Below are 57671 nucleotides of genomic sequence, written 5' to 3' on the forward strand. Positions count from 1 at the left end.
TTTATTTAACGCGATTATCCAAGGTGAACTCACTGAGCCCCAACTTGCCGCCGTCTTGATCAGCATGAAAATGCGTGGTGAACAACCGCAAGAAATTGCAGGTGCTGCACTGGCATGCTTAGAAAATGCCCAACCCTTCCCACGCCCTGACTATCAGTTCAGTGATATTGTTGGCACAGGAGGAGACGGCGCAAACAGTATTAATATTTCCACTGCCAGCGCGTTTGTGGCAGCAGAATTCGGGATCAAAGTCGCTAAGCACGGTAATCGCAGCGTTTCCAGTCGCTCAGGTTCATCGGATCTGCTCGCTGCCTTTGGCATTGCCTTAGATTTAAGCGCTCAAAGCGCCCGTGATGCATTAGACGAGTTAGGCTTATGTTTCTTATTTGCGCCGCAATATCACAGTGGATTCCGCCATGCCGCGCCGGTACGTAGCCAATTAAAAACCCGTACTTTATTTAATGTACTGGGCCCATTAATTAACCCTGCTCGCCCGCCGTTAGCCTTAGTCGGCGTCTATCAGGATTCATTGGTTGAACCCGTAGCAAAAACCATGCAAATGCTTGGGTTTACCCGCGCGGCTGTGGTACATAGTGGAGGAATGGATGAAGTTTCACTTCATGCACCAACCCATGTTGCCGAATTAAAAAATGGTGAAGTTCAGCAATATACTCTGACGGCTGAAGATTTTGGCTTAGCGCCTTATCAACTGAAAAATTTGGAAGGCGGTACCCCAGATGAAAACCGTTTTCTATTGACACAATTATTACAAGGTCATGGTCAAGCGGCTCATGAGGCTGCTGTCGCCGCAAACGTCGCCATGTTGTTACGCATTAATGGTTACGAAGATTTAAAAGAAAACAGCGAGCACGCACTCAATATTATTCGTAGCGGCAAAGCATTTGACCGCGTTCTGGCACTAGCTGCAAGGGAGCACTAAGATGAAAGGCACGGTATTACAAAAGATTGTGGATGATAAATTTGCCTATTTAGCTGAGCGCAAACAGCGTCAACCACTGGCAAGTTTTCAATCTGAAGTGCAACCTGCGCAACGAAATTTCTACTCAGCCTTACAAGCTAAGCGCCCGGTGTTTATTTTAGAGTGTAAAAAAGCCTCTCCATCAAAGGGGCTTATTCGTGAAGATTTCGATCCTGCGGTCATTGCCGGCATGTATGCCCCTTATGCTTCTGCCATTTCAGTTTTGACTGACGAAAAATATTTCCAAGGCAAAATGGATTATTTGACCATCGTCAGCAATACCGTGAAACAACCCGTTCTGTGCAAAGATTTCATCGTTGACCCTTATCAGATTTACCTTGCTCGCTATTACCAAGCGGATGCCATTTTACTCATGCTGTCCGTATTAAATGATGAACAGTACCTTGCCCTTGCCGATGTAGCACACCAACTGAACATGGGCGTTCTCACTGAAGTGAGCAACGATGAAGAACTGGAACGTGCGATAACATTGAAAGCCAAAGTGGTTGGGATCAACAACCGCGACCTGCGTGATATGTCTATCGATTTAAATCGTACGCGTCAGCTTGCACCGCGTTTACCGGCAGGAACCGTGGTGATCAGCGAATCAGGTATTCTTCAACATCAACATATCCAAAGCCTTGCGGATGTGGCTAATGGTTTCCTAATTGGTAGCGCCCTGATGGAGCAAGCGGATTTACCGCAAGCGCTGCGTAACCTTCTGATTGGTGAACATAAAGTGTGTGGATTAACCCGTGAGCAAGATGCTAAAGCCGCATTTTCCGCAGGTGCCAATTTTGGTGGACTGATTTTTGCTGAAAAATCCCCTCGTAAAGTGACACTGTCACAAGCAAGGCAAATTATTCATGCTGCGCCACTTAAATTTGTGGGCGTTTTCCGTAATCAATCCGCGGATTTTGTGGCACACCTTGCCCAACAATTGGCACTGCATGCGGTTCAACTCCATGGCGATGAAGATAATACCTACATGGCACAATTACGTGAAATGTTGCCAGCTCACTGCCATATATGGAAAGCCCTGAATATGACTGAGAGCCAGATCGGAGATTATGACCCTGCGTTAATTGATTTACTGCTATTGGATAACGGCGCGGGCGGTACGGGAAAAACCTTTGATTGGTCGTCAATACCAACAAATAGCGGTCACAAACTGATGGTGGCTGGCGGACTTACCCCTGAAAACTGCCAACAAGCAGCCCAACTCATCTGCAATGGGCTTGATTTTAACTCTGGCATTGAAATCGAACCGGGTATTAAGTCCGAACAAAAACTAAACCAAGTCTTTGATGCATTGAAATCAGCCCATATGGCGATTTAGCACAAAGCCATATTAATCATACTGAACATATAAACTTAAAATGGATAATAAATAATGAGCAAATTAGACCCCTATTTCGGTGAGTTTGGTGGGCAATATGTCCCAGAAATTTTGATCCCAGCATTGAACCAGCTAGAAGATGCCTTTATTGACGCACAAAATGATCCCGCGTTCCTAACAGAATTCCATGACCTACTTAAAAACTATGCGGGACGTCCAACTGCATTAACCCTGTGCCGTAACCTGACAGCAGGTACCAAAACTAAACTTTATTTAAAGCGAGAAGATTTACTTCACGGTGGCGCGCACAAAACCAACCAAGTGTTGGGGCAAGCATTGCTCGCCAAACGTATGGGTAAAAATGAAATTATTGCTGAAACCGGAGCGGGTCAGCACGGTGTTGCTACTGCCCTTGCTTGCGCCTTATTAAATATGAAGTGCCGTATCTACATGGGTGCAAAAGACGTTGAGCGCCAATCTCCAAACGTGTTTCGCATGAAACTCATGGGCGCCGAAGTGATCCCTGTACATAGCGGCTCTGCAACCTTGAAAGATGCCTGTAATGAAGCGCTAAGAGACTGGTCTGGCAGCTATGAAACCGCGCACTATTTATTAGGTACTGCGGCGGGTCCTCACCCATATCCGACTATTGTGCGTGAATTTCAACGCATGATTGGTGATGAAGCAAAACAGCAAATTTTAGACAAAGAAGGCCGTCTACCGGATGCGGTGATCGCCTGTATCGGTGGCGGTTCCAATGCTATCGGTATGTTCGCTTCATTTATTCCTGAAGAAAGCGTTGGACTCATTGGGGTTGAACCTGCGGGTCTTGGCATCGAATCAGGACAACACGGCGCTCCGTTAAAACATGGTCGTGTAGGGATTTATTTCGGCATGAAATCTCCAATGATGCAAACCTCTGAAGGACAGATTGAAGAATCTTACTCCATTTCTGCTGGGTTAGATTTCCCCTCTGTAGGACCTCAACATGCGCACTTAAACAGTATTGGTCGTGCTGAATATGTTTCGATTACCGATGATGAAGCGTTAAACGCCTTTAAATTACTGTCACGAAAAGAAGGGATTATTCCTGCATTAGAATCATCTCATGCATTGGCGTACGCCCTCAAAATGGCAGAGCAAAATCCAAATAAAGAGCAGTTGTTAATTGTCAATTTATCCGGTCGTGGTGATAAAGACATTTTTACGGTACATGATATTTTGACTAGCAAAGGGGAAATCTAATGACGCGTTATACTCAACTTTTTCAGCGTTTAAACCAACAAAACCAAGGCGCTTTTGTTCCCTTTGTCACGTTAGGCGATCCTGATGCTGAGCTTTCTTTAAAAATTGTCGATGCGTTAATTGCAGGTGGTGCAGATGCCTTAGAGATTGGTATCCCCTTCTCTGACCCTTTAGCGGATGGCCCGACAATTCAAAATGCCAATTTACGTGCCTTTAAAAGCGATATCACACCGACGTTATGCTTCGAGTTATTAGCGCGCATTCGAGCCAAACACCCCAATATGCCGATAGGCTTATTGGTGTACGCTAACTTGGTTTTCACCAATGGCATCGACCATTTTTATCAACGTTGCCAACAGGCTGGCGTAGATTCCGTTTTAGTTGCTGATGTGCCAATGCGTGAATCAAAGCCATTTCGTGAATCTGCCATCGCCCACGGCATCGCCCCTATCTTTATTTGTCCACCTAATGGGGATGACGCACTGCTAAAAGAGATTGGGGAACATAGCCAAGGTTATACGTATTTACTCTCTCGAGCGGGTGTGACAGGTACAGAGCAGCGAGCGCAAATGCCATTAACCCATTTAGTGAGCAAATTAACCCAATATGGCGCAGCACCTGCACTTCAAGGATTTGGTATTTCAGAACCTGCTCAAGTGACTGAAGCAATTCGTAATGGTGCTGCGGGAGCAATATCAGGTTCTGCTGTGGTAAAAATCATTGAAAATAACCTACAGCGTCCACAAGAGATGCTCAGTAAATTAACGGAGTTTGTGGCAAATATGAAAGCCGCCACACAGAAATAGTCACCTTAATTTATTTTTTACATTGTGTCAGAAAGCCATCCATATTTTGATGGCTTTTTTATTTCAAATAGCCGTTAACGCATTCAATGGTTTCTGTCAAATTTCCACTTCACGAATAATATTTAAAATATATTAGGTAAAATCATTCAGACTAATTTGGATTAAATATCCATCTTAATATTTAATTATAGAATTAAATATGCACTCTGATTATTGATTCTTTTGATATTGTAAACGCAATGTTAAATTAAATATAAATAATTTAACATTATATCTTCTGGTCGTTATATTCTTTATTCTCTAAAAACGAAAAATCCGGGAGTTTATTCCCGGATTTCTTTACTGCTTTCTAATCCATTAGCGAGCAAGAATGAACTTGCTGAAGTCCTTAAGAAATTAGAAACGGTAACCCACACCAAACATAAATACGAATGGGTCTAAACGAGTATCAACTTTATGCTGCTCGCCACCCGCTTTGAATTTAACGTCAGTTTCGATATTCATCCACCACACAGAGGCGTTTAACATCCAGTTTTCATCAAGCATGTAGTCCATACCTGCTTGCGCAGCAAAGCCCCAAGAGCTTGACAGGTCTAGGTCAGACAAGCCCGCAGACTTACCATTATTATTGAATTTTTCATCAAAGAAGAACGTATAGTTCAGACCTGCACCTAAATAAGGACGCAGTTTATCTTCTTTGCCACCGAAGTAATATTGTGCCATTAGCGTTGGTGGTAAGTGTTTAACTGTTGCAATATTTCCGGTTGGACCTGTGCCAACTTTATGCTCAAAAGGGGTTGCCGCTAATAATTCCACACCAATATTATCGGTGATCATATAACCGAAAGTTAAACCTAATTGGGTATTATTATTTGCATCAAAATGACCTAAATTAGCATTGCCCAGTTTAACATCATCCCCGCCAACATTTGGTCTTACAGTAGCAGTACCTGCACGAAATAAAAAGTCGCCAGCTTCATGAGCAAAAGAAGCTGCTGGAGCTAAAGTTGCAGCAGCCAATACAAGCGCAGTGAGTTTTTTCATTGTCAATCCCATTCCTATGTTTATTATTTAGCAAAATATAGCCTATTCTTAAATTTAATATTCAAATCAAGATCACATCTTTTGCTAATTTATATATTTCGCAATAAATCTGACTTTATTATTTCATTACTGGTTTTTTCTATTTTGATTTGAATCAATTTTGATGAAATAACTATTAAAATAAGAAATGATTTTATATTACTGGCTAATTAAATCGCGATTTAAATATATATTTAAAATACACCTTTAGGATTATTCTTTATTAATAGTGATACACTCATTTACTGTGTAGCACACCTATTTAGGCTAACTCCCAGACTTTTCTTATCTTTCTCTACCTATACGTCCGATACTCAGTTACAATCACCGTCAAATTTTTATTCCGTTTGTAGATAGGAGCAGTTACATGTCCATTTCGGCCAACTCACTCTTTCGTGATAGCATCAACTTTTTTAAAAACCAGTTGAATGGCCTCTTCACCATTGTGTTAATCGCCACCGCAATCAGCGTGATTGTCTACGCAATGTTAATTCCTAATGAACGGATGATTGGCGTGTTACTTGAAGCGCAGAACCAATTACTTGAAGCGGGTAATGCTGGGTTACAGAATTGGGTATTGAACTTACCTGAAGACGAGAAAAACAGCATTCTACGTGTGTCTATGGGCTTGATTTTATCCGTAGCATTGGGAAGTTTGGTACTGATGTGCGGCGTGCTATCTTATATCGCCAATTTATCTCGCGGTGAAGCGGTGAATGGGACTCAAGCATTGGTTTCATCATTGCCTAAAGCCCCTGCGATGTTCCTGCTGCTGGTTATCTGTTCGTTATTAATTCAGTTGGGTATCACCTTAATGGTACTTCCTGGTCTGATTTTGGCGATTGGCTTTTCTCTTGCCCCTGCCATTTTAATGACTGAAAAAGTGAATCCATTTAATGCTATGGGCAGAAGCTGGAAGCTGGCGTTTGCCAATTGGCGTATCGCTGCCCCAATGATTTTAATTTGGATGGCAACGCAAATGTTAGTCAGCATGTTGTTAAGCAGCCTGCAACTGAATCATATTGTGGTCAATGGTATTTCATTCCTGATCAACAACATGATTGCTGCTTTCGCCTTAATTTACTTTTTCCGTTTGTATATGCTGAGCAGCAAAAACGCATAAATATAGACAGATTTAATCACCAAAAAGGGCGTCCGTATTTTGAAGTATGAAGTGACGCCCTTTGTTTTTCGTTCGAACAATACCATTACTCTGGCTGTTTATTATCGACACTTCCTTCTTCGCTCTCTTTGCGTTCTTCAACACATTTTTGCTGAATATGCTGCTTACTCTGGATCAAGCGGATGGCGAAATAGATATCTGGCACCACCAATAAATCATCATCAGAACGACTAATTTTATTTTGTGATAACCAACGGTTTAAGGATGTGCGTCGCCCTGCTAACACCAGCGTTACCCCTTTCGCTTTTAATGACGTCACGAGCTCGTTAAGTGCAGAGAATACGCTCACGTCGTTATGGGTAAAGCTGACCGCTGCATCGACAATGACCCATGCAGGGCGTTTACGCTGACTATCTATGTGCTTATTTAAGCGATCTTTAAAATAGTTCACATTGAAATAGGTCAGTGGTGAGTTAAAACGATAAATCAGCACGCCTTCAACAGCCTGAATATCATTATCAGGGTTCATTGAATGCAACATGCCCTGTTCGTCAACGCCCAATAACTGATCCGTTGGGCGGAATATCACCCTTAAAAACTGCAGCAAACCTAACAATACTGCAAAACCCACGCCGCTGATCAAGCCGACCACTAACACCGCGCACAAGGTAAAAACACATAAGAAAAAGGCTTGCCGATTACGTTTACGCATTGCATAAATGCTGCGAAAACTAATCAGTGAAAACGTCGAGACCACCAGCACCATACCTAATGCGGGCATCGGAATGTAACCCAGCAGATCCATTGAAAACAGCAATACCACCAAAATGGTAAGCGCAGCAATGACCGATACCATCTGCGTTTTACCGCCCATCATATCGTTTACAGCGGTTCGGCTACTGGCCGCGCTCACCGCAAAACCTTGAGATAACGCAGATGCGATATTCGCCATGCCTAAGGCACGTAGCTCTTGGTCAGCATCCACGGCATACCCATTTTTACTGGCAAAGCTTCGCGCCGTCATCATAAAGCTCACAAAGCTGATGACGGCCAAGTTTAAGGATGGCGTCACCAAATCCCGCAATAAGCCAGGGTTAAAATCCGGTGCCGCTATCGAGGGTAAGCCATTTCCAAGATTACCAACAGTGCTAATGCCATATTGCTCAAGATTGAAAACAATGCTGGCACTCGTTGCCAAGAGCATCGCAATTAACAGTGATGGCCACTTACTGCGTACTCGTTTGATAACCATCGTTACAGTGAGTGTTAATACCGCCACCGTTAATGTCGGAATATGGGTTTCAGGTATAGATAAAGGTAAAGCGACTAAACGTTCGATAAACCCTGAAGGCAGTGAATCAATACCAAAAATTTTACCTAACTGACTGACAATAATCGTCAGCGCGACCCCATTTAATAATCCTTGTAAAATCGGCCCGGATAGAAAATCCGCAAACATTCCCAGACGAAAGCGTGCCGCAATCAGACACCATATTCCCGTCATTAAACTCATCACAATAATTAATTGCCAACGAGTGTTTTCATCTCCCATCGCCAAGGGCGCAACGGCAGCAGCGATCACCGCACAGGTTGCCGCATCCGGTCCAATGATTAATTGTTTAGAGGTGCCAAACAATGCATACATCAGCATCGGTAAAATACAAGCATATAGCCCGACAATGGCATTGATCCCCATGAGTTCAGCATACGCAATCGCCACAGGCAGCGCTACAGCGGCTACCGACAGCCCTGCTTTCACATCCGGTCCCAAGTTCGCCAACTGATATTGGCTAAAGGTTTGTAAACCGGGCATCAGATTAAATAATCGTGCCTTTATCATGGGAAAAATCTCTAAAAATTAATCAGTTAATTTCTTGTGTAGACTATTTATATCCGAACTATTAAAGTTTATCTAGGACTAAGTCAAATAAGGGTAAAATAGTGCAAATTTGCTTGGTTTGCCGGGTTAATTCTTGGTAAAAGAGAGCAAACTTTTAACAATCTGTGCAAAATCAGTTAAACTACGCCACTACGTTTAAGTTGACTATGTTTGAATTGACTCTATTTAAGCTGACTATGTTCACATTAAGGATCTGAATCCACTGTTATGAAACAACTTATTGATTTTATTCCTTTGGTTATCTTTTTTCTCTTTTATAAGCAATACGACATTTATGTTGCTAGTCAGTCATTACTGATAACCACCCCGATTTCCTTACTGGTCACTTACTTCATTTATAAAAAAGTGGAAAAAGTGGCAAAAATCACCTGCGCGATTGTGATGGTATTTGCAGGGTTAACGGTTTTATTTCACAGTGCTGACTTTATCAAATGGAAAGTCACCATTATTTATGCTCTTTTTGGTATTGCTCTGTTTGCGAGCCAATGGTTTACAGAGAAACCACTCATTCAAAGAATGCTGGGTAGCAACCAAGAAATTAAATTAGCGGATAGCTATTGGTTAAAATTAAATACCGCTTGGGGTATTTTCTTTATTGCTTGCGCTGTTATTAATATTTACGTGGCTTATTGGATGGCTGAGAGTGTTTGGGTCAACTTTAAAGTGTTTGGATTAACGGCTGGCACCTTAATTTTCACGATCCTTAGCGTGGTGTATATTTTCAAACACATGGTTAAAGAACCTCAGGCAGAAAAGCCAGAAGAGTAATTTATTTCTTTGAATGATTATGATGATAAATAAGCTGCGTACTCTCGCAGCTTTTTTATGCCTATTACAGTGATTTGTTACAATTATCTGTGACTGGATGTACTCTAGCGGTTTACTATACTTATGTTTGTTTGCTATAAATGGGCAACAAAATCATAGTGTTTAATTCCTTTTAATAAAGAGTTTGATATGCAATTACCTAACGGTGAACTCGTTTTACGTACTTTGGCAATGCCTTCAGATACCAATGCGAATGGCGATATTTTTGGTGGCTGGCTAATGTCTCAAATGGATATTGGCGGCGCGATTTTAGCAAAAGAAATTGCGCTGGGTCGCGTAGTAACAGTGGCAGTCAATGGCATTAAATTTCAAAAACCAGTTGCTGTTGGTGATGTTGTTTGCTGTTATGCTCGCTGCTTGAAAACGGGGAAAAGTTCCGTCACTATCAATATTGAAGTGTGGGTGAAAAAAGTGGCAACTCACCCTGTAGGTCAGCGTTATCAAGCTACAGACGCGGTATTTACTTATGTGGCGGTCAATGATGATAATACGCCTCGTGCATTACCTGAGGATAAACAACATTTCGAATTAGAAAGTTCGCAACCTCAGGCTTAATCATTCATATACAGTAAGGGCGCTTCATAAGCGCCCTTTTTTGATCCCGATATTTCCTAGCATTTAAGCTTGGCTTACTGAGCCATCCACTTTGAAATAGATTTCAGTGGTATAGCCTTTCGCTGGCAGCTTTTCATATTTCCAACGGTTCATTGCACGCTTCACATCACGCTCAAACATGCCTTTAGGTGAAGCTTCAACAAACTCAATATTCTGCACTCGCCCATCTTCATCGATATCATAGCGTACTTTCACATAGCCATTTTTTCCTAAACGACGAGCGCGGTCTGGGTACTCAGGCGCTTGTTTACTTAATGCTTTTGGACCACGCTGACCGGTAGATTGGTTAGATGCTGTTGCATTATTTTTGACGTTAGTATCTGTTCCGCGCGTGTTGGTGACTTCTTTTGGCGTAGTATCTGTATTTGTGGATGGCGTTTTGTTCATCGCCAGTTGTTTTTCAACCGGTTTAACGGGCTCCTGAACTTTTTTCGGCTCTTTTTTAGGTTCTTTCTTCGGTTCAGGTTTCTTTTTTACTTCTGGTTTTTTCTGCGGTAAGACTATCGCCGGTTCAACCACTGGCTCCGGCTCAATGATAGGTTCAGGTTCAACCACCGGCTCTGGCTCTGCCTGTGTTTCTACTGGCTGAGTTGCGGCAGGTTCAGCAAAGGAAAGCATTGCTATCGAGATTGGCTCCTCAGGTTGAGGAAATTTCGGTTGATTAAAAATCCATGCCATTGCCAAGCCCGCATGAATTGATAATGAAACAGCAATGATCACTAACAGTCTGATACCACGCATATGCAATTTTTACCCTACACCAATTTACTTATTGAATATGACCGATAGTTTAAATGCAAATAGCAATCATATTCAATAAGGTTTAGCGAACAAAGTTAAAAATGTGAGTATAAACGTGAATACCCTCACTCAATCCACTGTGTAAATAGCAGGGAGTGACGGCGTTTATAGATGTCCATTTTGCGTAGAGAATAAATGTGCATATTACGGCGAGAGTGTCTTTCCAACCAGCGGCGACGACGGCGAACAACTTGTCTTAGCATTCTCCAGCGACCTACTTCTTGCCTACTGCGTCTCATTTTTTTAATCCTTATAAGGTGTAGTTCGTAACAGCGAAATATTATATGCCTTTGTTCGACAGAACCAAGAAGAAGTTATCAAGGATAAAAACAAAACCATCACGCAAAAAATGAGGTTGAACCAATTAATTTATCATTAATTGAACTTTTATTTATTTAACTCAGTTTTTATTCAGAACTTTTACGAAATTCTGGTATGTTTATTCTTAGTCTATATTTAATAAGACATATTTTCTTTTTTCGACTCTTTTTTTCTCTGTCAGTGAGGCTTGTTATCCATTATGGCAACCGTCTACACCTTAATGAGTTGGTTACTGTTTTTCCTGTATTGGTTAATTGTGGCTGGGGTTACTGTCCGTATTCTCGTCACGCGTCGCCCTGTCACTTCGGCAATGACATGGTTACTGATCATTTATATCCTGCCACTGGTAGGGATCATCGCGTATGCGGCATTTGGTGAACTGCATTTAGGTCGACGTCGTATCGATAAAGCTCACCAAATGTGGCCATCGGTTGCCACTTGGCTGGAAAATCTGCGCCTCTCCAAACACATTTTTGCCAACGATAACAGCCCCGTTGCGGAGCCATTATTCCAACTGTGTGAGAAGCGCCAAGGTATTGCAGGCGTTAAAGGTAACCGCATTCAATTACTGACCACCAGCGAAGACTCACTAAAAGCCATCGCGAATGATATTAATAATGCCAAGAACTCCATCGAAATGGTGTTCTATATTTGGCAACCGGGTGGACTTGTCGATGAGGTCACTGAAGCTCTTCTCAATGCGGCAAAACGTGGTGTTAAATGCCGTATTATGGTGGACTCTGCGGGAAGCTGGCATTTTTTCCGCAGTGATTATCCCGATAAAATGCGCGCCGCAGGGATTGAGTTTGTCGAATCCCTTAAAGTAAACCTTATGCGTTTTTTCTTACGCCGTATGGATTTACGTCAACATCGTAAAATCGTTGTCATTGATAACTATATCTCTTACACCGGCAGTATGAACATGGTGGATCCGCGCTACTTCAAACAAGATGCGGGTGTCGGTGAATGGGTAGATATTTTAGTCCGTATGGAAGGCCCAGTGAGTACTACATTAGGGATTGTCTACGCCTTTGACTGGGAGATGGAAACAGGACAGCGTATTTTACCACCGCCGCCAGATAGCAATATCATGCCGTTCGAACAAGATAACGGTCATACCACCCAAATGATTGCCTCAGGACCGGGGTTCCCTGAGGAACTTATCCAGCAATCATTGATGACGGCAATGTTCTCTGCCCGTAAGCAGTTGATCATGACTACCCCATACTTTGTACCAAGTGATGATTTATTACATGCAATTTGTACCGCAGCTATGCGCGGCGTTGATGTCAGTATCATCATGCCACGCCATAATGACTCTTTCTTGGTTCGCTGGGCAAGCCGCTCTTTTTACACGGAATTATTGGAAGCTGGCGTGAAAATCTATCAGTTTGAAGATGGATTATTGCACACCAAGAGTGTCTGTGTTGATGGTGAGCTTAGTTTAGTCGGTTCAGTAAACTTAGATATGCGCAGTTTATGGCTAAACTTTGAAATTACGGTCGTGATTGACGATAAAAGTTTTGGTAGCGATCTGACGCTGGTTCAGTATGATTATATGGCTCGCTCCACACGCTTAGATATTGAAGAATGGGAACAACGCCCATTCTGGAACCGTGTGATTGAGCGTCTGTGCTATTTCTTTAGCCCATTGTTGTGATCAACATAGCTGTGATCATAATCGCTATAGTCACTATTGCTTAACCGTTAGGAAAACGTCATGAGCCAGAACCCAAGTATTAATCTAATCGATGAAGATGAAATCATTGAAATTGCCTATGACCTTTTCCTTGAAGGTGCGATGGAGAACTTAGAGCCTGCCGACCAACTCATTTTCGCGTTACAGTTTGAAGAGTGTGGCGCGGCTGAAATTGTGCCATTTAGTCAAGATTGGCATATTCTCGCCACCCAAGGATTACCTTTAGCGCAAATGAGTGAAGTAGTGATTGGGCTTGCTAAAAACCCAGATGATGAGATTGACGATATTTTTGCACGAATTCTTATCAGCCGGAACCCTAAGCACCCTTTCCAACATATCGAGTGGAAACAGTAAGCAGAAATCAATAATGGGGGAAATATTCCCCCGTCTTTTATTAAACGTTATTCAGCTAAATCCAACTGAAAATGATGTTTCTTAATATAGTGACGCAGATTATTACGAATATAGTCACTCTTATCTAATGGGTATTTTTCCGACGCCACCACACTATACGCCTCCACCCCGTCAGCAAGTTCAGGTGAACGTGCGACGCCCTGGGAATCATAGCTAATTGATTATTTTGATTGATAATTATGTTTAAATCCTCTAAAAATTGTTGCTCATAAAAAAGGCTCCACTTTATGAATAATAAAGGGAACCTTAATACAAGCATAAAACGCAAATATTACCGATTACAGCGGGTCAATTTTCAAACAGGATACCGCATGCTTGAAACTTCCTTCTAGTAATGGGCGGGTTTTAGCGCATTCCGCGTCAGCGCTTGGGCAACGTGTTCTGAATACACAACCTGAAGGCGGATTAATGGGCGATGGTAATTCCCCTTCAAGCAGTTCAATTTGCTTATTTTTTTCCTTATCTGGATCCGGTACTGGTACCGCAGACATCAATGCACGTGTATAAGGGTGTAATGGGTTATTATACACTTCATCATAAGTCCCCAGCTCCACCGCGTGCCCTAAATACATCACTAATACGCGGTCAGAAATGTGTTTTACCACCGCAAGATCGTGGGCAATAAAAATTAAGGAAAGCTTCATTTCCCGCTGAAGTTCTTGCAGTAAATTCACCACTTGCGCTTGGATTGACACATCTAAGGCAGACACTGGCTCATCACAAATCACCAATTTAGGCTCTAAAATCAGTGCTCGCGCAATCCCAATACGCTGACATTGGCCGCCTGAAAATTCATGAGGATAGCGGTTGATCAGGTTGGGCAGTAACCCCACTCGCATCATCATTTTTTTCACTTTTTCAGTGACTTCTTTATGTGGCATCTTAGGATGATAGGTTTTTAGTGGCTCCGCGATAATATCTCCAATGGTCATCCTTGGGTTTAAGGATGCCAGTGGATCTTGGAAAATCATTTGGATATCGCTGCGTACATTGCGCCACTGTTTATCATTCATGGTGAGCAAGTTTTGCCCTAACCATGTCACCGTGCCGCTGGTGGACTTCACTAAACCAATTAACGCACGCGCAAATGTGGATTTACCACAGCCAGATTCTCCCACCACGCCCAAGGTTTCCCCTTCGTATAAACGTAGTGTCACCCCATCGACGGCTTTTAAGCTTTTATCCGGCTGCCAGAACCACTGTTGTTTATCTCTGATGGAAAAATGCACTTTTAAGTCATTGACTTCCAGCAGCACCTGCCTATTTTCTTGGCTCATACTAATTCCTCCACAGGCTTAAAGCAGGCACGTAAACGTGATTGTGCAAAACTGGTTAATTGAGGCTCTTGCTCTACGCAATGCTGGTTTGCATATTGGCAACGCGGCGAGAACGGACACCCTTTTGGTAAGCGTAATAAGTTTGGCGGGTTACCTGGAATCGTGGCTAAATTATCGTCATCCCCATCTAAGCGCGGCACGGCCGCTAATAAACCCAGCGAATATGGATGAGATGGCTGATAGAAAATATCTCGTGCGCTGCCATACTCCATCGTGCGCCCCGCATACATCACGAGTACCTTGTCACACACTCCGGCGACAACCCCTAAGTCGTGGGTAATTAAGATGATCGCGGTATCAAATTCCTGCTTCAGTTCATTCAGTAATGTCATGATCTGCGCTTGTACCGTGACGTCCAATGCAGTTGTCGGTTCATCGGCGATCAGCAATTTTGGTTGACACAATAGCGCCATCGCAATCATCACGCGTTGGCGCATGCCCCCTGAAAATTCATGCGGGTACATGTTCATACGTTTACGAGCTTCCGGCATTTTTACCGCATCCAGCATACGCACAGATTCTTCAAAAGCCTCTTTTTTGCTCATCCCTTTGTGCAGCATCAACACTTCAGATAGCTGCGTACCAATTTTCAGGTATGGGTTGAGAGAGGTCATTGGGTCTTGGAAAATCATGGAGATCTCTTCCGCACGCATGCGGTTAAGCTCTTTCTCCTTGAGGTTTAAAATCTCACGCCCATTAAACATGGCGGAGCCACCTACACGACCATTTTTTGCCAGCAGCCCCATCAAAGCAAAAGCGGTTTGGGATTTACCCGAACCAGATTCACCCACAATTCCCAGCGTTTCCCCAGCACTCAATTCAAAATTGAGTTTATTCACCGCCGTCACCCCCCCATCTTGGGTGGCAAATGTGACGTTTAAATCCTGCACCGATAATAAAGGGCTTTTGCGTGTCGAATGTTCCATAAATTAGCCCCTTAGCGATCTTTCGGGTCGAGGGCATCACGTAAGCCATCGCCGATAAAGTTGAAACAAAACAGCGTGATAACTAAGAACCCTGCGGGGATCAACAGTAACCACGGCGTGACCTCCATAGAGTTAGCACCATCACTGAGTAAAGCCCCCCAGCTACTGAGCGGTTCTTGAGTTCCTAGACCAAGGAAGCTTAAGAATGATTCAAATAAAATCATACTTGGGACTAATAATGATGCGTAAACCACGACAACACCCAGTACGTTAGGTACGATATGACGCAGGATAATGTGGCGTGTGCTGACACCGCAAACTAATGCCGCTTCAATAAACTCTTTGCGTTTTAGCCCCAACGTTTGCCCACGTACGATACGCGCCATATCTAGCCATGACACCATCCCAATGGCGACGAAAATCAGTAGGATATTGGTACCAAATAACGTCACTAACAAAATAACGAAGAACATGAACGGGAAGGAGTTTAAAATCTCCAGTAAGCGCATCATGATAGAGTCGACTTTACCGCCCACATAACCTGCCAGTGAGCCATATAAGGTGCCGACCACCACCGCGACTAATGCAGCCGCAACGCCAACCATTAAGGAAATTCTTCCACCAATCGCCACGCGCACAAGTAAGTCGCGCCCGGAAGCATCGGTACCAAAATAATGCCCAGTTGCCCAATCAGGTGGCGTTGACATCATTTCCCAGTCCGTATCGTCATATAAAAATGGCGATAACATCGGGGCAAAAATCACAAACAGCGTAATGCAAAACAGCACACACAGGCTGACAATCGCCGCACGGTTATGCATAAAGCGTCGTCTTGCATCTTGCCAAAGACTGCGCCCTTCAATATCCAATTGCTCAGAAAAGTTTTCCAGAGCTTCACTATTTTTGTTGTTTAATAGCATAGTGTTTCTCCGGTCTTAGTAACGAATTTTCGGGTCGATGACGGCATACAGCACATCGACGATGGCATTAAAAGCAATGGTCAATACCCCAACTAAAATTGTTAAGCTAAGCACTAACGAATAATCACGGTTTAATGCACCATTGACGAACAGCTGTCCAATTCCTGGTAAGCCGAAAATGGTTTCAATTACCATGGAACCCGTGATGATCCCAACGAATGCAGGCCCCATATAAGAGAGTACCGGCAGTAATGCTGGTTTTAACGCATGGCGGAAAATAATGGTACGCAGCGGTAATCCTTTTGCACGCGCAGTACGAATAAAGTTTGAATGCATGATCTCAATCATCGAACCACGGGTAATACGCGAAATGCTGGCGATATACGCCAAAGAGAGTGCTACCATCGGTAAAATTATGTGCGTGACGTTACCACCATCCCACCCCCCACCGGGGAGCCATTTCAAGTGAATGGCAAAAATCAGCACCAAAAGTGGTGCCACAACAAAGCTTGGGATGACAACCCCCGTCATGGCGAATCCCATGACTGTAAAGTCCCATTTCGTATTCTGATTTAATGCGGCAATCACCCCCGCAGTAACACCAAATAACACTGCGACCACAAAGGCTGTGGCGCCTAATTTTGCAGATACCGGAAAGGCTTTCGCAACTAAGTCGTTGACGCTGTAGTCTTTATATTTAAAAGAAGGACCGAAATCCCCTTGAGAAAGTTGGAATAAGTAGCTGAAATACTGCTTATACATTGGATCATTAAGGTGATATTTCGCCTCAATGTTGGCCATCACTTCAGGTGGAAGTTTACGCTCGCCAGTAAACGGGCTGCCCGGCGCTAATCTCATCATGAAAAATGAGATGGTAATAAGAATAAATAAAGTCGGAATTGCTTCAAGCAAACGACGCAAAATAAATTTAAACATTGCCCTTTCCTACTTCTATTGCCATTTAGGCTAATGGCTGGCTCACAAGAAGCCAGCCTGTTGTGATTAGTGTTTGATGATATACAGATCTTTAGTATGTAAGTTATCTAATGGATCTTTACCCGTATATCCACCCACATAAGGCTTCACTAAGCGGGTATTCACATAGTAGTAGAGAGGCACGATAGCAGAATCTTTATCTAAAAGTTTTTCGGCTTGTTGGTACAGCTCAGCACGCTCTTCATCCGTTTTCACCCGAAGTGTTTTCTTCATGGTGTCATCGAAATCTTTGTTTTTATAATGCACAGTATTGTTACTACTATAAGAAAGCAGCATGTTTAAGAAGGATGACGGTTCGTTATAATCCGCACACCAACCTGCACGCGCTACGTCATAGTTACCTTGGTGGCGACTATCTAAGAAAGTTTTCCACTCTTGGTTTTCCAGTTTCACCTCAGCGCCAATGTTTTTCTTCCACATTGAGGAAGCTGCAATAGCGAGACGCTTATGCAAGTCTGACGTGTTATACAGTAAGTTAAATTTCAGTGGATTTGCTTTGTTGTAACCCGCTTCTTCCAGCAACTGTTTGGCTTTTTCATTACGCTGCTCTTGGGTCATATTGGCATACCAATCTGGTTTTTCTGTTTTCATGCCGCTTGCAAATGGTGGGGTAAATCCATAAGCCGGAATATCTCCCATTGCTTTGATTTTCGTGGCAATCACGTCTCTGTCCATCGACAGTTTTAGCGCTTCACGAACACGAGGATCATTAAATGGCGGTTTTTCATTATTAATTTCATAGTAGTAGATACACATGTATGGGCTTACACGCAGATCTTTTGGCATAGTTTGCTGAATAGTTTTAAATTGTTCGATAGGTAAGTTAGTGTGAGTCATATCAATTTCACCGCTGCGATAGCGGTTTACATCCGTCACTTCTGAGGCAATTGGCAGGAAAGTGACTTGGTCAATGACAGTGTGAGCATTATCCCAATAGGTTGGGCTACGATCCAAAATAATACGCTCGTTAACTGTCCAATCTTTTAATTTATAGGCACCATTTCCAACGAAATTCGCAGGTTGAGTCCATTTAGTACCAAATTTTTCAACCACGTTTTTATTCACTGGTGACATCGATGGATGAGCTAATAACTTAGGAATATAAGGGACAGCCTCACTTAAAGTCAGAACTAAGGTCTTATCATCCAGCGCTTTAATGCCTAACTCTTCTGGCTTTTTCTTACCGGAAATCACATCATCAACATTTTTCACATGAGCGTACTGTAAATAGCTCGCATATGGGGACGCTGTATCCGGGTCAGCCAGTCGGCGCCAGCTATATACAAAATCTTCTGCCGTGACAGGGTCACCATTTGACCATTTGGCATCGTCACGAATTTTAAACGTCCACTCAGTAAAATCTTTATTTTCCCAGCTCGTGGCAGAGCCTGGTAAAATTTCCCCAGCAGGACCAACGATGGTGATACCTTCAAATAAATCTCTTGAAAGATGGGATTCTGGCACCCCTTCAATTTTATGCGGATCAAGGGATTGGGGCTCTGTTCCGTTATTACGAACAATATTTTGTTTTTCAGCCAGTTCGACACCCGCGGGAACCACTGCACCATAACTTGTCGCCATCGTCCCTGCCATTAATCCAGCAGCAACGCTTAAAGCAACAAATGTCTTATTCAGTAATTTGCTCATTATTTCGGTTACTCCCATACTATTGTGTTGGTTGTGTTGTTGATACACCTGCCTACTTGGTCAGTAAGCAATTATTTTGTTTATTACAAAATTATTAATTAGTAGAATTAATATATAACCGCTTAATATCCATGTAATCAAGAGGGTCTTCACCTTTAAATCCTCCGATTGTGGGCTTGATCATCCTTGCACTCACACGGTAATAAACGGGAACCAGCGCAGAGTCCTTATCCAGCAAGGTTTCTGCCTGTTGGTAAAGCTGTTGACGTGCTTGGTCATCCGGTGCCGTTAAAGCCTCTAATAGCAGTTGGTCATAGGCTTTATTTTTATAGGCCGCCGTATTGTTACTGTTTTCTGATAGTAATGAATTTAAGAATGCAGAAGGTTCATTGTAATCAGCGCACCATGTTGCTCTTGCAACCTGATAATTTCCTTCATGGCGATTTTGCAGTGTGGTTTTCCATTCTTGATTTTGTAATGTTACCTCTGCGCCAATATTTTTCTGCCACATGGAAGCGGCTACAATCGCCTGCTGTTTATTTTGGTCTGAGGTGTTATACAGCAGAGTAAACTTGAGAGGATTTTTGGCGCTATATCCGGCTTGTGCGAGCAACTCTTTCGCACGTTGATAACGCTGTTCTGGCGTGAGCTTTGCCCATTCTGGCTCGGCAAAATTACCATTATGGATAAACGTTGGCGTAAAACCGTAAGCAACCGTCTGTCCTTGATCGATAATTTTATTGGTAATGGTTTCTCTGTCTAAACCTAATTTAATGGCTTCTCGTACTCGAGGGTCGGTGAATGGTGCTTTTTGGTTATTAATTTCATAATAAAACGTACACAAATACGGGCGAACATACAGTTCGTTCGGCTTCTCCGCTTTCATCTTTTTGAACAGTGTTGGTGGAATAGCCGAATTACTAATATCAATTTCCCCACTGCGATAGCGGTTGTTATCACTAACTTCAGAGGTAATGGCTAAGAATGTCGCTTGGTCAATCTGCGTTTTTGCATCATTCCAATATAGTGGATTACGCTTGATGATAATGCGCTCGTTGACCGTCCACTCATCCAAGACATAAGCACCATTACCCACAAAGGAACCCGGTTGAGTCCACTTATCGCCATACTTTTCAATTGCTTTACGGTTAATAGGTTTCATTGAAGTATGGGAGAGCATATCAATAAAATACGGGACAGGATGGCTTAACGTGACTTGCAAATGTTTATCATCTAACGCTTTGACACCCAATGATTCTTTGGGTTTTTGACCTTTTAAAATAGCGTCTGCATTTTCGATATAAGCATTTTGTAAATAACTGGAATAAGGCGAACCGGTTTTAGGATCTGCTAAACGCTGCCAACTATATACAAAATCCTCTGCAACAACGGGAGTGCCATCACTCCACTTGGCATCATCTCGTAGGGTAAATGTCCATACGGTGTAATTTTCATTTTGCCAATGAGTTGCCATACCAGGAACCGCGATACCATCAATATCGTCGTAAACCAGTCCTTCCAATAAATTTAAAATTATATTGCCTTCAGGTACCCCTTCGACTTTATGAGGATCGAGTGAAGTCACTTCTGACCCGTTGTTAACCACTATTTTATTGATAGATGCTTTATTGATGGACGCCTTATTTGACTGAGAGTTATCGGGGATTGATGAAGCTTGAGCAGAAATCGCTAATGAGAAAATGAGACAGGAAAGTAAACTGTGCTTGGTAGTAAGTTTCATCGTTGCGCCTTCTCCATTTCATAGTTACGGTTTTTCAGTTAACGTTTCAACGTATGTTGTTTGGTACGCCTCCACATTGTTGATTTACTGCTGCTCTAGTCACTGTTTCCTAAGTTGTTTTCTAATTTAACTACCAAAAGCTTTCCTTAACGGTGCAATTTTGCTCAGAAAGCTTATAAAAAAAAGTTATAAAAAATTACATTTATTTAACATTTCAAATTAAGGGGCCCATTTGAAAGGGTTAATACACTTTATTGAATTTTAAATACTCAAATAAAAACAATTAGATAATAAAAAATCTTAAATAACTCTTAAAATCTTTATCAACAATTATCCAAACATATCATTAACAATCTCTAATGAGAATAGTGAATAAATTTACGCAGCTCACATTTCCTTACTTTTTATGCCTGATTTTGCAAAAAGTGCGACACATAATCACATGTCAAACTTATCGCGCAGAGGAACTATTATGGTTGTACAGAACAAACCAAGATAGTTGAGTGAATATTTTGAATTCGAAAGGAATACTGGAATAACGGGAAAGGCGGATAAGAATAGCCGTCTCGTAAGACGGCTAAATAACACTCACTATAAAAGTCCTGGAAATAAGGCTTTAATACCTGTTACAGCGATTTCGATACCTAATGACATAAGTAGTAGGCCCATGATACGAGTAACAACGTTGATACCCGTTTGCCCTAAATAACGAACCAACAAAGATGCAGAGCGGAACAACAGCCAACAGCAAAAAGCGAACAAAATACTGGTTAATGCTAAACCAATAAAGTTCTGCCAGCCCGTCCAACGCGATGACCAGACAATGCACGAACTGATTGCACCGGGACCCGCCATTAATGGAAGCGCTAACGGCACTACGCCAATACTATCACGCACTGCGGTTTCCGTTTTTTCTTGTTTGTTCTGTTTGTCCTCACCAATTTTACCGCTGATCATCGATAATGCGATGGTGACAATCAAAATTCCCCCCGCAATACGGAATGAGTCAATTGAAATGCCAAACAGCTGTAATATCGAGTCCCCCACCAGCAACGATGTACAGAGAATAATTGCGACTGATGAGTTGGCTATCGTATTGGTTCTATTGCGGCTAGCAACGGTTTGATAGTTTGTCATACTAATAAACACAGGAAGGATACCAACCGGGTTTACCAACGCAAATAGACCAATAAAAAATTTAATATAGCCTGATAAATCAAGTAATGTTGCGCTCACCCATTAATACCCTCATAAAATTCTTAAACAAGAAACGCTTACCTGAACTAATTTTATCACTGAAATTGCTAAAATCCTTAGTTAAAGAACAATTTTGTGCATCTTAGTAGAATTATTTATTACAGATGATCTGAACATCCAAAAATGGATGATTTATTCACCTCTTTTTAGCGATAAATTAATCATTTTTTTGCAAATCAATAGACCCCGTAAAAACGGCTTGCTGAATGGAGTCAGCTTGCATGTTTTGTGATTTAGATCACTTTATTAAATTCCCTTTTTGTTAATCTATTCATCAACTGATGAATGCAGTGATTAATCAGTTAATTTTTACTTTTTGAGCTATTTATCTGAGATTTATAAGCCAATTAGCATGAGCGAAAAGCATTATTATTAAATTTATCTATACTGTTGTTTTGGATGGTTGTTTTAGATGCTCTAATCACAACAGCTTTTTTTAGATTCTTTGCTCATTGGCTTAAAAATTTTAACTTTATCAGGAGTAATCTATATGTCCGTAACAAACGTTACTGAACTCAATGAACTTGTTGCTCGTGTCAAAAAAGCTCAACGTGAATTTGCCAGCTTCTCTCAAGAGAAAGTCGATCGTATTTTCCGCGCCGCTGCTCTTGCTGCTGCTGATGCACGAATTCCATTAGCAAAACTTGCGGTTGAAGAGTCAGGAATGGGGATTGTTGAAGATAAAGTGATTAAAAACCACTTCGCTTCTGAGTATATCTACAACGCATATAAAGATGAAAAAACCTGTGGTGTTCTGTCTGAGGACCCAACCTTTGGTACCATCACCATTGCCGAACCAATTGGTATTATCTGTGGTATCGTTCCAACCACTAACCCAACCTCTACCGCAATTTTTAAATCATTAATTAGCTTAAAAACTCGTAACGCAATTATTTTTTCGCCACACCCTCGCGCTAAAATTGCGACCAACCGTGCAGCTGAAATTGTATTGAATGCGGCCATTGAAGCTGGCGCACCAAAAGATATTATTGGCTGGATTGACTCTCCTTCTGTTGAGCTGTCCAATGCACTGATGCACCATCCTGACATTAACCTGATCTTAGCAACAGGTGGTCCAGGCATGGTAAAAGCAGCTTACAGTTCCGGTAAACCTGCAATTGGTGTTGGTGCGGGTAACACACCAGTTGTTATCGATGAAACGGCGGATATCAAACGTGCTGTTGCCTCTATCTTAATGTCAAAAACATTTGATAACGGCGTAATTTGCGCATCAGAACAATCTGTTGTTGTGGTTGATGCGGTTTATGATCAAGTCCGTGAGCGTTTCTCTACCCACGGCGGCTACCTGCTGCAAGGTAAAGAGCTCAAAGCAGTACAAAATATCATTTTGAAAGATGGCAACTTAAATGCGGCTATCGTGGGTCAACCTGCATTTAAAATTGCAGAAATGGCCGGTGTTGTCGTTCCTGAAACAACTAAGATCTTAATCGGTGAAGTCAAACTTGTTGATGAGTCAGAGCCATTTGCCCATGAAAAACTATCCCCACTCTTAGCAATGTATCGCGCTAAAAACTTTGAAGATGCGGTAGAGAAAGCTGAACAGTTAGTGGAAATGGGCGGTATCGGTCACACTTCTTGTCTCTATACTGACCAAGATAACCAGCATGACCGTGTCAGCTATTTTGGCGAAAAAATGAAAACGGCGCGTATTTTGATTAATACTCCTGCATCTCAAGGCGGTATCGGTGACCTGTATAACTTTAAACTGGCACCATCTTTAACCTTGGGCTGTGGTTCTTGGGGTGGTAACTCCATCTCTGAAAACGTGGGACCAAAACATTTAATCAATAAGAAAACCGTGGCAAAAAGAGCTGAAAATATGTTGTGGCATAAACTTCCTAGTTCAATCTATTTCCGCCGTGGATGTCTTCCAATTGCTTTAGAAGAGATAGCCACTGATGGTGCTAAACGCGTCTTTATCGTGACCGATAGCTACTTATTTAATAATGGCTATGTTGATGAAATTGTAGATGTTCTGAAAAAACACCATATTGAAACCGATGTTTTCTTTGAAGTCGAAGCTGACCCAACATTATCCGTTGTGCGTAAAGGTGCAGCTCAAATGCAAGCCTTCCAACCGGATGTGATCATTGCCTTAGGTGGTGGTTCCCCAATGGATGCTGCCAAAATCATGTGGGTAATGTACGAACATCCAGAAACACACTTTGAAGAATTAGCATTACGTTTTATGGATATCCGTAAACGTATTCACAAATTCCCGAAAATGGGTGTGAAAGCAAAACTGGTCGCTATCACCACCACCTCAGGCACAGGTTCAGAAGTGACACCATTTGCCGTTGTGACGGATGATAAAACAGGTCAAAAATACCCATTAGCGGACTATGCATTAACTCCAAACATGGCAATTGTTGATGCTAACCTCGTGATGAATATGCCTAAATCCTTAACCGCGTTTGGTGGTTTGGATGCAGTAACTCACGCATTAGAATCTTATGTTTCTGTTCTGGCAAATGAATTCTCTGATGGCCAAGCACTCAAAGCACTGACCTTGTTAAAAGATTATCTGCCAGCAAGCTATCATGAAGGGGCAAAAAACCCAGTAGCAAGAGAGCGCGTTCATAATGCAGCAACATTAGCCGGTATTGCTTTTGCTAACGCCTTCTTAGGGGTTTGTCACTCAATGGCGCATAAACTGGGATCGGAATTCCATATTCCACACGGTTTAGCAAACGCCCTATTGATTTGTAACGTAATTCGTTTCAACGCAAATGATAACCCAACTAAGCAAACAGCATTCAGCCAATATGACCGCCCTCAAGCACGTCGCCAATATGCTGAAATTGCAGACCACTTAGGGTTAACCAAAGCAGGTGACCGTACAGGTGCGAAAATTGAACGCTTGCTGGCTTGGTTAGAAGAAATGAAAGCCGATTTAGGCATTCCTAAGTCTATCCGTGAAGCGGGTGTTGCCGAGGCAGATTTCTTAGCTCGCTTAGATAAGCTGTCTGAAGATGCATTTGATGACCAATGTACTGGTGCTAACCCACGTTATCCGCTAATTTCTGAAATTAAACAGCTATTACTGGATTCTTACTACGGTCGTGAATTTACTGAACACAGTGCGGAGCCAGCGGCCCCAAAAGCTGAAAAGAAAAACACCAAAAAATAGTTAATTTATTGATGGCATAGCCATTAATACATAAAAAAGGCTTCAGAAGATTTAGGGTTTCCCTAACAATTCTGGAGCCTTTCTCGTTTTTCCATCCTTACACTGCCCAACTGACCGGGAAAGTGCCTTTTTATTTCAGTTAGCAGCCATTAAATCAACAAAGCCACAGCACGATAAACTGGTGTAATTTACTGTGGCACGTTCACTGTTATTGAAAGTTTATTGCCGTTGAGCAAATTTAAAGAAAATGACGCTAGAAGCGTGTTTCCAATCAATGTTCCTTTCAACGAGAAAATAATTATTTTGTTGTGAAAAATAGCCGCTCTATCTATATGGCTTTCGATAATATTTCAAGCAACAGTATTTCTGTAGGCAGAGACGGCCATAGAAGGTGGTTTGAACTAGCCCAGAATCATCACAAAGAGTGTTCTTTGCCTAGATCATACCAATAGAATGCAGGAGGTTTCAGACCGTTTAAATCGGCTTTGAATAAACTGAAACAGTGAAAAGCTAAATTTTATTTTATCTACTGTTTCGAACCGATTTACATTTTTGATTATAAATATTGAGCCAAAATGTGAAATTAAACTGGCATAAAAAGAAAGCCCCATGTTAAAAACATGAGGCTTATCAAATCTTATTCAACCCGTTTTTATCCTATGAATGCTAAAATTTTATCTGCATGCATCCTTTTTAAAACTAGCGAACTGAGAATTTTATTAACGCATTTACTTTATTTGACAAAAATATCTTAATAATCTGATATTCCTATTTGTAAACTATATGACTCATTAATCTTAATAAATGCTTATTTGAAGTTAAACGGTATTTTTTCAATTGCCCCACTATTCATTAATTGAGCTTGCTTGATGGCATCTGAGTAATGCTTTCGGCAAACTGAGATATACTTTTCATTCCCCCCAATATCCACTTGAGCCCCTTCATATACTGGTATGCCATCACCACCAATCCGTAAAACTTTATTTGCCTTACGTCCGCAATAACAGACAGTTTTTAACTCAACGAGTTTATCTGCCCATGCTAATAAATACTGGCTTCCTGCAAATAACTCTCCGGAAAAATCTGTTCGTAAACCATAACAGAGTACCGGAATGTCTAAATTATCGACAACATCACATAATTGCTCTACTTGCTGTTTTGTCAAAAATTGGCATTCATCAATAAGTACGCAATGTACTTTTTGAGCATCATTCTCGTTTTTGATAATTTCTGTCATATTCGTTATAGGTGAAAATAATAACGCATCCGCAGATAAACCGATCCGCGAAGATACCTTACCCTGACTGAAGCGGTTATCAATTTCAGCGGTAAAAATCAACGTACGCATTCCACGTTCGTGATAGTTATAGGAAGATTGTAATAATGAAGTCGATTTACCCGCATTCATCGCAGAATAATAAAAATATAGCTGTGCCATTGGGCGGTTCCCTAAAAAATAATATTCGCGAATACTTTAGCATAAAGGCTTTTTAAGATTAACTTAAACCTATGTAGATAAGTAAGTGTATGAATTCCCATCCATCACTATGTTAAATTAGTTCCTTTAGATCACACATTATCTGTGTTGTAGACAATTAATCTCAAACTGATATTAACTTTATCTGGTATAGCCATTGGCACATATTGCCAAATTTATTCTGTCAAAAAAAGAAAATTTCCGTTAAAGACATGCCTTGATACATCGACAAACAAAAGGAAACGGTTATCGCTAGCTATTAATATAAAATTTAGTAGCACTTTATAATTACCTTTTTTCATTAGTACCGTTATTGATAATAGAGCAATTTATAGCAACGAAAATTTTTATAATTCTTTTGTAAAAAAATTGCATTCGTTAAAGATAACTTTTAAACTACCGAAGTAATTTAGCTATTGCAGAATTTAAAATAGCACTCTATTATTACTGTACACATGCCAACATATAAAATTGAGACCAGGAAAATGAGCGAATCATTAAAAGCATTAAATAACATCCGTACGCTTCGTGCTCAAGCACGAGAAGTGACTTTAGAATCTTTAGAAGAAATGCTGGAAAAATTAACTGTCGTTGTTGACGAACGTCGTGAAGAAGAAAGCCAAGCTCGCGCTGAAGTCGAAGAACGTAATCGCAAACTGGAAAAAGTTCGCGAAATGATTTTAGAACAAGGTGTAGATTTAAATGACCTTCTGCAAACTATGGATTCTAGTAAAAGCACCAGCACTCGCGCTAAACGTGCTGCTCGTCCAGCAAAATATAAATATGTAGATGAGAACGGCGAAACTAAAACTTGGACAGGCCAAGGTCGTACTCCAGCAGTAATTAAAGTCGCAATCGAAGAACAAGGTAAATCTTTAGACGATTTCTTAATCTAATATTGATAGCCCTTCAAATTCTAAACACCCTTTTTATAAGGGTGTTTTTATTTATAATAGCCTTATTATTACCCACTTATCATCTCCTCTACTCCATTCACCCTCATCTATTTCTAATCAAAAAGAATGATACAAAATAAAATACACGTTAAAGTAAAGTTACGTAATTTAATCAAATGGTATTCTTTAAGTTCCCTCCAAACACCCTACTCCAATTAATTTACGCGCCAAACGAGTTATACCGATTTATATTATATAACTGACATTTAATGACACTTAATGACACTTAAAATCCGAGTACTTCTTTTTACATATTCCCATAAAAATTATCCATAAAAAAAGCTAACCATAACGGCTAGCTTTTATCTGCACAACAAAGATTAGTATTTTAATTAGATTTCGATGATGAATCTAAATTAGCAGCTAACTCTTTAATCCACGCGGAAAAATCATTTCCTAGTGTATCGTGTTGCATGCCATATTCTACAAAGGCCTTCATATAACCTAATTTATTTCCGCAGTCATGACTTTTACCACATAAGTGGTACGCTTCAACGGGTTCCTTATTTTCCATCATTAATGCGATAGCATCCGTTAATTGGATTTCATCGCCAGCACCTGGTGCTGTTTTCGCTAATGCATCCCAAATTTTTTCGGATAATACATAACGTCCCACGATAGATAAATTGGATGGTGCTTCATCACGTTTTGGTTTCTCAACCATACGGGATATAGGTTTACTATCGCCCGGTTGTAAAGTGACACCGTTGCAATCCACAATTCCGTAGTTAGAAACATCTTCTTCTGGTACTGGCTCAACTAAAATTTGGCTAGCCCCAGTAGTTTCGAAATGTTCTAACATCTCTTTAAGGTTGAATTTTGTTAAATCAGTACTGTAGCGGTCTAAAATAACATCCGGAAGGATCACTGCAAAAGGCTCATTACCAACTAATGGCTTAGCACACAAAATGGCATGGCCTAAACCTTTAGCAATGCCCTGACGTGTTTGCATGATAGTCACATGACTTGGGCAAATGGATTTAACTTCATCCAATAATTGTCGCTTAACTCGCGCCTCTAAGATAGCTTCAAGTTCAAAGCTGGTATCAAAGTGGTTTTCAATAGAATTTTTAGATGAATGTGTCACTAGTACAATTTCATTAATCCCTGCGGCAATACACTCATTAACCACATACTGGATTAAAGGTTTATCAACAACTGGCAGCATCTCTTTAGGAATAGCTTTCGTCGCTGGAAGCATACGTGTTCCTAAACCTGCTACAGGGATTACCGCTTTACGCACCTTGCGTTTGATCATCTCGAGAACTCCAAAAATTTAATAAGCACCGTTTATATCTTCAATAAACTATACTGGCGCGTTTTTAGTGCGCGCCAGTATATCAGGATTCATTATTGAATAAATAGAGATAGACTCGCTTAGGATAAATAGAACCTAGATTCATTAAGTAAGTGCATTATTTCTGAGCATCGGAATTAAACATTAACTTAATTTTCTGATTAGAATTATGAATAAGACACATCCAATTCTCACCTTGAAAATCTAATCGATTTGAATGGTATGTTTTTAGCGTGCCTAACGGAACATTGCGTGCTAGATGGTAATGATGCTGCTCCGTCGTAATATTAGCTTCCAGCCCTGCACTCGCCAAAATCACATTTTTAGACTTGGTATTAAAGTAACCCAGTAATAATGGAAATTGACCAGAAAAACCAGAATCTTCCAGTAAGTGGTTTATTTGATTAATAATATTCTCAATTTGAGGTAACTTTTTATCTCGGTTGCTCACCGCACTCTTTAACAAATCATTAAACACAACACGAATTAAAAAAGCCGCCATCACCCCTTCTTGCGGGGAGCGTTCTATATCAATGCAATAAAACCCGATTTGCTCTTCAGATATTGCCGCAATGTCTAACAGCAACCCAAAACGATTCGCTTCATTTAATTGCCTATAGTTTATCTTATAGCCATTTATAACCTGCACCACTGGGGGCTGTAATTGTTTCAAAATGGCTAACATATCCAATTTGTCATTACTCAAAATGTTCGAAATATTTTGGATTTCATTTTCGATGAGTGTTTCAGAGTCATATTGTTCTGGGTACAGTGCCGCATGAATCGTCACTTTCACTTCATCAAGATTTTTTATTGGCTTTAATAAAGCATCTTTCGCACCAAGACGAAACATTCTATCTAATTGCGTGAAGTCTGTGGTTGCCGAAATAACAATCACAGGGACGTTAATATTACGCTCCACCAGCTCCACCATAAATGATTCACCATTCATGATGGGCATATTGAGATCGCAAAGAATGACATCGGGAGTCACCTTTTGTTGCGTAATCAGGTCAAGTGCAAGCGCACCGTTATCCGCGATGTAGACTTCTGTTTCTAAACTTTCGAGGTATTCACGAAGAATAGTACAAAAAATTTTTTCATCTTCAACTATGAGTATTTTTCTATTTTTCATATCATACCTACCACGACAAACTTGGTTTAATAAGTAATATATTCTGACGACAATAGTCATATTGTAAAATCATTAACGACTATATTTTTTAAGTATAGTTATTTTATCGAGAAAAGAATGAGCCAATCTTTAAAAAATAATTGTAGCTGCGGTCATCCTCTGCCGTTTGACCAATGCTGCTCTCCGCTGTTGCTTGGGCAGGTTATTGCTGAAACCCCAGAGCAATTAATGCGTTCACGATACAGCGCCTATGTCCATCACAATGCAGATTACCTCATCAAAACATGGCATCCAGATTGCCAAGCACAAGAGTGGCGAGAGGCTATCTTGGATAGCTTTGAACAAACTGAATGGCTGGGACTGCGTATCATTAGTTCTTCTCATGTTAAAAATTCTGACGAAGCTTATGTCGAATTTTCGGCTTGCTTTATTGATGAAAAAGCTGATCATAAACAGCTTATTCACGAACGTTCCCGTTTTCTTCGCATTGATACACAGTGGTATTACATTGACGGAATAACACCAAAAGTTGGGCGCAATGATGATTGCCCATGCGGCTCAGGAAAAAAATTTAAGAAGTGCTGCGATAGTTATTAATTCTCTGTTTATCAATTCGTATATTCATTGCATAAATTACGATGAATCTAAATTATTGGGCTTTAGTCAGTTAAGGATTAGGCAGTTCCATGCAACACAAAAATGTACAGAAAAAAATTCTCAGAACCATTTGTCCTGATGCAAAAGGATTGATCGCTAAAATCACCAACATTTGCTACAAACACCAGCTGAACATTATCCAAAATAATGAGTTTGTTGATCACCGTACTGGCCGTTTCTTCATGAGAACGGAACTGGAAGGGATTTTTAATGATGAAACCTTACTGGCTGATTTAGATGATGCATTACCGGAAGGATCTAAGCGCGAATTAAACTCTGCCGGACGTCGCCGCATTGTTATTATGGTCACAAAAGAGGCGCACTGCCTTGGTGACCTTCTGATGAAGAGCGCTTACGATGGGTTAGATGTCGATATTGCAGCCGTTATCGGCAACCACGATACGTTGAAAAATCTTGTCGAGCAGTTTGGTATTCCATTCCACCATATTAGCCATGAAGGGCTAACGCGTGAACAGCATGATGAGAAGCTCACTGCGCAGATTGATCAATATCAGCCTGATTACGTTGTCCTCGCAAAATATATGCGGGTGCTAACCCCTGCTTTCGTTCAACACTACCCTAATCAAATTATTAATATTCACCATTCATTCTTACCAGCATTCATAGGCGCACGTCCTTATCACCAAGCCTATGAGCGTGGCGTTAAGATAATTGGAGCTACCGCTCACTTTGTAAATGATAATTTGGATGAAGGTCCAATCATCACGCAAAACGTTATCAATGTGGACCACACATTTACTGCGGATGATATGATGCGTGCCGGTCGAGACGTTGAAAAGAACGTACTGAGCCACGCTTTATATTGGGTATTGGCACAGCGCGTCTTTGTTTATGGAAATCGAACCATTATTTTATAACAGAACACATCGGTTATTAATTGTATTAATTTGTTGATTTATCACGCATTAAGATTAAAAAATCAACATTTAGACTTTTTTTTTCAATTAATACTTTACAGGGGCGCGTCATTTGATATGATGCCGCCCGCTGTGAACGATTACAGCAATTCAAAATCTGGTGGGATACCCAAGCGGCCAAAGGGAGCAGACTGTAAATCTGCCGTCACAGACTTCGAAGGTTCGAATCCTTCTCCCACCACCATCTAAGCAGTCTCTTTTCCAAGTTTATCAACTACCCCAATAAATCGATTTAACACACTTGAATGTGATTTTGATTTATAAATATAACAGTCGCTTTTATCCAAAATTCCATTTAATGAGATATAGATCAGCGACCTATCAATCAGCTCATCCTCAGGATAGTGGTCAATAATCCCGATAAAATCACCGTCTTGAATGAAACTCTGACAACACCCAATATTGTCCATCTGCCGTATGCTGGATTTACTCTCTGCGGTTTCAACTTTAGCGAGCAAGTCACTCATCAGTGAGCTTTTATAAAATGAAGGATCGCATAGCCAAGTACTTTGCTGTAGTAATACGACAACATCATGATTAAATTTCTCATATAACTCTTTTCTGCAATAAATACCTAAAGGTGCATTTTCTATTTTTTTTTGCAATGAAAATCTTTCACTAATGACTAATTCAGAACTTAGAATTAAAGTATTCCCATCATAATCGACAATCTCATCTACCTCATCATAGTTAAATCTTAATATATTAACCTGTACATTATTCTTGTGTGCCGCTTGATATAAATTAATTAGATGATTTTCCTTCCCCCAGTCATAATAAATATTAGCTTCATTGACGATATAACCAGAAAAATGTTTTTTCGTTATTTCTTTCTCCTGCAAGTAGAGATCTCTAAGATCGTTATAAAGTTCTTGGCCATCCTTAGTTAATGTCATTCCAAATTTTTCTCGTTTAAAAAGCCGTTTACCCAAACTCGTTTCAAAGTCTTTTATGGATTTTGCGATGGGGGGTGTCGTGCGGTTCATCACCCTTGCAGCCTTGCTTAGCGAGCCATTCTCAACAACTGCCATAAACGCCTCTAATTTTCTTGAAAAGAACATATCTATGACCCCATTCTATTTATTGAAATGTAAACCAACATGATTATTTTAAATAACAGCATGTTGATTAACCCATAATCTTCCACATCAAATAAAAATTTAATAAATTTTTTCATTTGATGGTTAACAATATTTCATAAAAGTATTTTTATAATTTCCAACATAGCAAAGCAATATATTATATTGTTTCATTTGATTATTTTTTATTGCCCCACCATTAAATCACATTAAAATATAAATAACCAACTGACTTTAAATGAACTTTTCAGTAGTTAATTATAAAACTAACAAACATTTTTTAATTAACAGCCATAGATATATTATTATTAAAAATTAAAATTCCCTAATAAATTATGGGCAATTATATAAACAAAAAATATTTAATAGTTACACTATTGTTAGCTTCTGATAGAATCCCTTCAGTCATTTTCAAAGCAATGGGTAATAAGTAACCATGAAATTTATCTCGTTCAACATTAATGGTCTAAGAGCACGTCCTCATCAACTGGAAGCAATTATTGATAAGCACCAACCTGACGTCATTGGGTTACAAGAAACAAAAGTCCACGATGATATGTTCCCTTACGAGGAAGTCAGCAAATTAGGCTACCATGTTTATTTTCACGGTCAAAAAGCCCACTATGGCGTAGCATTACTCCTCAAAAATGAACCAATTGCCGTTAGGAAAGGGTTTCCAACGGATGATGATGAAGCTCAGCGCCGCATCATCATGGCTGATATTCAAACTAGCGAGGGGGTTCTGACCGTCATCAATGGCTACTTCCCTCAAGGAGAAAGCCGTGACCACCCAACCAAATTTCCAGCAAAAGAAAAATTCTATCGTGATCTGCAAGATTACGTAACATCAACGCAAACCGCAGACTCACAGTTGCTGATTATGGGCGACATGAACATCAGCCATACCGATTTAGACATTGGCATTGGCGAAGTTAACCGTAAGCGTTGGTTGAAAACAGGAAAATGCTCATTCTTACCTGAAGAGCGCGAATGGCTGGATAGACTACTAAGTTGGGGGCTTGTTGATACCTATCGTGAACAGCATCCAGATACCACCGATTGCTACTCATGGTTTGATTATCGCTCCAAAGGCTTTGACGATAATCGAGGTCTGCGTATTGACCTTCTGCTGGCGTCTAAGAAACTCGCCAGCCGTTGTAGCGCAACAGGTATTGATTACGACATCCGTGGCATGGAAAAACCGTCTGACCACGCACCAGTATGGGCTGAGTTCAACCTTACTAAGTAGCCCCGCGCATCTCTTTATAGGGCATAATCATATGCCCTATGCTTTCCCTCTAGATATCTTTTCTACATTCGTCCTTAGTGCACACTAAACTCAATTAGTGAATTGAATAACGGTTGTTGACCTCTAGGCAATACGGATTGTAGCGTCGGGCCTCTTTCTTGCTTATCAAACAGAAATTCAATTAATAATCCCATCAAAATTATTGCTTAGCGTTCTAAAATTTAGAAATCCACTGCACTTATTCTGATGGTGATGATTTTTTCCCTTTACTCGCACTCGCTTTTTTTGTGCCCTTCTTTGCCCCTTTGCTATTAGCTACGGGAGGCAATTCACGAAATGCGCGCAAGTTTGTATATTGACGAGCTTGTTGAATTAAGTTAATTAACGTCTGGCTCAACGGTTGCATAAAATCATCGTAACGGGTTTGCTTTTCGCTGATCTGCGTTAGCCTTGATTCCCAGTGAGCCGTCATATCGGGCAAAGTCGCCATATCGGGTAAAACATGGATCAGTGCTCGCCCAGCGGGTGAAGCGTGAATATAGCGCCCTTTTTTAAACAAAAATTGACGTTTAAATAGTAGGTCAATAATCCCCGCTCGCGTCGCTTCGGTACCTAAACCATCTGTTTCACGTAATACTTTTTTTAATGCTTTATCCTGTACAAAACGGGCGATCCCCGTCATAGCAGACAGCAGTGTTGCATCGGTAAATGGGCGAGGTGGTTGAGTTTGCCGTTCGACCACTTCCCCTTTTTCACACAAAAGTTCATCGCCTTTTTTCACGATAGGCAATGGCATGCCATCGTTTTCCGCATCGCGCTCTTTCCCGCCTAACACAACTCGCCATCCCGCTTCCGCTAGAAAACGCGCTTTGGCATTAAATTTGCCGTTTTCAATGTCTAAATCAATAGTACATTTGCGGTAAACCGCATCAGCCATAAACTGGATAATGTACTGACGAGCAATTAACTGGTACACATTGCTTTCATTTTCAGTTAAACGCACGGCGGCGGTTTTAGCGGTCGGAATGATGGCATGGTGGGCATCCACTTTTTTATCATCCCAACACCGGTTTTTCTTATCCAGTTCAGGTAATTCAAATTCAGTTAATGCGGGTTGGTGTACCGCAATTGCGTTTAATACCGCATGACGCCCGGCAAAATGCTCATCCGGTAGATAACGACTATCCGAACGCGGGTAAGTGATAAGCTTATGGGTTTCATACAGTTTCTGGCAAATGTCCAGCACCTCTTGGGCACTTAAACCGTATTTTTTGGCAGCTTCAATCTGCAAGGCGGATAATGAAAATGGCAATGGTGCAATCTCAGTTTCCTGCTTATCTTGGTATTGCGTGACAATTGCTGGCTTGCCTTCGATGCGAGAAACCACATGTTCCGCTAATGGGCGATGAATTAAACGCCCTTCTTCATCTTGAAAATCGATGCAAGATTCACTTGGCTGCCAAATTGCCACAAAGTGTTCATCTTTTGGCGTGACAATGTGCGCTTTAACTTCAAAAAAGTCTTTGGGTACAAAGTGTTCTATCTCTTCGTCGCGCCTAACGACCAACCCCAATACAGGAGTTTGTACGCGCCCAACAGAGAGAACCCCTTGGTAACCACCTCGCTGTCCTAATAAGGTATAGGCGCGAGTCATGTTGATTCCATACAGCCAATCTGCACGAGCGCGGGCTAATGCAGATACACATAACGGAATAAATTCACGGTTTTCACGTAAACGATCAATCGCTCGCTCAACAGCTTGAGGGTTCAAGTCGTTAATTAAACAGCGCTTCACGCTTTTGCGTTTTTCGGGATCAAGCTTGAAGTAATCCAGCACCTCATCCACCAGTAGTTGCCCCTCTCTATCGGGATCTCCTGCGTGGACAACGACGCTGGCTTGCTTAAGGAGCTTGTCGATAGTGTTTAATTGTTTGGTTACTGCGGAACGGGGCTTCAATTGCCATTTCTCAGGGATGATTGGCAAATCTTGTAAGTTCCAACGGGCATAACGCGGATCATAAGCATCCGGTTCAGCCTGTTCTAAAAGATGCCCAATACACCACGTGACCATCTGGTCATCACCACATTGAATAAAACCATCCCCTTTACGATGAGGTTTTGGTAGTACATCCGCAATGGCCCGTGCAAGACTGGGCTTTTCCGCAATAAACAAACGCATAGATTAATCGATCACTTCAATTAAAGGCACACCGTTTTGTGCAGGTAATAATTTTCCAACAGACTGTAACAAAACACCTTGCTGCTGTGCAATCTCTTTAATTTTAGCGACTTCCGATGATTTAACGGCGATGAGTAACCCACCTGACGTTTGTGGATCACACAACAGTTTGCGCTGCAGGTCACTCATTGGTCCAATTAAGTGGCCATAACTATCAAAGTTGCGCTGAGTTCCACCTGGTACGCAGCCCGCTTCAATGTATTTTTCGACATCAGCAAGTTTTGGTACTTTGCTAAAGGAAATCTGAGCACGAACACCAGAACCTTCACAGATCTCACTTAAATGCCCGAGTAGACCAAAACCCGTCACGTCCGTCATTGCCGTCACGCCGTCTAAAGGAGCAACAACCGCGCCGAACTTGTTCATTTGGCACATGGTTTCAGCAGCAAGGTGTGCATGTTCTGGCGCTAACACACCTTTTTTCTCCGCCGTGGTCAGCACGCCAATACCTAACGGTTTGGTTAGGAACAGTTCGCAATCTGCGCTCGCCGCACTGTTTTTCTTCACATAATCCGTGTTCACGACCCCTGTCACCGCTAAACCAAAGATAGGCTCTGGTGAATCGATAGAATGACCGCCTGCCAGTGAAATACCCGCATCCGCGCAAGCAGCTCGTCCTCCTTCAATGACTTCTCGAGCCACTTCTGGTGGTAATTTAGCAATAGGCCAGCCGAGGATCGCAATCGCCATAATCGGCTTACCCCCCATCGCAAAAATATCGCTGATGGCGTTCGTTGCAGCAATACGTCCGAATTCAAATGGGTTATCCACGATAGGCATAAAGAAGTCAGTGGTACTGATAATGCCGATGCCATTACCTAAATCATAAACTGCGGCATCATCTTTGGTTTCATTACCTACTAATAAGTGCGGATCATGAAATTTAGCTTGTTCAGTATGTAAAATTTGCTCTAACACTTTTGGTGCAATTTTGCATCCGCAGCCAGCACCGTGGCTATATTGGGTCAGTCTAATTTTTTCTGTCATTATCTGTCTCTTTAGAAATAGGTCACAAAGCCTGTCATATCAGGTTGTTGAGCTTTTGCAGGTGCTTTTAATTCTGGGGTACCTAAATAAAGGAAACCGACGATATGGTCATTTTCTTCACAGCCTAAACCATCACGTACAATCGCGTCTTCCGTCCATGAGCCTGAACGCCAAATACCACCAAAACCTTGAGCTAAGGCAGCCATTTGCATAGCTTGTACGGTGCAGCTTGCGGCAACAATTTGTTCCCACTGTGGCACTTTGGGATGATCTTTCACTTTCGCAATCACTGTAATGATTAATGGTGCACGAAATGGTGCATTACGCGCTTTTTCTTCAACTTCCGCACCTAACTTACCTTCTACGGCTGCTTTTTCAAGCAGTTGGCTAAAGCGAGCGATACCTTCTCCTTGCATAACAACAAAGTGCCATGGCTTTAATGCTCCGTGGTCTGGCGCTCTCATTCCTGCGGCAAGAATATTGTCGAGTTGTTCGCCTTGTGGCGCTGGAGTGGTTAAGCGTGAAGCTGAACGGCGGTTCAACAAAAGGGTTAATGCATCCATATTGATCTCCGATTAAGAGTAAGCTGATGTAGTGCTCAGCAAAATAGAAATACCATCAGGCTATTGTACAACGCCCACAATGGTTTTGTTATGAATAATCCTATATTAGATTAGTTGGTATCTGTCATCGTTTGATGCTGTATAGGATTAAATCTATTGATTAATCTATCTATTAATCATCTGTCAAATAGATGATATTCTAAATCATTCGCGCGTCATCTTATGCCGCCAACCTGATTGATATCCTCACACTGGAGAAAAAATGCGACAACTCTGGGATATTTTTGCCACCGTTTTTAAGTTTAGCTGGCGAGTCATTAATTTCATTCGACAATTTATTTTCAACGCAATTTTCTTCGTGTTGCTATTTTTAGTGATCGGCTCTTATTCTCTCTTGCAATCTGACAGCAAGCCAGAAAAAAACTATTTTGGTGCACTGGTTGTTGATCTACAAGGTATTGTTGTTGACCAAGTCTCTTCCCCGGATCCTTTCGGGCGCATGAGTCGCGAATTGCTGGGTACCGCGAATAACTTAATGCAAGAAAACTCGCTATTCGATATCGTCGATACCATTCGTACCGCCGCTGACGATGACCGCATTACAGGTCTAATATTACGTTTAGATAATATGGTTGGTGCTGATCAACCCTCCATGGCATACATCGGTAAAGCGATTGAAGAGTTTAAAGCCTCTGGGAAGTCAGTCTATGCAATGGGCGATAGCTATACGCAAGCTCAATATTATTTAGCTAGCTTCGCAGATGAGATTTATCTCGCACCACATGGCGCCGTTGGTATTTACGGTTTCTCAACGGATACACTGTATTACAAATCTTTATTAGAAAAACTCAAAGTAAGCACCCATATTTTCCGCGTTGGTACCTACAAATCTGCGGTTGAACCGATGATGCGCGATAATATGTCACCTGAGGCCCGTGAAGCTAACCTGCTTTGGTTAAATACCTTATGGGATAATTATTTAGGATCTATCGCCGAAAATCGCCAATCTAAAGTTGAGCAAATTTTCCCGGGAGCGGATAAGCTCATTACACAACTTCGTGCCGTCAAAGGTGATACGGCGCAATATGCTTTACAACAAAAGTTAGTGGATAAGATTTACACCCGCGAACAGGCCGAAAATGTGTTCTCGAATCAGTTTGGTTGGAATAAAGAAGATAAAACATTTAATGGCATTAGCATCTATGATTACTCCACTAACATTGCAGATACGAGCAACAGCGAGGGTAATATTGCAGTTATCGTAGTGCAAGGTGCTATCATGGATGGTCCACAAACTCCAGGTATTGCCGGCGGCGAAACTCTCGCAGCTCAAATCCGTGATGCGCGTTTAAATGAAAATATTAAAGCCATCGTATTACGTGTTAATAGCCCTGGGGGAAGTGTCAGCGCTTCCGACTTGATCCGCAGTGAATTAGCTGCAGCCCGTGCTGCGAAGAAACCTGTCGTCGTATCAATGGGTGGCATGGCTGCATCAGGCGGTTACTGGATCTCAACTCCAGCAGACTACATTATTGCTAGCCCAAGTACTTTAACTGGCTCTATCGGTATTTTTGGTGTGATCAATACCTTTGAAAACTCATTAGAATCCATCGGCGTTTATACTGATGGCGTTTCGACTTCACCATTAGCCGGCGTTTCTGTCACTAAAGGGATCAGTCCTCAATTTTCCGATATGATGCAAATCACCATCGAGAATGGCTACCAAACCTTTATTGGCTTAGTCGCGCAATCTCGCCATAAAACACCGGAAGAAATCGATAAGATTGCCCAAGGTCGTGTTTGGATTGGTAAGGATGCCATGAAGATTGGTTTAGTCGATGAGCTCGGTGATTTCGATGATGCCGTCGCAAAAGCCGCGGAGTTAGCGAAAGTAAAATCTGTCGAACTGGATTGGATGCAACCGGAACTGTCCTTTATGGATCAGTTGATCCTTGAACTGACAAGTAACGTTCAAGTCATGATGCCTGATGCATTGCAAACATTCCTGCCGCCAGCGGTCGCTACTGATATTCGCCGCCAAGCTCAGTTTTTCTTAAAAATGAACGACCCACAAAATCGTTACGCATTTTGCTTAAACTGCGCGGAAATTAACTAATTATTCATTTCCACCCATGGCTCCCCTCTCAAGTCAACCTTAGAGGGGCTGCCATTCGCGGTGAATCACGCTGGCGTAAACTGAAGTTTCCATCACAACAATCTGCAATATCTTGTTTTATCCATAGATTATCTCCGGTAAATAAGCCAAAATCCTTATAATCCAAATTATTCACACACAGAATTTCTTATTCATACAGAACTTCGTCTGTCATCGTTAGGTAACAAAATGCAGAAGAAATCGATTTATGTCGTTTATACGGGTGGTACCATCGGCATGCGCCATTCCCCTCAGGGCTATATTCCTGTTTCCGGTCACCTACAGACGCAATTGGCTCAAATGCCTGAGTTTCATCGTCCTGAAATGCCAACATTTACTATTCGTGAACACCAGCCGTTAATCGATTCTTCGGACATTACACCGGAAGATTGGCAAAATATCGCTGATGATATCAGTGAAAATTACGAGAAATATGATGGTTTTGTGATCCTGCATGGCACTGACACCATGGCATTTACCGCTTCTGCACTCTCCTTTATGTTTGAAAACTTGAAGAAGCCGATCATTGTGACAGGGTCACAGATTCCATTAGAAGCCTTACGTTCGGATGGGCAAACCAACCTGCTTAATGCGCTCTATTTAGCGGCAAACTACCCGATCAACGAAGTAGGTTTATTCTTCAATAACAAACTGTATCGCGGTAACCGCACAGTGAAAGCCCATGCCGATGGTTTTGAAGCTTTCACCTCCCCAAATTGTTCCCCACTGATGGAAGCCGGCATTCATATTCGTACTTTCAATACCTGCCCTGCACCGATTGGTATTGGCGAATTAAAAACACATCGCATTACCCCGCAGCCCATAGGGGTTGTCACGCTCTATCCCGGGTTATCGATTGAAATCGTGCGGAATATTCTCCAGCAACCGGTTAAAGCTCTCATCTTGCGCTCTTACGGTGTCGGTAATGCTCCACAACAGCCCGAGCTTTTACGCATCCTCCGTGAAGCGACTTCTCGAGGCATTATTGTCGTTAACCTCACTCAATGTATTTCTGGGCGCGTAAATATGGAAGGTTACGCCACAGGACACGCATTGGCAGAATCTGGGGTGATCAGTGGTTTTGATATGACTTTTGAAGCAGCATTGAGTAAATTACATTACTTACTAAGCCAAGATTATACTCCAGAGCTTATTCGAGAATTAATGCAAAATAACCTGCGTGGTGAATTAAGCTATGCCGACGAATAAGTCATAACCTACTGAGAAGAAAAATGAAATCAGCGTTACTGTTAGTCGACTTACAAAATGATTTTTGTACTGGTGGTGCTCTCGCTGTAAAACAAAGCGAACAAGTTATTGAAACTGCAAACCACATTATTGAACAGTGCCAGAAACAGGGGATCACGGTGATTGCCAGCCAAGATTGGCATCCAGAAAACCATCTCAGTTTTGCCGTGAACTCTGACCAACCTGTTGGTACCCTTGGTGAACTTAATGGGTTGCCACAGGTCTGGTGGCCAGTTCACTGCGTACAAGACTCCCATGGCGCTGATTTCCATCCAGAGCTTAATCGCCAAGCCATTCAAAAGATATTTACCAAAGGTGAAAATCCACAGGTAGATAGCTACAGTGCCTTTTTTGATAATGACCGAGTCAGTCAAACTGAACTGCATGCATGGCTTCAGCAGCAGCAAGTTAACCATTTAATTATTATGGGTATTGCGACTGACTATTGTGTGAAGTTTACTGTACTGGACGCGCTAAGATTGGGCTACCGTGTTGATGTGCTAACGGATGGGTGTCGTGGCGTTAACTTAGACCCTGAAGATAGCCAGAAGGCTTTCGCGGAAATGCAGGGTGCCGGTGCTAAGTTAGTGACATTGCCACTCTAGCGTTTCCATCGCCCTGCTAACGGATTTCAAATTTTGGCCCTGCTAACTTGCAGGGCTAAATATTTTATTCGTCGTTTTCTTGCGGTTTCAACGTCGCTAACCGCTCCCCTTGAAAAAGCGCTTTTAATTCTTGTTTGCTCTTCATGGTGATTTGACCGTCAGTGCCGACCGTCATATGCTCCGCATCATGATTATGGCGAGACTGCCATAACATCACCATCTGCAAGGTATTTTCTTTCTGTTCTGGTGTTAATGCTACACCATCTGGCCATTTACCTAACTCCACTGCTGTCACTAAACGCTGGTAAATTTCAGGGTTCATGGCAGACAGTAATTGTTCTATTTGTTGTGCATCCATTTCTATACTCACTTACGCCTCATCACATCAATTTAGTGGCAATCAAGATAATTGTTTTTATTGTATGTTAAATAATAGCTGAATCGTTATTTCTGAATCCACCTTTACACTTCAGCAAGCTTCAGCACGTTACCCCACGGTCTTTTCACCCGTTTGGTCATCCGTAAAGCTTAGGGATGCTGAATTTATGCAGTAACGCTGTCCAGTTGGTAGTGGGCCATCAGGAAATACATGTCCAAGGTGCGCATTGCAATTCCCACAGCGAACTTCAATACGATGCATTCCATGAGAGAAATCTTCAATAAATTTTATCAAACTTTCATCAATTGGTTGAAAGAAACTCGGCCATCCGCAGCCTGCATCAAATTTGGTCTCAGAAAGGAATAAAGGGGTTCCACAACAGAGACATTCATACACGCCATCTTTACGGTTATGCAATAATTGGCCACTAAAAGGGGGCTCTGTGCCAGCGTGTTGTGTAACATACAGCTGGACTTGGTTAAGTTTTGATAAATCAACAGCTTGCTTATCTTTATTCGACATCGATTACCTACTCTTTTTCAAAAAGATACGCATTAAAGCGATTTTGCATCCATTTCAAGCAACAAAAAATTAACAACGCTCAGTAAAAAACTATTCTAGACTATTAAGGCTAGAACTTTACGGTTTGATTTGTGATGAGTCTCACATATATCACTGATGGATGGTTTCATTATGCTGAACAATCCCGATAATACGTGCGGCTGTATTTGCTGCTGAAGTGACTGACAAATATGCAGATAGTGGTATCAGAATTGATTTTTTTCAATAATTGACACGATTCCGCTTGACGGCTGGCAAGGTTTTGGTAACTTTAAGTACATCTTAATTCACGAAATAAAATAGCTGGTGGAAATACTATGACTATCAAAGTAGGTATTAATGGTTTTGGTCGTATCGGCCGTATCGTTTTCCGTGCTGCACAAGAACGTTCTGACATCGAAATCGTTGCTATCAACGACCTGCTCGATGCAGAGTACATGGCATACATGTTGAAATACGACTCAACTCATGGTCGTTTCAACGGTACTGTTGAAGTTAAAGATGGTCACTTAGTTGTTAACGGTAAAAAAATCCGTGTTACAGCAGAGAAAGATCCTGCGAACCTGAAATGGAACGAAGTCGGTGTTGATGTTGTTGCTGAAGCAACAGGTATCTTCCTGACTGACGAGACTGCTCGTAAACACATCCAAGCAGGCGCGAAGAAAGTTGTGTTAACTGGTCCTTCTAAAGATGACACTCCAATGTTCGTTATGGGCGTTAACCACAAAGCTTACGCAGGTCAAGAAATCGTTTCTAACGCATCTTGCACAACTAACTGCTTAGCTCCACTGGCTAAAGTTATCAACGACAAATTTGGTATCGTTGAAGGTCTGATGACCACTGTTCACGCAACGACAGCAACACAAAAAACTGTTGATGGTCCATCTCACAAAGACTGGCGTGGTGGTCGTGGTGCTTCTCAGAACATCATCCCATCTTCAACTGGTGCTGCTAAAGCTGTAGGTAAAGTTATTCCTGAGCTGAACGGTAAACTGACTGGTATGTCTTTCCGTGTTCCAACTCCTAACGTTTCTGTTGTTGACCTGACTGCACGTTTGGCAAAACCAGCAACTTACGCACAAATCTGTGACGCTATCAAAGAAGCTGCAGAAGGCGAACTGAAAGGCGTTCTGGGTTACACTGAAGACGACGTTGTATCTACCGATTTCAACGGCGAAAAACTGACTTCAGTATTCGATGCTAAAGCAGGTATCGCTCTGAACGACAACTTTGTGAAACTGGTTTCTTGGTATGACAACGAAACTGGTTACTCTAACAAAGTTCTAGACCTGATCGCTCACATCTCTAAATAAGAGCTGTTTAGCTATTAGTCTGACTGAGCCGCCTCTTGGCGGCTCTTTTGTCTCTTTCATACATTCAAAATTAAAGCCCAGCTCAATATACTCCAAGCTGCGTCCCCCGCTTCACTCAATGCCACTTGCAGTATCGTGAGTTTGTTATATTGTTATTTCTAGTTACTGTCCTATTTATAGGCACTGTTCTATTTATAGTCGCTGATTTAGGTCGTGATGATGGACCAACAACCACAGGCGCAAGACAATGCATGATAAAATTTTTGCTTTACCTGTTATCAAACAAATTTCTCCTTACATTACCCAACGCCAACTTGGGGATTTACCGCTGATCGTCATTTCGCACCCAAAAGTGCGTGGTGCCGTGAGCCTACAAGGTGCCCACTTAATTGACTGGCAACCCGCAGGCCAAAAACCCTGTCTTTGGTTAAGTCCCGAAAGTGCATTTAAAGAAGGGGTTGCCATCCGTGGTGGCATTCCTATTTGCTGGCCATGGTTTGGTCCTGTAAATAGCCCTAGTCATGGGTTTGCCCGTATTTCACCTTGGCAATTTACGGCTCATAATGAACATGATTGTGGCGTCATCCTCACCTTTACCCTGACGGACAACGAATACACCCGTAAACTTTGGCCTCATGAGTTCACACTGATTTTACGTATGAAGCTCGGAGAAACCTGCGAGCTTGAATTAGAAAGCTACGGTGACTTTGAGGCTACCGCCGCATTACACAGCTATTTCAATATCAGTGATATTCAGAAAGCCACCGTTTATGGTCTTGGTGGACATTACATTGATAAAGTCGCAGACAGAGAAGCCTATATTTCAGAGCCGCTGAAATTTAATAAGCACACTGACCGCATATACACCGAGCCAGAAGAATACAGCTTGCTACGTGATGATGGTTGGAATCGCACTATTGAGTTACATCATTATCATCACAGTGATGTGGTGTGCTGGAACCCTTGGGCAGAATTATCATGCAGCATGCAGGATATGCCTAATAATGGTTATAAACAGATGGTTTGTGTAGAAACGGCTCGCATTCATATGCCAATGAAATCTGAAGCTCAGAATCCTTCTCGCCTGTCTCTTGTGATGGTCTGTCGCGACAACAAACCCCAGTCATAGAAGCAAAAAACCCCAAAACAGCCACGCCATTTTGGGGTTTTACTATTCAGTGTGAATCATTAGAAGGTGTAAGTTACACCGCTCCATACAATTCCTGAATAAGACTTATTAACCATCGGGCTATCTTTCACTTCATTAGACAGCTTATCAACACGACCTAATGCAAACAGAGACCAGCTATCTGTCATCCGATAATTAGCCGATAATTCAACATATGGAGTCCAGCTTGAATTTGGTTGGTAGCGCTCTAAGCCACTTTTCGCTGACTCTTTCGATGTCACACCAAATTCATAACGGTTCAGTTTTGCGCTATCCCATTTGATACCTAAGCCCGGCGTTAAAGACCAGTTATCACCTTTAAATGCATACAGATAAGCGGCTTCTGCACGCATTCCCTCACTTTCCCATAACATGTCGATAGAGCCATTAAAACGTAATGTACCCCAATCAGCATTATGTCTATAAGTAAAACCGCCCATCACCGTATCACGACGGCGATCAAGCTTACGCATATCCGCATTATCGTTATCTTTTGGCTTAAAGAAATGTGGATAGTAATAAGCATCTAAAGAAAGCTGATCCACTTTATCATTCCACAGGTAGTAACCTACGGCTAATGTACGGAAGTAAAAATCTTCACTTTCATAATTAATGACAGGAAGTGGCGTAATATAGTCACTTGTCTTGATGCCTTTGTAAGGTGTGGCCTGCGCTAATACAGAGCCACCGACAGACCAAGTTCCAGCCAATGCAGCGCTTGACATCGCACTTAACGCGATGGCAAGTGTGGTCATTTTAATTGTTTTTGACATATTAAATTAAACCTAAATTATTCAAATGAAGTTAATAATAAACAATGAATAACGCGGGAGGTTTCCCCTACGTTAATGAGATGGTTCACATTTAAAGCTAAATTCCATTGATTGTCTATATTTCTCAGTAATGAATATAAGATAAGTGAATGAAATGTCATAATTACGCATTAAAAATCAATAGGTACACGTCGTGCTAATGCACATAATAATTCATAACCGATCGTACCTGCGGACTGTGCAACGTCATCAACTGGTAAATTTTCACCCCATAGCTCAACTTGAGTGCCAATTTTGGCATTAGGACAGTCACTAATATCAATAGTGAGCATATCCATCGATACGGCACCTAGCAAATGACAACGTTGACCAAGGCACCAGACTGGCGTTCCTGTAGGCGCATGACGAGGATAACCATCAGCATATCCACATGCAACCGTCGCTATGCGCATCGGTTTTACTGACGTGAATTTGCTGCCATAACCGATAGACTGTCCTGATTCAATCTCATGTATCGCAATAATTTCAGATTGTAGGGTCATTGCGGCTTTTAAACCATATTCAGCAATATCGGCCCACTTGCCGCTTGGTGATGCACCGTACAAAACAATGCCTGCACGAACCCAATCATAATGGGTATTTTGATGCCACAACACAGCACCTGAATTGGCAATACAGGTTGGTAGTGACAATGCTGAAAACTGTTGAATTTTCTCTAACGGCGCGTGTGTACCCTCAACCCAATCTGAATTTGCAAAATGGCTCATTAGTGTAACATCCGCCACGTTTGCCATGTGGGTTAATTGACTCACAACATCAGCATATTCATCGACAGAAAAACCCAAACGATTCATACCACTATTAAGTTTGATATACACAGAAATTGGGCGGCTCAATGTGGCTTGCTCAATCGCAGTTAGCTGCCAATAGCTGTGCACACTGGTCGTTAGCTGATACTGGTCTATCATGCTGAGATCATCCCGTTGGAAAAAACCCTCCAGCAGTAAAATTGGCCCTTGCCACCCCTCTTCTCGCAATAAAATCGCTTCATGCAGATCCAGAACCGCGAAACCATCCGATGTTTTAAGCCCACGCCAAATTCGTTTTATACCATGACCATAACCATCCGCTTTCATAACCGACCAAATCTTGGACTGACCAATTTTCTGGCGGATCACCGCTAAATTATGCTCTAAATTATGTTGATGAATGACAGCACGAATTGGGCGTGGCATTGCGATTCCTTATTATTGATATTTTACGTCGCTCAATTAACGCGCTGGCGATAAATGACCTAAATTCACTAGTTTGGTATTAAAACCATCTGTGTACCTAAACACAGATAAATCATCCGCAGCGATATCTGGCGTATTCCCTGAAATTAAGTCAGCCAACAATTTGCCAGAGCCGCAGGCCATTGTCCAACCTAAGGTTCCATGCCCTGTATTAAGATATAAGTTACTAAATTCTGTTGGCCCTACAATCGGTGTACCATCTGGTGTCATTGGGCGTAATCCAGTCCAGAACTGTGCTTGGTTAATATCACCGCCACCTTGATATAAATCTTGCACTACCATTTTCAAGGTTTCACAGCGTTTTTTCAGTACATCAAGGTTAAACCCGACTACCTCTGCCATTCCACCTACGCGAATACGCTGGTCAAAACGAGTGACCGCAATTTTGTAAGTTTCATCCAACACGGTTGAAACAGGGGATCGTGACTCATCAATAATTGGCATTGTCAGTGAGTAACCTTTCAGTGGATATACTGGAATTTTTACCAACTGTTGCAGCATTTGAGTTGAATATGACCCCATCGCCACTACGTATTGATCCGCTAATAAAATTTCGCCATCAATCTTAATGCCACTGATACGTTTTCCATCGGTCAAAATTTGTTCCACATGGCATCCAAAACGGAATGTAACCCCGGCTTGCTCCGCCATTTTTGCCAATTTTTTAGTAAATTGCTGGCAATCACCTGTTTCATCGTTTGGTAAGCGCAAACCACCTGTTAGCTTATGTTTTACAAAAGCCAATGCAGGCTCAGCCGTAATAAGCTCTTCTGAGGTCAGTAATTCGTATGGCACACCTTCTTGCTGTAAAATCGCAATATCATTGGCGGCATTATCAAACTGTTTTGCAGTTCTAAACAACTGTAACGTACCGCCTTGGCGACCTTCATAACCAATGCCGGTATCTGCTCTAAGTTGGCGAATACAATCACGACTATATTCTGCGATCCGCACCATACGGCTCTTGTTCATGGTGTAGTGCTGCATGTCGCAGTTTTTTAGCATCTGCCACATCCAACGTAATTGGAACAAACTACCATCAGGTTTTATTGCTAAAGGGGCATGTTTTTCAAACATCCATTTTACGGCTTTAAGAGGGATCCCCGGTGCACCCCATGGAGTTGCATATCCTGGAGAAATTTGCCCAGCATTACCTGCGCTGGTTTCTTCAGCCACATCAAGCTGTCTATCAATGACGCAAACTTCATGCCCTTCTTGTGCTAGATACCACGCAGTGGTAACACCAATAACGCCAGCACCTAAAACGAGAACTTTCATAGAACCCCTCAAGAGAACAAAATGGAATTACTGTTAGCATAATATTCTAGTTTTTATTTTCCAATACAGTTGATTAACATTTTTAACAAAAAAGACAATAAAGCTGATTAGGTGCCTTTTAAATTTGCAATGCAGCGTATTATTTCAGATGAAAAGCCTCATAAAAAAGCAAAAAAAACATACCCAATTGAATTGTATGCAATTAATTTAAAAAATATTTTCCAGAAAAAAATAAAATTCAATATTTTGTGCTTTAATTTGAATGCAATATATTATGTGCCAATTTAATTAACTTCATAATCACTTCATTTAATACTAAAAAGTTATAATCCTCTAGATTATTCAACTGGAATGTCTGTAGTGATTGATATTTCCTATCCAACATAAATTCAACAAGTTAATTAAAAGGGGGAACAACATGATGAGAAAGATCTTTTCTGTAGGACGATCAATGGGGCTAGGTACTATTTTGTTTTTATTCGCTCACATGAGTTTTGCAACAGTGCTTTGTAACCCTGAGGAAAAGATACGCGTTGAGATCCATGGAGATAATGTCTGTTTTAGCACAATACCCATACCTAAATGTCCAATTAATGCATTAGCATCCACCACAAGTACAGTACGTACAGGTTTCCATTGTATGATAAATGATGACGCTATAAATTTGTCCGATGATAATTTTATAGATAGCGTGGTTAAAGAGCTATCAAACAAGAAAGTCGATTACTACAACATCGTTACGATGGATAACTCCTGCACTTGCTTACTAAATTAATATTTTAAATATGATTAATCGCCACAAAAAAGCCAGTGCAAGGCACTGGCTTTTTTGTTCGAAACTGGCAAGTTAAATATTATTTGCAAGATCAGATGGCATATTACTTTGCATGTTATGCCAAATAATTCCGCTGTCTTTACCGTAGTTTCTGACACAGTCCATAATGCGATCATAGGCTTGTTCGCGACATAAATTGCTTAGCTGTTGGTAAAAACTTAACGCTAAACGACGCGCTTCAGGGTTAGAGAAATAATAACGCCCAACTCGTGTGTATAAACCTCTTAATCCATTAATAATCAGACCATAGATAGGGTTACCTGACGCAAAGGCCAGTCCACGGAAAATGTTGTAATCCAAATCGCTAAATGCATCCGAATTGTCTTCAACTTTATCTTTTCCTGATAACACTTCTAATGAAGCTTCCGGATCATTACGAAATGCAGTACGAATAAAAATAGCCGCAATATTGGTACGTACTGCCAATAAATTATCAATTAACTGAGGCACACGGTCGTGATCAAGCTTCGCCAGCGTTTCCAGAATGTTTAATCCTGAAGTTTCCCAATAGTTATTGACCTTGGTTGGCTTACCATGTTGAATGGTTAACCACCCATCACGGGCTAAACGCTGTAAAACTTCACGTAATGTAGTACGGGTTACGCCGATTAATTCAGATAGCTCACGCTCCGCGGGTAAGATAGATCCTGGAGGAAAACGATTGTTCCAAATACTCTCAATAATGTACTCTTCCGCAAAACCTGCCGGACTTTGAGCTTTAATAACCATATTTTTATTATTCCAAACATTTTTAGACGGACTACGCGAAAGCATACCAGATTGTCACAATCTGAGATAGTTAGCTTTCTAATAAACCGCAGATGAATCGTAAAAACCCCATATAATTAATGGATTATCTATTAGCAAATAAGCTTAAATTCTATAAAAGATAAGAGTAGTATGTAACGCGCAGTCACACAACACCTGTTAAAGAGGATTAAAAGTCATAATGGATTTTAGTTTAAGAAGAGCATTTTTGAAGAATTTTTTGGGAAATTCTCCAGATTGGTACAAACTTGCTATCATTTTGTTCTTAATAATAAACCCAATTGTTTTCTACTTTGTTAACCCATTTATCGCCGGTTGGCTACTTGTCATTGAATTCATTTTCACCTTGGCGATGGCACTAAAATGCTACCCATTACAACCCGGTGGGCTATTAGCCATTGAAGCGGTGCTAATTGGCATGACCTCCCCAGCACAGATTTCTCATGAAATTAGTAATAACCTTGAAGTGGTTCTGTTACTGATCTTTATGGTGGCGGGCATCTACTTTATGAAGCAACTGCTGTTATTTGTGTTTACGAAGCTGTTAATAAACGTCCGTTCTAAACGAATTTTAGCGTTGTCATTTTGCTTAGCAAGTGCGTTTTTATCCGCTTTCTTAGATGCTTTAACCGTCATTGCTGTGGTCATTAGCGTTTCTATTGGCTTCTACTCGATTTACCATCAATATGCCTCCAGCCAACCGAGCAATACGGATCTACAAAATGATTCTTTCATTGATACGGTTGAGAAAAAGCAGACGTTGGAACAGTTCCGTGCGTTCTTACGTAGCTTAATGATGCATGCGGGTATCGGTACTGCCCTTGGCGGCGTAATGACCATGGTGGGTGAACCACAAAACCTGATCATCGCAAAACATGTTGAGTGGGACTTTATTACCTTCTATCTGCGTATGGCACCAGTCACTATCCCTGTTTTCTTATGTGGGCTTATAGTCTGTTTCCTCGTTGAGAAGTTCAAAGTATTTGGCTACGGGGCTGAGTTGCCCGATACCGTGCGCCAAGTATTAACCGAGCACGACAAAAAAATGAGTGCTAAACGTAGTAAGAAAGAGCAGGCACAGCTTATCGTTCAAGGGCTTATCGGTATTTGGTTAATTGTCGCGCTGGCATTTCACCTTGCTGAAGTGGGTCTGATTGGTCTGTCCGTGATCATTCTCGCCACGACATTCTGTGGGATCACTGAAGAACACGCTCTCGGAAAAGCCTTTGAAGAAGCCTTGCCGTTTACTGCCCTACTGACGGTCTTTTTCAGCGTTGTCGCCGTGATCATTGACCAGCAGCTATTTACGCCATTCATTCAGTATGTGCTGCAATCTTCTGAATCATCGCAGCTGTCCCTGTTCTATCTGTTTAACGGGCTGCTCTCTGCGGTATCAGATAACGTGTTTGTCGGCACCGTGTATATTACTGAAGCATTGAAAGCCGCGAATGCGGGCTTAATTTCAGCTGAGCAGTATCAGCACTTAGCTGTTGCGATTAACACCGGAACAAACTTGCCGTCGGTTGCAACGCCAAATGGACAAGCCGCCTTCCTGTTCCTGTTAACCTCTGCACTGTCTCCACTGATTCGTCTGTCTTATGGCAGAATGGTTTGGATGGCATTACCATTTACGGTTGTAATGACAATCGTCGGTCTGCTAGGTGTTGAGCTATGGCTTATCCCATTAACTGACTGGATGGAAAGCTTAGGGTTAATTTCTATTCCGCGTTAATCAATATTGATTGATCAGATTCTGGATTTAAAGCCGCATATTTATGCGGCTGAGGTTGATGACAAAGAGGGATAAAAGCGTGGTTTTTCCCTCTTTGTGTTATCAGGCGAAAATCAATAAATCTATTTTCCTCGTCAATATTACAACCCAAAAGAGCCATTTCCAAACCTGATGGCTTGGAAATGGTCTGAGCCGCATATTTATGCGGCTTTTTTTTGTAATAAAACGTAAAAACTAAGCTAATCTTATTCTAATCTGATTTAGCTGCTTTTTTTATCACCCAGATAGAGGCAAAATAAGCCGATTATTAATGAAGGGAATTTATTATGTTCAGATTTTTTAATTACTGTTCTCAAGGACGGTCAGCTTGGCTACTTATGGCATTCACTGCTTTTATGCTTGAATGTGCCGCTCTGTATTTCCAACATATTATGAAACTGCAACCTTGTGTAATGTGTATCTATGAACGCGTTGCATTGATGGGAATTATTGCGGCAGGTTTAATCGGAGCGATTGCACCGAAAAGTACCGTCGTTAAAGTGATTGCGATTGTGGTTTGGCTGTATGCGGGTTGGCGTGGATTAGACCTTTCATGGGAACATACCATGCTGCAACTTTACCCGTCTCCGTTTGCATCGTGTGATTTCTTTGTTAACTTCCCAGACTGGCTACCACTTCAAGAATGGGTACCTTCTGTGTTTGAAGCGACCGGTGATTGTGCCGTTAGACAGTGGGCATTCTTAGGGTTAGACATGCCGCAGTGGTTAGTCGGTATTTTTGCAGCTTACATCTTAGTTGGCATCATCGTTGCGATCAGCCTCTTTTTCCCAAGCAAAAAATAACCTTTCTTTTTCGCCCATCAACTGTACTTGATGGGCGATTCAAATCATTAGCTCACCAAAATACTTAAATACAGGCCCCACTACGGATTGCCGAAACGGCGCAACGGCGCCCATTTGCAAACTGGCAAACTGGGGTTTTTTCACCATTGAGTTCTAAATTCAGTGAAGGTAATCCACCCGCTGAAGTACATGCCTCTTGTGCACCTGGCCCTAAATTCACCACTTGCTGAGCATATTGAGAACCGGATGTTTCTGCTCTTGTCATTTTACTGTTATCAGGGCTACTGCACGCTGAAAGTAAAATGGATAACACAGTAGCTGACCCCATTGCCACGACTGTTTTTAACAGCGCCTGACTTTTCCTTTTCATTCTCTTTCTCCGATAGTATCAGCGCTGTTTTGAGCCCCACTATGTTTTGAATCTCATTAATGGGTGCCGCTTTTAGAAAACAGGTTGATGACTAATACACCAATGATAATTAATAGCATACCAATAATTGCGGGTAAATCGAGTTTTTGGTTATAAATATAGATAGCCGCTACAGAAACCAACACAATTCCCAATCCTGACCAAATGGCATACGCGATCCCCAGTGGCATCACTTTCACAACTTGAGAAAGCCCCCAGAAAGAGACGGCATAGCCAATGACAACCACTAAAGAGGGCCAAAAACGGCTAAAACCATCCGACGCTTTTAACGTGGTTGTCGCAATCACTTCTGCAATAATCGACATTAATAAAAAGCCCAATCCTTTCATCGTTCACCTTTCTCTATTCTTTAGCCTAAAGTTTGGCAGAAATTTAACACACCAAAAAGCACCGTACTAACCTTTAATTAGTACAGTGCAAAATGAATAAGTCTAGATTAATGATTAGCCGCGGTTGGTTGTTTTTCTGCAAAAGCCGAGCGATAGCGGGTATAAATAAACACACACCAAGTGAGTGCTAAAAGGCTGATAATCGCCCCCACATAACCAATATTAGTCATTCCCATATGAGTAATCACTTGGTTCCCTAATAATGCTCCGGCACCAATTCCAATATTAAATAATCCAGAGAAAATCGACATCGCGACATCAGTCGCATCCGGTGCCAAGTCCAAGACCTTCACTTGGATCCCAAGGCTAATGCACATAATTGCCATCCCCCAGAATATACAGGTACCAATCAGCGTCCACACATTGCCACTTAATGGCATAAATAACACTAAACAAAGTGTCAGTAAGGCCATCGATACAGGTAAAAATGTCAATGTAAAGCGGCTACTGTAGCGGCTAAATAAGACACTACCAAAAATACCAGCCCCACCAAAAATCAATAATAAGAGTGTGGCAAAATTTTGGCTTTGTAAGGCAATATCACGCACAAACGGTTCAATATAGCTATATGCGGTAAAATGTGCCGTAATGACGACGGTGATTAACACAAAAACACCCATCAATGCGGGACGTTTAAAAAGAATTGGGAGGCTTTTTAATGAACCTGAATGTTCGCTCGGTAAACGAGGTAAAAACCTTAATAACGCAATCAGGGTAAATAATGCAAGCACGCCAATACACAAAAATGTCACTCGCCAGCCCATCCATTGACCAATCACTCGCCCTAACGGCAATCCCAACACGGTCGCCAGTGCCGTTCCCGTTGCAAGCAATCCCAATGCTTGCGCTTTTTTACCCGCAGGCGCGACGCGAATCGCCAATGATGCCGTAATCGACCAAAAAACTGCATGAGATAACGCGATACCGATACGCGCGATAATCAGTACTTCAAAATTCCAGGCAATTCCGCATAAAATATGGCTGAGAATAAAAACAACAAACAAAACCCCCAGCAGTTTTCGCCGCTCAAATTTACCCGTCATTAGCATTAATGGCAGAGACATCACCGCAACAACCCACGCATAGATGGTGATCATCAGCCCCGTATGGGCAACGGTCATATTAAAACTTTCAGCAATATCACTCAGTAATGCGACGGGAACAAATTCGGTGGTATTAAAGACAAAAGCTGCAACGGAAAGCGCTAATACACGGATCCACGCAGTGCTTCGAGAAACCTGGGACATGGTTTACGACATCCTGTTGATGATAATTAAGACCAATAACAGCCTTCAGTACATTTTTGTGAATAATATCACATTTATTGTTCATCTTTAAAGAATTGAAAATTATCATGTTCATACTATTTTTTCATAGAGAGACAGTCACTCCCCCTTTAATTTTCATGTCCGTGTGAAGAGCGACAGAATCATTTCTTCTATGCTACAATCTGCAAATTACTTTTTATTCTTACAGGAATTCCTAAATGAAAACCCATTTTCCAACTGAGCCAGACGTAAACGCATTAGCAGACGAAGTAACTTGTTTAAAAAATCTTGTTACTCATATGCTTAAAGCTATCGGTCAGGCTGATGCGGGTAAAATTCTGATTAAAATGCAACGCGAAGTCGCTTCAATGGAAGATGAGAAGCAAGCTGAGACTTACAAAAACATTTTAGAACAAATCAAGACTGGTTATCGTCAATAAAAGCTTTAGCGATAAATGCGATTCTAAGCGCTAACTCAAAACAGCGAACTAAAGTGCACAAAAACCTAAGTTTCGTTCACTAGAATCCTTTATCTTTGATCTCGAATTAAACCATTCTTTATTCATTTAGCTCCCCCTTCAGATCCCTATGAAGGGGGCTTTTTTTTTTGCCTAAAATCCCACCTATTCACTCTCTCTAAAAAAACAAAAACGCCACTCTTTCGAGTAGCGCTTTGATAAATTCCCTGTCTATCCAAATAATGTAATGGACGGACTTAAATCGGGCCCAAATTCGTCATGACTGCGTAAACAATCGAGATAATCGAAATAATGACCCAGCTTAATACCAACGGCCAGATAAACTTCAACCACTTGGTGTATGGGATTTTCGACGTCGCTAACACCGCCATCAAAATACCTGATGTTGGGTTAATACAGTTCACAACACCCTCACCCATTAATACCGTTTGAACGGTAGTTTGACGGGTGATTTCTAACAGATCGCCCATTGGCGTGAAAATAGGCACTAAAACTGCAGCTTCACCAGAACCTGAAGAAATAAAGAAGTGCATGATAGCAGCGGTACCGAACATTGAAATCGCAGATAATGTTTTCGGTAATCCATCCATCAGAGAAATAATCGAGTTCACGATGGTGTCTAAGATCATGCCATCTGCTAATACAATCGCAATCGCACGCGCCATACCAACAATAAATGCCCCACCAACCATGCCTGCACAGCCTTTCAGGAAGCCTGTTGCAATATCATTTGGTGACATTCTGTTCAGTACGCCCACACCCACGCCTAAGATGATAAACATGGCCATCATCTCTTTTTCGCCCCAGCTCCACTCAATGGCACCGAAAATAAAGCCAATTAAACAGAATGCGGCATAGGATAATGTAATGACGTGGCGTAAAGAGATTTTCGAGGTCTCAAATTGGCTATCATCAATCTGTACTTCAGGGCGAACCATCCCTTGGCGGCGGCTTTTTTTCGTATACAGGGTTAAGAAGATAATCCCAGCAACCACAAAACTAATATAAACCACAGTGCGGAAGCCAAATGCTGATAGTAGCGGAACGTCAGCTAACCCTTGGGATAACCCGACCGTCATCGGTGCCATTACCGAGGCGTTAAAGCCAGAATACGCCGCAACATAGACAATCGCCGCACCAAACTTATCATCCATTCCGACGGATTTTGCCACCAATAAACCGATTGGCACGAATGCAATTATCGAGTTCACCACAATCCCAGTGGTACCCAAAATAGAGAACACCACAAAGAAGATAGTGATCAATAAAAAGTCATTGAGCTTTTTACTGCGCGAAATATTACTCAGGACTTTATTGATTGCGCCCGTCGTTTCAAGTAAATGTAACGCGCCCCCAGTAAAGATAATCAAAAAAATGATTGGAGCGGCCTTCACTAAGCCGTCAGCAATCGACGTGAAAACCTGCCCTGGTAAAACGCCATGCTGTTCAGGTAAACGTTCATAACTCCCCGGAATGGTATAGGAACTCTTAACTTGTGTTTCCACGCCATCTTTGATAGTCGTGATAACTTTCGTTTCAGAGGCATATTGCCCCGCCGGAACGATCCAAGTAGCAACCGCTGCCGCTACAAGGATGAAAAAGAGCAATACATATGGGTTTATCCCATCAGAACGCTTTTTTTGTGGTGTTGTTGATGTTGTTGATGTTGTTGATGTTGTTGATGTTGTTGATGTTGTTAATGCCATAGATGTATCCTGTTGGATTATTATTTGTTTTGTCAGTCATAATTACTGCGTAATACGCTTTAACACATTGAAAAATAGCTGAGCGCGCTCAGTTAAAGAGGGAATTTCGAGGTACTCTTTGTCACTATGTTGATAGCCGCCAATTGGACCTAAACCATCTACCGTTGGCGTCCCCACACCCGCGGTAAATGAGGCATCAGAGCCACCGCCTGTAGAGACATCTTCCAGAGTGATTGCCAGTTTGTTGGCTTCTTGTTTGATGATGTCGATAAGCTCAGCGCTTTGTGGCGTTTTTGCCATTGGTGGACGGTTGATCCCGCCAGTCAATGAAAGCTGAATGCCTTCTAATACAGCCTGGCTACATACTTCACGCACTTTTTTGTCGATTTCAATACCTTGCTGCTCAGAAGAGATCCGCACATCAATTTCTGCTCGCGCATTTGGAGCGACAGTATTGACGGATGTTCCACCAGTGATCAGACCCACATTCACCGACAGCCCTTTATCGTGCTGAGAAAGTGCATGTAAGCTTTGGATTTTAAAAGCAAGCTCTTGGATAGCACTGATCCCTGCCTCGGGGGCAATGCCGGAGTGAGACGCTTTACCTTGAATGGTCAGAACATAAGTACCCACACCGCGACGTGCGCTAACAATGGCGCCATTAGCACGAGCAGGCTCCATCACTAAGGCATAGCGTTTACCTTTTGCACATTCCTCTATTACCGGGCGTGACGAAATAGAA

The 57671-nt window shown here is 41.7% G+C and carries 52 protein-coding genes, 1 tRNA gene and 1 pseudogene (2 of these 54 running past the window's edge); 24 read left to right on the forward strand and 30 right to left on the reverse strand.

What is annotated here, in order from left to right:
- The 4 genes and pseudogenes from trpD to trpA all read left to right on the forward strand — a co-directional run.
- Positions 1 to 940 (forward strand): annotated as a pseudogene (gene trpD / locus LDO51_RS16160) (bifunctional anthranilate synthase glutamate amidotransferase component TrpG/anthranilate phosphoribosyltransferase TrpD) (it extends 691 nt beyond the left edge of the window).
- Between the two features lies 1 nt (position 941).
- Positions 942 to 2318: a bifunctional indole-3-glycerol-phosphate synthase TrpC/phosphoribosylanthranilate isomerase TrpF gene (trpCF, locus tag LDO51_RS16165; protein ID WP_225575396.1), complete on the forward strand. Its 1377-nt coding sequence runs from the start codon at positions 942 to 944 to the stop codon at positions 2316 to 2318.
- 54 nt (positions 2319 to 2372) lie between these two features.
- Complete coding sequence (gene trpB / locus LDO51_RS16170; RefSeq protein WP_225575397.1) at positions 2373 to 3563, forward strand: tryptophan synthase subunit beta; 1191 nt, start codon at positions 2373 to 2375, stop codon at positions 3561 to 3563.
- Positions 3563 to 4369 (forward strand): tryptophan synthase subunit alpha, encoded by an 807-nt coding sequence (gene trpA, locus LDO51_RS16175; RefSeq protein WP_225575398.1) that lies wholly within the window; start codon positions 3563 to 3565, stop codon positions 4367 to 4369. Before trpB ends, trpA begins: the two co-directional genes overlap by 1 nt.
- Positions 4370 to 4765: 396 nt before the next feature.
- On the opposite strand, the gene ompW is transcribed toward trpA, so the two are convergent.
- Positions 4766 to 5413: an outer membrane protein OmpW gene (gene ompW, locus LDO51_RS16180; protein WP_225575399.1), complete on the reverse strand. Its 648-nt coding sequence runs from the start codon at positions 5411 to 5413 to the stop codon at positions 4766 to 4768.
- A 406-nt stretch (positions 5414 to 5819) separates the two neighbouring features.
- On the opposite strand from ompW, the gene LDO51_RS16185 reads away from it, so the two are divergent.
- Positions 5820 to 6575, forward strand: a complete 756-nt coding sequence (locus tag LDO51_RS16185; protein WP_225575400.1) for a YciC family protein — start codon at positions 5820 to 5822, stop codon at positions 6573 to 6575.
- A gap of 85 nt (positions 6576 to 6660) precedes the next feature.
- Here LDO51_RS16185 and LDO51_RS16190 read toward each other — a convergent pair whose 3' ends face one another.
- Positions 6661 to 8415, reverse strand: a complete 1755-nt coding sequence (locus LDO51_RS16190; RefSeq protein WP_225575401.1) for a SulP family inorganic anion transporter — start codon at positions 8413 to 8415, stop codon at positions 6661 to 6663.
- 267 nt (positions 8416 to 8682) lie between these two features.
- On the opposite strand from LDO51_RS16190, the gene LDO51_RS16195 reads away from it, so the two are divergent.
- Positions 8683 to 9243, forward strand: coding sequence for a septation protein A (locus tag LDO51_RS16195; RefSeq protein ID WP_225575402.1), 561 nt, complete (start codon positions 8683 to 8685; stop codon positions 9241 to 9243).
- A 189-nt stretch (positions 9244 to 9432) separates the two neighbouring features.
- Entirely contained in the window at positions 9433 to 9858 is a 426-nt protein-coding gene (gene yciA, locus LDO51_RS16200; protein ID WP_006658727.1) for an acyl-CoA thioester hydrolase YciA, read from the forward strand.
- Between the two features lie 63 nt (positions 9859 to 9921).
- Here the strand turns inward: yciA and LDO51_RS16205 are convergent, their stop codons facing one another.
- Entirely contained in the window at positions 9922 to 10659 is a 738-nt protein-coding gene (locus LDO51_RS16205) for a TonB family protein (RefSeq protein WP_225575403.1), read from the reverse strand.
- Positions 10660 to 10784: 125 nt separating this feature from the next.
- A complete protein-coding gene (locus LDO51_RS16210) occupies positions 10785 to 10958 on the reverse strand; it encodes a YciY family protein (protein ID WP_132496008.1) in 174 nt (57 codons plus the stop codon).
- 281 nt (positions 10959 to 11239) lie between these two features.
- On the opposite strand from LDO51_RS16210, the gene cls reads away from it, so the two are divergent.
- Both cls and LDO51_RS16220 read left to right on the forward strand, forming a co-directional pair.
- Positions 11240 to 12700 carry a cardiolipin synthase gene (gene cls / locus LDO51_RS16215; protein ID WP_036956524.1) on the forward strand — a complete coding sequence of 487 codons (1461 nt, stop codon included), beginning with the start codon at positions 11240 to 11242 and terminating at the stop codon, positions 12698 to 12700.
- 60 nt (positions 12701 to 12760) lie between these two features.
- Positions 12761 to 13093, forward strand: coding sequence for an HI1450 family dsDNA-mimic protein (locus tag LDO51_RS16220; protein WP_225575404.1), 333 nt, complete (start codon positions 12761 to 12763; stop codon positions 13091 to 13093).
- A gap of 338 nt (positions 13094 to 13431) precedes the next feature.
- On the opposite strand, the gene oppF is transcribed toward LDO51_RS16220, so the two are convergent.
- From oppF to LDO51_RS16255, 7 genes are all read right to left on the reverse strand, one after another.
- Complete coding sequence (gene oppF, locus LDO51_RS16225) at positions 13432 to 14430, reverse strand: murein tripeptide/oligopeptide ABC transporter ATP binding protein OppF (protein WP_225575405.1); 999 nt, start codon at positions 14428 to 14430, stop codon at positions 13432 to 13434.
- The gene (locus tag LDO51_RS16230; protein ID WP_225575406.1) at positions 14427 to 15416 is read right to left on the reverse strand and encodes an ABC transporter ATP-binding protein; all 990 of its coding nucleotides are present in this window, start codon (positions 15414 to 15416) and stop codon (positions 14427 to 14429) included. Before LDO51_RS16230 ends, oppF begins: the two co-directional genes overlap by 4 nt.
- A gap of 11 nt (positions 15417 to 15427) precedes the next feature.
- The gene (gene oppC, locus LDO51_RS16235; protein WP_225575407.1) at positions 15428 to 16336 is read right to left on the reverse strand and encodes an oligopeptide ABC transporter permease OppC; all 909 of its coding nucleotides are present in this window, start codon (positions 16334 to 16336) and stop codon (positions 15428 to 15430) included.
- Between the two features lie 15 nt (positions 16337 to 16351).
- Positions 16352 to 17272: an oligopeptide ABC transporter permease OppB gene (oppB, locus tag LDO51_RS16240; protein WP_225575408.1), complete on the reverse strand. Its 921-nt coding sequence runs from the start codon at positions 17270 to 17272 to the stop codon at positions 16352 to 16354.
- Positions 17273 to 17338: 66 nt separating this feature from the next.
- On the reverse strand, positions 17339 to 18925 hold the full coding sequence (gene oppA / locus LDO51_RS16245) for an oligopeptide ABC transporter substrate-binding protein OppA (RefSeq protein WP_423810986.1): 1587 nt from the start codon (positions 18923 to 18925) through the stop codon (positions 17339 to 17341).
- A gap of 148 nt (positions 18926 to 19073) precedes the next feature.
- The gene (locus LDO51_RS16250) at positions 19074 to 20720 is read right to left on the reverse strand and encodes an ABC transporter substrate-binding protein (RefSeq protein WP_225575410.1); all 1647 of its coding nucleotides are present in this window, start codon (positions 20718 to 20720) and stop codon (positions 19074 to 19076) included.
- 591 nt (positions 20721 to 21311) lie between these two features.
- A complete protein-coding gene (locus tag LDO51_RS16255) occupies positions 21312 to 21956 on the reverse strand; it encodes a YchE family NAAT transporter (protein WP_225575411.1) in 645 nt (214 codons plus the stop codon).
- Positions 21957 to 22467: 511 nt separating this feature from the next.
- Between LDO51_RS16255 and adhE the strand changes: the two genes are divergently transcribed.
- Positions 22468 to 25128, forward strand: a complete 2661-nt coding sequence (gene adhE, locus LDO51_RS16260) for a bifunctional acetaldehyde-CoA/alcohol dehydrogenase (RefSeq protein WP_225575412.1) — start codon at positions 22468 to 22470, stop codon at positions 25126 to 25128.
- An 808-nt stretch (positions 25129 to 25936) separates the two neighbouring features.
- On the opposite strand, the gene LDO51_RS16265 is transcribed toward adhE, so the two are convergent.
- On the reverse strand, positions 25937 to 26566 hold the full coding sequence (locus LDO51_RS16265; RefSeq protein ID WP_225575413.1) for a thymidine kinase: 630 nt from the start codon (positions 26564 to 26566) through the stop codon (positions 25937 to 25939).
- Between the two features lie 524 nt (positions 26567 to 27090).
- Between LDO51_RS16265 and hns the strand changes: the two genes are divergently transcribed.
- On the forward strand, positions 27091 to 27501 hold the full coding sequence (gene hns, locus LDO51_RS16270; protein ID WP_225575414.1) for a histone-like nucleoid-structuring protein H-NS: 411 nt from the start codon (positions 27091 to 27093) through the stop codon (positions 27499 to 27501).
- A 388-nt stretch (positions 27502 to 27889) separates the two neighbouring features.
- Here the strand turns inward: hns and galU are convergent, their stop codons facing one another.
- Positions 27890 to 28819, reverse strand: a complete 930-nt coding sequence (galU, locus tag LDO51_RS16275; protein ID WP_225575415.1) for a UTP--glucose-1-phosphate uridylyltransferase GalU — start codon at positions 28817 to 28819, stop codon at positions 27890 to 27892.
- Positions 28820 to 28976: 157 nt separating this feature from the next.
- Entirely contained in the window at positions 28977 to 29993 is a 1017-nt protein-coding gene (rssB, locus tag LDO51_RS16280; RefSeq protein WP_225575416.1) for a two-component system response regulator RssB, read from the reverse strand.
- Positions 29994 to 30110: 117 nt separating this feature from the next.
- On the opposite strand from rssB, the gene LDO51_RS16285 reads away from it, so the two are divergent.
- The 3 genes from LDO51_RS16285 (at position 30111) to LDO51_RS16295 (ending at position 31772) form a co-directional block, all read left to right on the forward strand.
- Positions 30111 to 30590 carry a YchJ family protein gene (locus tag LDO51_RS16285; RefSeq protein ID WP_225575417.1) on the forward strand — a complete coding sequence of 160 codons (480 nt, stop codon included), beginning with the start codon at positions 30111 to 30113 and terminating at the stop codon, positions 30588 to 30590.
- 89 nt (positions 30591 to 30679) lie between these two features.
- A complete protein-coding gene (gene purU, locus LDO51_RS16290; RefSeq protein ID WP_036956491.1) occupies positions 30680 to 31528 on the forward strand; it encodes a formyltetrahydrofolate deformylase in 849 nt (282 codons plus the stop codon).
- Between the two features lie 159 nt (positions 31529 to 31687).
- Positions 31688 to 31772 (forward strand) — tRNA-Tyr (locus LDO51_RS16295).
- A gap of 1 nt (position 31773) precedes the next feature.
- On the opposite strand, the gene LDO51_RS16300 is transcribed toward LDO51_RS16295, so the two are convergent.
- Positions 31774 to 32649: a LysR family transcriptional regulator gene (locus LDO51_RS16300; protein WP_225575418.1), complete on the reverse strand. Its 876-nt coding sequence runs from the start codon at positions 32647 to 32649 to the stop codon at positions 31774 to 31776.
- Between the two features lie 454 nt (positions 32650 to 33103).
- Between LDO51_RS16300 and xthA the strand changes: the two genes are divergently transcribed.
- Positions 33104 to 33916: an exodeoxyribonuclease III gene (gene xthA / locus LDO51_RS16305; RefSeq protein WP_225575419.1), complete on the forward strand. Its 813-nt coding sequence runs from the start codon at positions 33104 to 33106 to the stop codon at positions 33914 to 33916.
- Between the two features lie 238 nt (positions 33917 to 34154).
- On the opposite strand, the gene LDO51_RS16310 is transcribed toward xthA, so the two are convergent.
- The 3 genes from LDO51_RS16310 to LDO51_RS16320 are packed head-to-tail and all read right to left on the reverse strand — an operon-like array spanning position 34155 to position 37705.
- On the reverse strand, positions 34155 to 36095 hold the full coding sequence (locus tag LDO51_RS16310) for a DNA topoisomerase III (RefSeq protein ID WP_225575420.1): 1941 nt from the start codon (positions 36093 to 36095) through the stop codon (positions 34155 to 34157).
- 3 nt (positions 36096 to 36098) lie between these two features.
- Positions 36099 to 37142, reverse strand: a complete 1044-nt coding sequence (gene selD, locus LDO51_RS16315) for a selenide, water dikinase SelD (RefSeq protein ID WP_225575421.1) — start codon at positions 37140 to 37142, stop codon at positions 36099 to 36101.
- Between the two features lie 11 nt (positions 37143 to 37153).
- Complete coding sequence (locus LDO51_RS16320) at positions 37154 to 37705, reverse strand: NAD(P)H nitroreductase (RefSeq protein ID WP_225575422.1); 552 nt, start codon at positions 37703 to 37705, stop codon at positions 37154 to 37156.
- Between the two features lie 262 nt (positions 37706 to 37967).
- Here LDO51_RS16320 and sppA point away from each other — a divergent pair, with 262 nt between their 5' ends.
- From sppA to pncA, 3 genes are all read left to right on the forward strand, one after another.
- A complete protein-coding gene (gene sppA / locus LDO51_RS16325; RefSeq protein ID WP_225575423.1) occupies positions 37968 to 39821 on the forward strand; it encodes a signal peptide peptidase SppA in 1854 nt (617 codons plus the stop codon).
- A 228-nt stretch (positions 39822 to 40049) separates the two neighbouring features.
- Entirely contained in the window at positions 40050 to 41069 is a 1020-nt protein-coding gene (ansA, locus tag LDO51_RS16330; RefSeq protein ID WP_225575424.1) for an asparaginase, read from the forward strand.
- Positions 41070 to 41092: 23 nt separating this feature from the next.
- The gene (gene pncA, locus LDO51_RS16335; RefSeq protein ID WP_225575425.1) at positions 41093 to 41713 is read left to right on the forward strand and encodes a bifunctional nicotinamidase/pyrazinamidase; all 621 of its coding nucleotides are present in this window, start codon (positions 41093 to 41095) and stop codon (positions 41711 to 41713) included.
- A gap of 64 nt (positions 41714 to 41777) precedes the next feature.
- Here the strand turns inward: pncA and LDO51_RS16340 are convergent, their stop codons facing one another.
- Complete coding sequence (locus LDO51_RS16340; RefSeq protein ID WP_225577294.1) at positions 41778 to 42071, reverse strand: YeaC family protein; 294 nt, start codon at positions 42069 to 42071, stop codon at positions 41778 to 41780.
- Positions 42072 to 42200: 129 nt separating this feature from the next.
- Positions 42201 to 42614 carry a peptide-methionine (R)-S-oxide reductase MsrB gene (gene msrB, locus LDO51_RS16345; RefSeq protein WP_225575426.1) on the reverse strand — a complete coding sequence of 138 codons (414 nt, stop codon included), beginning with the start codon at positions 42612 to 42614 and terminating at the stop codon, positions 42201 to 42203.
- Between the two features lie 356 nt (positions 42615 to 42970).
- Here msrB and gapA point away from each other — a divergent pair, with 356 nt between their 5' ends.
- On the forward strand, positions 42971 to 43966 hold the full coding sequence (gapA, locus tag LDO51_RS16350) for a glyceraldehyde-3-phosphate dehydrogenase (RefSeq protein WP_006658762.1): 996 nt from the start codon (positions 42971 to 42973) through the stop codon (positions 43964 to 43966).
- Between the two features lie 247 nt (positions 43967 to 44213).
- Positions 44214 to 45095, forward strand: coding sequence for a D-hexose-6-phosphate mutarotase (locus LDO51_RS16355; protein WP_225575427.1), 882 nt, complete (start codon positions 44214 to 44216; stop codon positions 45093 to 45095).
- A gap of 59 nt (positions 45096 to 45154) precedes the next feature.
- Here the strand turns inward: LDO51_RS16355 and LDO51_RS16360 are convergent, their stop codons facing one another.
- From LDO51_RS16360 to LDO51_RS16370, 3 genes are all read right to left on the reverse strand, one after another.
- Complete coding sequence (locus tag LDO51_RS16360) at positions 45155 to 45907, reverse strand: MipA/OmpV family protein (protein ID WP_225575428.1); 753 nt, start codon at positions 45905 to 45907, stop codon at positions 45155 to 45157.
- A gap of 170 nt (positions 45908 to 46077) precedes the next feature.
- Positions 46078 to 47142 carry an alanine racemase gene (gene alr, locus LDO51_RS16365; protein ID WP_225575429.1) on the reverse strand — a complete coding sequence of 355 codons (1065 nt, stop codon included), beginning with the start codon at positions 47140 to 47142 and terminating at the stop codon, positions 46078 to 46080.
- Positions 47143 to 47178: 36 nt separating this feature from the next.
- Positions 47179 to 48480 (reverse strand): D-amino acid dehydrogenase, encoded by a 1302-nt coding sequence (locus LDO51_RS16370; protein ID WP_225575430.1) that lies wholly within the window; start codon positions 48478 to 48480, stop codon positions 47179 to 47181.
- A 418-nt stretch (positions 48481 to 48898) separates the two neighbouring features.
- On the opposite strand from LDO51_RS16370, the gene LDO51_RS16375 reads away from it, so the two are divergent.
- On the forward strand, positions 48899 to 49255 hold the full coding sequence (locus LDO51_RS16375) for a hypothetical protein (protein WP_225575431.1): 357 nt from the start codon (positions 48899 to 48901) through the stop codon (positions 49253 to 49255).
- A 72-nt stretch (positions 49256 to 49327) separates the two neighbouring features.
- Here LDO51_RS16375 and fadR read toward each other — a convergent pair whose 3' ends face one another.
- Entirely contained in the window at positions 49328 to 50044 is a 717-nt protein-coding gene (gene fadR / locus LDO51_RS16380; protein ID WP_225575432.1) for a fatty acid metabolism transcriptional regulator FadR, read from the reverse strand.
- Between the two features lie 220 nt (positions 50045 to 50264).
- Here fadR and nhaB point away from each other — a divergent pair, with 220 nt between their 5' ends.
- The gene (gene nhaB, locus LDO51_RS16385) at positions 50265 to 51815 is read left to right on the forward strand and encodes a sodium/proton antiporter NhaB (RefSeq protein WP_225575433.1); all 1551 of its coding nucleotides are present in this window, start codon (positions 50265 to 50267) and stop codon (positions 51813 to 51815) included.
- Here nhaB and LDO51_RS16390 read toward each other — a convergent pair.
- Positions 51802 to 51975 carry a hypothetical protein gene (locus LDO51_RS16390; RefSeq protein WP_225575434.1) on the reverse strand — a complete coding sequence of 58 codons (174 nt, stop codon included), beginning with the start codon at positions 51973 to 51975 and terminating at the stop codon, positions 51802 to 51804. The two genes, nhaB and LDO51_RS16390, sit on opposite strands and share 14 nt — an antisense overlap.
- A gap of 217 nt (positions 51976 to 52192) precedes the next feature.
- On the opposite strand from LDO51_RS16390, the gene dsbB reads away from it, so the two are divergent.
- On the forward strand, positions 52193 to 52657 hold the full coding sequence (gene dsbB / locus LDO51_RS16395) for a disulfide bond formation protein DsbB (protein WP_230082526.1): 465 nt from the start codon (positions 52193 to 52195) through the stop codon (positions 52655 to 52657).
- Positions 52658 to 52721: 64 nt separating this feature from the next.
- Here dsbB and LDO51_RS16400 read toward each other — a convergent pair whose 3' ends face one another.
- The 3 genes from LDO51_RS16400 to LDO51_RS16410 form a co-directional block, all read right to left on the reverse strand.
- Positions 52722 to 53027 (reverse strand): DUF333 domain-containing protein, encoded by a 306-nt coding sequence (locus LDO51_RS16400; protein WP_154603691.1) that lies wholly within the window; start codon positions 53025 to 53027, stop codon positions 52722 to 52724.
- 56 nt (positions 53028 to 53083) lie between these two features.
- A complete protein-coding gene (locus LDO51_RS16405; protein WP_154638416.1) occupies positions 53084 to 53416 on the reverse strand; it encodes a DMT family transporter in 333 nt (110 codons plus the stop codon).
- Positions 53417 to 53523: 107 nt separating this feature from the next.
- The gene (locus LDO51_RS16410) at positions 53524 to 54723 is read right to left on the reverse strand and encodes a sugar transporter (protein ID WP_225575435.1); all 1200 of its coding nucleotides are present in this window, start codon (positions 54721 to 54723) and stop codon (positions 53524 to 53526) included.
- Between the two features lie 239 nt (positions 54724 to 54962).
- On the opposite strand from LDO51_RS16410, the gene LDO51_RS16415 reads away from it, so the two are divergent.
- Positions 54963 to 55184 (forward strand): DUF2594 family protein, encoded by a 222-nt coding sequence (locus tag LDO51_RS16415; protein ID WP_036954881.1) that lies wholly within the window; start codon positions 54963 to 54965, stop codon positions 55182 to 55184.
- 275 nt (positions 55185 to 55459) lie between these two features.
- Here the strand turns inward: LDO51_RS16415 and LDO51_RS16420 are convergent, their stop codons facing one another.
- Complete coding sequence (locus LDO51_RS16420) at positions 55460 to 56929, reverse strand: YfcC family protein (protein ID WP_225575436.1); 1470 nt, start codon at positions 56927 to 56929, stop codon at positions 55460 to 55462.
- A gap of 42 nt (positions 56930 to 56971) precedes the next feature.
- Positions 56972 to 57671 carry the 3' portion of a M20 family metallopeptidase gene (locus LDO51_RS16425; RefSeq protein WP_225575437.1) on the reverse strand. Its footprint extends 431 nt past the window's final position, so the window shows 700 of its 1131 coding nt (coding positions 432-1131); its start codon lies off the right edge, out of view; its stop codon occupies positions 56972 to 56974.

The sequence above is a fragment of the Providencia alcalifaciens genome, assembly GCF_020271745.1.
In the GTDB taxonomy this organism is placed as follows: domain Bacteria; phylum Pseudomonadota; class Gammaproteobacteria; order Enterobacterales; family Enterobacteriaceae; genus Providencia; species Providencia alcalifaciens_B.

Bases quoted from the DNA above. Each gene is read 5' to 3' on its own strand.
- trpCF (WP_225575396.1), top strand. From the start codon at position 942: ATGAAAGGCACGGTATTACAAAAGATTGTGGATGATAAATTTGCCTAT.
- trpB (WP_225575397.1), top strand. From the start codon at position 2,373: ATGAGCAAATTAGACCCCTATTTCGGTGAGTTTGGTGGGCAATATGTC.
- trpA (WP_225575398.1), top strand. From the start codon at position 3,563: ATGACGCGTTATACTCAACTTTTTCAGCGTTTAAACCAACAAAACCAA.
- ompW (WP_225575399.1), bottom strand. From the start codon at position 5,413: ATGAAAAAACTCACTGCGCTTGTATTGGCTGCTGCAACTTTAGCTCCA.
- LDO51_RS16185 (WP_225575400.1), top strand. From the start codon at position 5,820: ATGTCCATTTCGGCCAACTCACTCTTTCGTGATAGCATCAACTTTTTT.
- LDO51_RS16190 (WP_225575401.1), bottom strand. From the start codon at position 8,415: ATGATAAAGGCACGATTATTTAATCTGATGCCCGGTTTACAAACCTTT.
- LDO51_RS16195 (WP_225575402.1), top strand. From the start codon at position 8,683: ATGAAACAACTTATTGATTTTATTCCTTTGGTTATCTTTTTTCTCTTT.
- yciA (WP_006658727.1), top strand. From the start codon at position 9,433: ATGCAATTACCTAACGGTGAACTCGTTTTACGTACTTTGGCAATGCCT.
- LDO51_RS16205 (WP_225575403.1), bottom strand. From the start codon at position 10,659: ATGCGTGGTATCAGACTGTTAGTGATCATTGCTGTTTCATTATCAATT.
- LDO51_RS16210 (WP_132496008.1), bottom strand. From the start codon at position 10,958: ATGAGACGCAGTAGGCAAGAAGTAGGTCGCTGGAGAATGCTAAGACAA.
- cls (WP_036956524.1), top strand. From the start codon at position 11,240: ATGGCAACCGTCTACACCTTAATGAGTTGGTTACTGTTTTTCCTGTAT.
- LDO51_RS16220 (WP_225575404.1), top strand. From the start codon at position 12,761: ATGAGCCAGAACCCAAGTATTAATCTAATCGATGAAGATGAAATCATT.
- oppF (WP_225575405.1), bottom strand. From the start codon at position 14,430: ATGAGCCAAGAAAATAGGCAGGTGCTGCTGGAAGTCAATGACTTAAAA.
- LDO51_RS16230 (WP_225575406.1), bottom strand. From the start codon at position 15,416: ATGGAACATTCGACACGCAAAAGCCCTTTATTATCGGTGCAGGATTTA.
- oppC (WP_225575407.1), bottom strand. From the start codon at position 16,336: ATGCTATTAAACAACAAAAATAGTGAAGCTCTGGAAAACTTTTCTGAG.
- oppB (WP_225575408.1), bottom strand. From the start codon at position 17,272: ATGTTTAAATTTATTTTGCGTCGTTTGCTTGAAGCAATTCCGACTTTA.
- oppA (WP_423810986.1), bottom strand. From the start codon at position 18,925: ATGGCAGGGACGATGGCGACAAGTTATGGTGCAGTGGTTCCCGCGGGT.
- LDO51_RS16250 (WP_225575410.1), bottom strand. From the start codon at position 20,720: ATGAAACTTACTACCAAGCACAGTTTACTTTCCTGTCTCATTTTCTCA.
- adhE (WP_225575412.1), top strand. From the start codon at position 22,468: ATGTCCGTAACAAACGTTACTGAACTCAATGAACTTGTTGCTCGTGTC.
- LDO51_RS16265 (WP_225575413.1), bottom strand. From the start codon at position 26,566: ATGGCACAGCTATATTTTTATTATTCTGCGATGAATGCGGGTAAATCG.
- hns (WP_225575414.1), top strand. From the start codon at position 27,091: ATGAGCGAATCATTAAAAGCATTAAATAACATCCGTACGCTTCGTGCT.
- galU (WP_225575415.1), bottom strand. From the start codon at position 28,819: ATGATCAAACGCAAGGTGCGTAAAGCGGTAATCCCTGTAGCAGGTTTA.
- rssB (WP_225575416.1), bottom strand. From the start codon at position 29,993: ATGAAAAATAGAAAAATACTCATAGTTGAAGATGAAAAAATTTTTTGT.
- LDO51_RS16285 (WP_225575417.1), top strand. From the start codon at position 30,111: ATGAGCCAATCTTTAAAAAATAATTGTAGCTGCGGTCATCCTCTGCCG.
- purU (WP_036956491.1), top strand. From the start codon at position 30,680: ATGCAACACAAAAATGTACAGAAAAAAATTCTCAGAACCATTTGTCCT.
- LDO51_RS16300 (WP_225575418.1), bottom strand. From the start codon at position 32,649: ATGTTCTTTTCAAGAAAATTAGAGGCGTTTATGGCAGTTGTTGAGAAT.
- xthA (WP_225575419.1), top strand. From the start codon at position 33,104: ATGAAATTTATCTCGTTCAACATTAATGGTCTAAGAGCACGTCCTCAT.
- LDO51_RS16310 (WP_225575420.1), bottom strand. From the start codon at position 36,095: ATGCGTTTGTTTATTGCGGAAAAGCCCAGTCTTGCACGGGCCATTGCG.
- selD (WP_225575421.1), bottom strand. From the start codon at position 37,142: ATGACAGAAAAAATTAGACTGACCCAATATAGCCACGGTGCTGGCTGC.
- LDO51_RS16320 (WP_225575422.1), bottom strand. From the start codon at position 37,705: ATGGATGCATTAACCCTTTTGTTGAACCGCCGTTCAGCTTCACGCTTA.
- sppA (WP_225575423.1), top strand. From the start codon at position 37,968: ATGCGACAACTCTGGGATATTTTTGCCACCGTTTTTAAGTTTAGCTGG.
- ansA (WP_225575424.1), top strand. From the start codon at position 40,050: ATGCAGAAGAAATCGATTTATGTCGTTTATACGGGTGGTACCATCGGC.
- pncA (WP_225575425.1), top strand. From the start codon at position 41,093: ATGAAATCAGCGTTACTGTTAGTCGACTTACAAAATGATTTTTGTACT.
- LDO51_RS16340 (WP_225577294.1), bottom strand. From the start codon at position 42,071: ATGGATGCACAACAAATAGAACAATTACTGTCTGCCATGAACCCTGAA.
- msrB (WP_225575426.1), bottom strand. From the start codon at position 42,614: ATGTCGAATAAAGATAAGCAAGCTGTTGATTTATCAAAACTTAACCAA.
- gapA (WP_006658762.1), top strand. From the start codon at position 42,971: ATGACTATCAAAGTAGGTATTAATGGTTTTGGTCGTATCGGCCGTATC.
- LDO51_RS16355 (WP_225575427.1), top strand. From the start codon at position 44,214: ATGCATGATAAAATTTTTGCTTTACCTGTTATCAAACAAATTTCTCCT.
- LDO51_RS16360 (WP_225575428.1), bottom strand. From the start codon at position 45,907: ATGTCAAAAACAATTAAAATGACCACACTTGCCATCGCGTTAAGTGCG.
- alr (WP_225575429.1), bottom strand. From the start codon at position 47,142: ATGCCACGCCCAATTCGTGCTGTCATTCATCAACATAATTTAGAGCAT.
- LDO51_RS16370 (WP_225575430.1), bottom strand. From the start codon at position 48,480: ATGAAAGTTCTCGTTTTAGGTGCTGGCGTTATTGGTGTTACCACTGCG.
- LDO51_RS16375 (WP_225575431.1), top strand. From the start codon at position 48,899: ATGATGAGAAAGATCTTTTCTGTAGGACGATCAATGGGGCTAGGTACT.
- fadR (WP_225575432.1), bottom strand. From the start codon at position 50,044: ATGGTTATTAAAGCTCAAAGTCCGGCAGGTTTTGCGGAAGAGTACATT.
- nhaB (WP_225575433.1), top strand. From the start codon at position 50,265: ATGGATTTTAGTTTAAGAAGAGCATTTTTGAAGAATTTTTTGGGAAAT.
- LDO51_RS16390 (WP_225575434.1), bottom strand. From the start codon at position 51,975: ATGGCTCTTTTGGGTTGTAATATTGACGAGGAAAATAGATTTATTGAT.
- dsbB (WP_230082526.1), top strand. From the start codon at position 52,193: ATGGCATTCACTGCTTTTATGCTTGAATGTGCCGCTCTGTATTTCCAA.
- LDO51_RS16400 (WP_154603691.1), bottom strand. From the start codon at position 53,027: ATGAAAAGGAAAAGTCAGGCGCTGTTAAAAACAGTCGTGGCAATGGGG.
- LDO51_RS16405 (WP_154638416.1), bottom strand. From the start codon at position 53,416: ATGAAAGGATTGGGCTTTTTATTAATGTCGATTATTGCAGAAGTGATT.
- LDO51_RS16410 (WP_225575435.1), bottom strand. From the start codon at position 54,723: ATGTCCCAGGTTTCTCGAAGCACTGCGTGGATCCGTGTATTAGCGCTT.
- LDO51_RS16415 (WP_036954881.1), top strand. From the start codon at position 54,963: ATGAAAACCCATTTTCCAACTGAGCCAGACGTAAACGCATTAGCAGAC.
- LDO51_RS16420 (WP_225575436.1), bottom strand. From the start codon at position 56,929: ATGGCATTAACAACATCAACAACATCAACAACATCAACAACATCAACA.